Origin of the sequence: Pseudomonas sp. EA_65y_Pfl1_P113 (genome assembly GCF_963970525.1) — a bacterium.
GTDB classification, from domain to species: Bacteria; Pseudomonadota; Gammaproteobacteria; order Pseudomonadales; family Pseudomonadaceae; genus Aquipseudomonas; species Aquipseudomonas tritici.
On the sequence record NZ_CAXAQM010000020.1, the window covers coordinates 1 to 56444 of the forward strand.

At 60.6% G+C, this 56444-nt stretch carries 54 protein-coding genes and 1 riboswitch (1 of these 55 running past the window's edge); of the genes, 33 read left to right on the forward strand and 21 right to left on the reverse strand.

Features of this window, described 5'->3' with window-relative positions:
- The first annotated feature begins 171 nt into the window (after positions 1-171).
- Positions 172-1005, forward strand: coding sequence for a nucleoside triphosphate pyrophosphohydrolase (gene mazG / locus AACY52_RS18310; protein ID WP_339427397.1), 834 nt, complete (start codon positions 172-174; stop codon positions 1003-1005).
- Positions 1006-1030: 25 nt separating this feature from the next.
- Positions 1031-1576, forward strand: a complete 546-nt coding sequence (locus AACY52_RS18315; RefSeq protein ID WP_339416692.1) for a DUF2058 domain-containing protein — start codon at positions 1031-1033, stop codon at positions 1574-1576.
- A gap of 101 nt (positions 1577-1677) precedes the next feature.
- On the opposite strand, the gene AACY52_RS18320 is transcribed toward AACY52_RS18315, so the two are convergent.
- From AACY52_RS18320 to purM, 7 genes are all read right to left on the reverse strand, one after another.
- Positions 1678-3798: a TonB-dependent receptor gene (locus AACY52_RS18320; protein ID WP_339416691.1), complete on the reverse strand. Its 2121-nt coding sequence runs from the start codon at positions 3796-3798 to the stop codon at positions 1678-1680.
- An 11-nt stretch (positions 3799-3809) separates the two neighbouring features.
- Complete coding sequence (locus AACY52_RS18325) at positions 3810-5021, reverse strand: MFS transporter (RefSeq protein ID WP_339416690.1); 1212 nt, start codon at positions 5019-5021, stop codon at positions 3810-3812.
- On the reverse strand, positions 5011-6936 hold the full coding sequence (locus AACY52_RS18330; protein ID WP_339416689.1) for an IucA/IucC family protein: 1926 nt from the start codon (positions 6934-6936) through the stop codon (positions 5011-5013). The genes AACY52_RS18325 and AACY52_RS18330 overlap by 11 nt, the downstream gene beginning before the upstream one ends.
- A 382-nt stretch (positions 6937-7318) precedes the next feature.
- A complete protein-coding gene (locus AACY52_RS18335; RefSeq protein ID WP_078738442.1) occupies positions 7319-7507 on the reverse strand; it encodes a hypothetical protein in 189 nt (62 codons plus the stop codon).
- A gap of 330 nt (positions 7508-7837) precedes the next feature.
- Positions 7838-8551 (reverse strand): DUF3108 domain-containing protein, encoded by a 714-nt coding sequence (locus AACY52_RS18340; protein WP_339416688.1) that lies wholly within the window; start codon positions 8549-8551, stop codon positions 7838-7840.
- An 8-nt stretch (positions 8552-8559) separates the two neighbouring features.
- Positions 8560-9210, reverse strand: coding sequence for a phosphoribosylglycinamide formyltransferase (gene purN, locus AACY52_RS18345; RefSeq protein WP_339416686.1), 651 nt, complete (start codon positions 9208-9210; stop codon positions 8560-8562).
- The gene (gene purM, locus AACY52_RS18350; protein WP_314559612.1) at positions 9210-10268 is read right to left on the reverse strand and encodes a phosphoribosylformylglycinamidine cyclo-ligase; all 1059 of its coding nucleotides are present in this window, start codon (positions 10266-10268) and stop codon (positions 9210-9212) included. The genes purN and purM overlap by 1 nt, the downstream gene beginning before the upstream one ends.
- Positions 10269-10623: 355 nt before the next feature.
- Here purM and AACY52_RS18355 point away from each other — a divergent pair, with 355 nt between their 5' ends.
- The 5 genes from AACY52_RS18355 (at position 10624) to AACY52_RS18375 (ending at position 15203) form a co-directional block, all read left to right on the forward strand.
- The gene (locus tag AACY52_RS18355) at positions 10624-11664 is read left to right on the forward strand and encodes a DUF2066 domain-containing protein (protein ID WP_339436329.1); all 1041 of its coding nucleotides are present in this window, start codon (positions 10624-10626) and stop codon (positions 11662-11664) included.
- Between the two features lie 32 nt (positions 11665-11696).
- The gene (locus AACY52_RS18360) at positions 11697-12770 is read left to right on the forward strand and encodes an AI-2E family transporter (RefSeq protein ID WP_339416683.1); all 1074 of its coding nucleotides are present in this window, start codon (positions 11697-11699) and stop codon (positions 12768-12770) included.
- Positions 12771-12973: 203 nt separating this feature from the next.
- A complete protein-coding gene (gene hda, locus AACY52_RS18365; RefSeq protein WP_305433881.1) occupies positions 12974-13678 on the forward strand; it encodes a DnaA regulatory inactivator Hda in 705 nt (234 codons plus the stop codon).
- A gap of 210 nt (positions 13679-13888) precedes the next feature.
- The gene (locus tag AACY52_RS18370) at positions 13889-14518 is read left to right on the forward strand and encodes an NlpC/P60 family protein (protein ID WP_339416680.1); all 630 of its coding nucleotides are present in this window, start codon (positions 13889-13891) and stop codon (positions 14516-14518) included.
- Positions 14519-14663: 145 nt separating this feature from the next.
- On the forward strand, positions 14664-15203 hold the full coding sequence (locus AACY52_RS18375) for a C40 family peptidase (protein WP_339416679.1): 540 nt from the start codon (positions 14664-14666) through the stop codon (positions 15201-15203).
- Between the two features lie 82 nt (positions 15204-15285).
- Here AACY52_RS18375 and AACY52_RS18380 read toward each other — a convergent pair whose 3' ends face one another.
- Entirely contained in the window at positions 15286-16599 is a 1314-nt protein-coding gene (locus AACY52_RS18380; RefSeq protein WP_339416678.1) for a sorbosone dehydrogenase family protein, read from the reverse strand.
- A 98-nt stretch (positions 16600-16697) separates the two neighbouring features.
- Positions 16698-16958, forward strand: a riboswitch (cobalamin riboswitch).
- Between the two features lie 78 nt (positions 16959-17036).
- Between AACY52_RS18380 and cobO the strand changes: the two genes are divergently transcribed.
- The 13 genes from cobO to AACY52_RS18445 all read left to right on the forward strand — a co-directional run bounded on the left by cobO (position 17037) and on the right by AACY52_RS18445 (position 28416).
- Positions 17037-17648, forward strand: coding sequence for a cob(I)yrinic acid a,c-diamide adenosyltransferase (gene cobO / locus AACY52_RS18385; protein WP_339416677.1), 612 nt, complete (start codon positions 17037-17039; stop codon positions 17646-17648).
- Positions 17645-19045, forward strand: a complete 1401-nt coding sequence (locus AACY52_RS18390; protein ID WP_339416676.1) for a cobyrinate a,c-diamide synthase — start codon at positions 17645-17647, stop codon at positions 19043-19045. The genes cobO and AACY52_RS18390 overlap by 4 nt, the downstream gene beginning before the upstream one ends.
- A complete protein-coding gene (gene bluB / locus AACY52_RS18395; protein ID WP_339416674.1) occupies positions 19042-19692 on the forward strand; it encodes a 5,6-dimethylbenzimidazole synthase in 651 nt (216 codons plus the stop codon). The genes AACY52_RS18390 and bluB overlap by 4 nt, the downstream gene beginning before the upstream one ends.
- Positions 19689-20597: an adenosylcobinamide-phosphate synthase CbiB gene (gene cbiB, locus AACY52_RS18400; RefSeq protein ID WP_339560686.1), complete on the forward strand. Its 909-nt coding sequence runs from the start codon at positions 19689-19691 to the stop codon at positions 20595-20597. Before bluB ends, cbiB begins: the two co-directional genes overlap by 4 nt.
- Entirely contained in the window at positions 20590-21579 is a 990-nt protein-coding gene (cobD, locus tag AACY52_RS18405) for a threonine-phosphate decarboxylase CobD (protein ID WP_339416671.1), read from the forward strand. The genes cbiB and cobD overlap by 8 nt, the downstream gene beginning before the upstream one ends.
- Positions 21576-23027: a cobyric acid synthase gene (locus tag AACY52_RS18410; protein WP_339416669.1), complete on the forward strand. Its 1452-nt coding sequence runs from the start codon at positions 21576-21578 to the stop codon at positions 23025-23027. Before cobD ends, AACY52_RS18410 begins: the two co-directional genes overlap by 4 nt.
- Before the next feature lie 100 nt (positions 23028-23127).
- Positions 23128-23649, forward strand: a complete 522-nt coding sequence (cobU, locus tag AACY52_RS18415) for a bifunctional adenosylcobinamide kinase/adenosylcobinamide-phosphate guanylyltransferase (protein ID WP_339427399.1) — start codon at positions 23128-23130, stop codon at positions 23647-23649.
- Entirely contained in the window at positions 23646-24701 is a 1056-nt protein-coding gene (gene cobT, locus AACY52_RS18420; protein ID WP_339560687.1) for a nicotinate-nucleotide--dimethylbenzimidazole phosphoribosyltransferase, read from the forward strand. Before cobU ends, cobT begins: the two co-directional genes overlap by 4 nt.
- The gene (gene cobC / locus AACY52_RS18425) at positions 24698-25273 is read left to right on the forward strand and encodes an alpha-ribazole phosphatase family protein (RefSeq protein ID WP_339416665.1); all 576 of its coding nucleotides are present in this window, start codon (positions 24698-24700) and stop codon (positions 25271-25273) included. The genes cobT and cobC overlap by 4 nt, the downstream gene beginning before the upstream one ends.
- A 2-nt stretch (positions 25274-25275) precedes the next feature.
- On the forward strand, positions 25276-26004 hold the full coding sequence (locus tag AACY52_RS18430; RefSeq protein ID WP_339436322.1) for an adenosylcobinamide-GDP ribazoletransferase: 729 nt from the start codon (positions 25276-25278) through the stop codon (positions 26002-26004).
- A gap of 42 nt (positions 26005-26046) precedes the next feature.
- Positions 26047-26451: a MarR family winged helix-turn-helix transcriptional regulator gene (locus AACY52_RS18435; protein WP_049712119.1), complete on the forward strand. Its 405-nt coding sequence runs from the start codon at positions 26047-26049 to the stop codon at positions 26449-26451.
- Between the two features lie 63 nt (positions 26452-26514).
- Positions 26515-27714 (forward strand): MFS transporter, encoded by a 1200-nt coding sequence (locus AACY52_RS18440; protein ID WP_339416771.1) that lies wholly within the window; start codon positions 26515-26517, stop codon positions 27712-27714.
- 150 nt (positions 27715-27864) lie between these two features.
- Complete coding sequence (locus tag AACY52_RS18445; protein ID WP_339416663.1) at positions 27865-28416, forward strand: glutathione peroxidase; 552 nt, start codon at positions 27865-27867, stop codon at positions 28414-28416.
- A gap of 65 nt (positions 28417-28481) precedes the next feature.
- Here AACY52_RS18445 and AACY52_RS18450 read toward each other — a convergent pair whose 3' ends face one another.
- From AACY52_RS18450 to AACY52_RS18465, 4 genes are all read right to left on the reverse strand, one after another.
- Entirely contained in the window at positions 28482-29765 is a 1284-nt protein-coding gene (locus AACY52_RS18450; RefSeq protein ID WP_339560688.1) for an outer membrane protein transport protein, read from the reverse strand.
- A 145-nt stretch (positions 29766-29910) separates the two neighbouring features.
- Positions 29911-30393: a hypothetical protein gene (locus AACY52_RS18455; RefSeq protein WP_339427401.1), complete on the reverse strand. Its 483-nt coding sequence runs from the start codon at positions 30391-30393 to the stop codon at positions 29911-29913.
- 277 nt (positions 30394-30670) lie between these two features.
- Entirely contained in the window at positions 30671-30895 is a 225-nt protein-coding gene (locus AACY52_RS18460; protein ID WP_003175353.1) for a hypothetical protein, read from the reverse strand.
- A gap of 443 nt (positions 30896-31338) precedes the next feature.
- Complete coding sequence (locus tag AACY52_RS18465) at positions 31339-31644, reverse strand: hypothetical protein (protein WP_339416660.1); 306 nt, start codon at positions 31642-31644, stop codon at positions 31339-31341.
- A 457-nt stretch (positions 31645-32101) separates the two neighbouring features.
- On the opposite strand from AACY52_RS18465, the gene AACY52_RS18470 reads away from it, so the two are divergent.
- Both AACY52_RS18470 and rmuC read left to right on the forward strand, forming a co-directional pair.
- Positions 32102-32425 (forward strand): hypothetical protein, encoded by a 324-nt coding sequence (locus AACY52_RS18470; RefSeq protein ID WP_025855837.1) that lies wholly within the window; start codon positions 32102-32104, stop codon positions 32423-32425.
- A gap of 175 nt (positions 32426-32600) precedes the next feature.
- Positions 32601-33965, forward strand: a complete 1365-nt coding sequence (gene rmuC / locus AACY52_RS18475) for a DNA recombination protein RmuC (protein ID WP_339416769.1) — start codon at positions 32601-32603, stop codon at positions 33963-33965.
- A 36-nt stretch (positions 33966-34001) separates the two neighbouring features.
- On the opposite strand, the gene AACY52_RS18480 is transcribed toward rmuC, so the two are convergent.
- From AACY52_RS18480 to AACY52_RS18490, 3 genes are all read right to left on the reverse strand, one after another.
- Positions 34002-37472 (reverse strand): NahK/ErcS family hybrid sensor histidine kinase/response regulator, encoded by a 3471-nt coding sequence (locus tag AACY52_RS18480; protein ID WP_339416659.1) that lies wholly within the window; start codon positions 37470-37472, stop codon positions 34002-34004.
- Between the two features lie 180 nt (positions 37473-37652).
- Positions 37653-38036, reverse strand: a complete 384-nt coding sequence (locus AACY52_RS18485; protein WP_065873769.1) for a YbaN family protein — start codon at positions 38034-38036, stop codon at positions 37653-37655.
- Between the two features lie 20 nt (positions 38037-38056).
- On the reverse strand, positions 38057-38644 hold the full coding sequence (locus AACY52_RS18490; RefSeq protein WP_339416658.1) for a YecA family protein: 588 nt from the start codon (positions 38642-38644) through the stop codon (positions 38057-38059).
- Between the two features lie 275 nt (positions 38645-38919).
- Here AACY52_RS18490 and recQ point away from each other — a divergent pair, with 275 nt between their 5' ends.
- Positions 38920-41046 carry a DNA helicase RecQ gene (gene recQ, locus AACY52_RS18495; RefSeq protein ID WP_339416657.1) on the forward strand — a complete coding sequence of 709 codons (2127 nt, stop codon included), beginning with the start codon at positions 38920-38922 and terminating at the stop codon, positions 41044-41046.
- 121 nt (positions 41047-41167) lie between these two features.
- Entirely contained in the window at positions 41168-41602 is a 435-nt protein-coding gene (locus AACY52_RS18500) for a MarR family transcriptional regulator (protein ID WP_304630168.1), read from the forward strand.
- Between the two features lie 63 nt (positions 41603-41665).
- On the opposite strand, the gene AACY52_RS18505 is transcribed toward AACY52_RS18500, so the two are convergent.
- Complete coding sequence (locus tag AACY52_RS18505) at positions 41666-43855, reverse strand: patatin-like phospholipase family protein (RefSeq protein WP_339416767.1); 2190 nt, start codon at positions 43853-43855, stop codon at positions 41666-41668.
- A gap of 84 nt (positions 43856-43939) precedes the next feature.
- Between AACY52_RS18505 and AACY52_RS18510 the strand changes: the two genes are divergently transcribed.
- Positions 43940-44227: a SelT/SelW/SelH family protein gene (locus AACY52_RS18510; protein WP_065873766.1), complete on the forward strand. Its 288-nt coding sequence runs from the start codon at positions 43940-43942 to the stop codon at positions 44225-44227.
- A gap of 10 nt (positions 44228-44237) precedes the next feature.
- Here the strand turns inward: AACY52_RS18510 and AACY52_RS18515 are convergent, their stop codons facing one another.
- Positions 44238-45122, reverse strand: a complete 885-nt coding sequence (locus tag AACY52_RS18515; protein WP_339416652.1) for a DMT family transporter — start codon at positions 45120-45122, stop codon at positions 44238-44240.
- A gap of 99 nt (positions 45123-45221) precedes the next feature.
- The gene (locus AACY52_RS18520; protein ID WP_339416650.1) at positions 45222-45971 is read right to left on the reverse strand and encodes an AraC family transcriptional regulator; all 750 of its coding nucleotides are present in this window, start codon (positions 45969-45971) and stop codon (positions 45222-45224) included.
- Between the two features lie 137 nt (positions 45972-46108).
- Here AACY52_RS18520 and AACY52_RS18525 point away from each other — a divergent pair, with 137 nt between their 5' ends.
- Complete coding sequence (locus AACY52_RS18525; RefSeq protein ID WP_339416648.1) at positions 46109-46918, forward strand: UDP-2,3-diacylglucosamine diphosphatase; 810 nt, start codon at positions 46109-46111, stop codon at positions 46916-46918.
- Positions 46919-47039: 121 nt separating this feature from the next.
- Here the strand turns inward: AACY52_RS18525 and AACY52_RS18530 are convergent, their stop codons facing one another.
- From AACY52_RS18530 to phhA, 3 genes are all read right to left on the reverse strand, one after another.
- A complete protein-coding gene (locus AACY52_RS18530; protein WP_339560689.1) occupies positions 47040-48233 on the reverse strand; it encodes an amino acid aminotransferase in 1194 nt (397 codons plus the stop codon).
- Complete coding sequence (locus AACY52_RS18535; protein ID WP_076952964.1) at positions 48233-48589, reverse strand: 4a-hydroxytetrahydrobiopterin dehydratase; 357 nt, start codon at positions 48587-48589, stop codon at positions 48233-48235. The genes AACY52_RS18530 and AACY52_RS18535 overlap by 1 nt, the downstream gene beginning before the upstream one ends.
- An 83-nt stretch (positions 48590-48672) precedes the next feature.
- Positions 48673-49494: a phenylalanine 4-monooxygenase gene (phhA, locus tag AACY52_RS18540; protein ID WP_339560690.1), complete on the reverse strand. Its 822-nt coding sequence runs from the start codon at positions 49492-49494 to the stop codon at positions 48673-48675.
- 258 nt (positions 49495-49752) lie between these two features.
- Between phhA and AACY52_RS18545 the strand changes: the two genes are divergently transcribed.
- The 7 genes from AACY52_RS18545 to flgK all read left to right on the forward strand — a co-directional run.
- Complete coding sequence (locus tag AACY52_RS18545) at positions 49753-51315, forward strand: sigma-54-dependent transcriptional regulator (protein WP_339493456.1); 1563 nt, start codon at positions 49753-49755, stop codon at positions 51313-51315.
- 270 nt (positions 51316-51585) lie between these two features.
- The gene (locus AACY52_RS18550) at positions 51586-52326 is read left to right on the forward strand and encodes a flagellar basal body rod protein FlgF (RefSeq protein ID WP_065873760.1); all 741 of its coding nucleotides are present in this window, start codon (positions 51586-51588) and stop codon (positions 52324-52326) included.
- A gap of 58 nt (positions 52327-52384) precedes the next feature.
- Positions 52385-53170 carry a flagellar basal-body rod protein FlgG gene (gene flgG, locus AACY52_RS18555; RefSeq protein WP_185703632.1) on the forward strand — a complete coding sequence of 262 codons (786 nt, stop codon included), beginning with the start codon at positions 52385-52387 and terminating at the stop codon, positions 53168-53170.
- A gap of 53 nt (positions 53171-53223) precedes the next feature.
- Positions 53224-53919 carry a flagellar basal body L-ring protein FlgH gene (gene flgH, locus AACY52_RS18560; protein WP_339416637.1) on the forward strand — a complete coding sequence of 232 codons (696 nt, stop codon included), beginning with the start codon at positions 53224-53226 and terminating at the stop codon, positions 53917-53919.
- 27 nt (positions 53920-53946) lie between these two features.
- On the forward strand, positions 53947-55035 hold the full coding sequence (locus tag AACY52_RS18565; protein WP_339416765.1) for a flagellar basal body P-ring protein FlgI: 1089 nt from the start codon (positions 53947-53949) through the stop codon (positions 55033-55035).
- Between the two features lie 4 nt (positions 55036-55039).
- Positions 55040-56311, forward strand: a complete 1272-nt coding sequence (flgJ, locus tag AACY52_RS18570) for a flagellar assembly peptidoglycan hydrolase FlgJ (RefSeq protein ID WP_339438378.1) — start codon at positions 55040-55042, stop codon at positions 56309-56311.
- 10 nt (positions 56312-56321) lie between these two features.
- Positions 56322-56444 carry the start of a flagellar hook-associated protein FlgK gene (flgK, locus tag AACY52_RS18575; protein ID WP_339493454.1) on the forward strand. The gene runs 1926 nt beyond the window's last position, so the window shows 123 of its 2049 coding nt (coding positions 1-123); the start codon lies at positions 56322-56324; its stop codon lies off the right edge, out of view.

The window sequence follows — 56444 nt, forward strand, 5'->3', positions numbered from 1 at the left end:
CGTGATCGGCAGATGCGCGCCTTGGAACGCAAGGCACGCAAACTTGGATTGCAGCTGGTTAAAGCGGCTTAAATTTTAAGAGCAAAAACAATGAGTTATTTTTTGTTTGATAAGAGCGGGCTTGCTCTCACACTTGATCAGCGGCGTTCCTTTTTGATTAGGCACAAATTGATGTATTCACTGGATGACCTGCTGCACCTGATGAACCGTCTGCGCGACCCGCAATACGGCTGCCCGTGGGACATCAAGCAAACCTACGCCACTATTGTCCCGCACACGCTGGAAGAAGCCTACGAAGTCGCCGACGCCATCGAGCGCGGCGATTTTGATCACCTGCAAGGCGAGTTGGGCGACCTATTGTTCCAGGTGGTGTATTACAGCCAGTTGGCGCGGGAGGAAGGGCGCTTCGAATTTGCTGGGGTGGTCGACAGCATCACGCGCAAGCTGATCCGTCGCCATCCCCACGTATTCCCCACCGGCGATCTGTATGCATCGCTGGATATCCCGCAGCTGAGCGAAGACCAGATCAAGCAACGCTGGGAGCAGATCAAGGCCGAGGAGCGTGCGGAAAAATCCGACGCACCGGAGCAACTCTCCCTGCTGGACGATGTGCCCGCCGCTTTGCCAGCCCTGTCCCGTGCCGCCAAGTTGCAAAAACGCGCCAGCCAGGTGGGCTTCGATTGGCCTTCAGCATTGCCGGTGGTGGATAACGTGCGCGAAGAGCTCGATGAAGTGCTCGAAGCCATGGCCGATAACGACTCGGTGGCTATTGCCGATGAGGTCGGCGACCTGCTGTTTGCGGCGGTCAACCTGGCCCGTCACCTCAAGGTCGACCCGGAAACCGCACTGCGTGGCGCCAATGCCAAGTTCGAACGACGTTTCCGATTTATCGAACAGGCATTGCGCGATACCCATCGTCCCATAGAAGATTGCACCCTCGAAGAGTTGGACGCCCTGTGGGGCGAAGCCAAACGTCAGGAAAAGAACATGTCCAGCTGCGGTTGAGCGGCTGCCTAAGTGAGTAAGCACCATGAGCATTTCCCTCCGCGATCAGTTGCTCAAAGCAGGTCTGGTCAACCAAAAGCAGGCCAAGCAGGTCGGCAAAGACAAACAGAAGCAGCAGCGCCTGGTCCACAAAGGCCAGATCGAGGCTGACGACACCCAGGTCCGCCTGGCAGCCGAGGCAAAGGCCGAGAAGATCAAGCGCGACCAGGAGCTGAACCGCCAGCAGCAGGAAAAAGCCGAGGCCAAGGCCCGCACGGCCCAGGTCAAGCAACTGATCGAAACCTCGCGCCTGCCCAAGCTGACCACCGAGGACTACTACAACTTCGTGGATGACAAGAAGGTCAAGCGCCTGTCGGTCAACACCTTGATGCGCAACAAGCTGAGCAACGGCTCCCTGGCGATCGTGCATCACGGCGGCAGCTATGAGGTGATCCCGCGCGAAGCAGCGTTGAAGATCCAGGAGCGTGCGCCGGAGCGTATCGTGCAGCTCAATATCCTCACCGAAAGCCAAGTGCCGGATGAGGATGATCCTTACGCCGCCTACCAGATCCCGGATGACCTGATGTGGTAAGGCGGTAAAAACAGCCATGTGGTGAAGGGCTTGCCCCTGCCAAGAAACACAAACCCCGCTCAAAAGGCGGGGTTTGTGTTTTAACCAGTAGCGTCAGCCGATCACCAATCCACTGCGTAACTCAGGCTGAAGGTACGACCTTGGGCATTCGGGTACGGTGCACGCGCGTTGGCCTGGGCGAACATGTTTTGGTAGTTGCGGTTAGTGAGGTTGTACACCGCACCTTCGAGACGACCTACCGGCAACCTCACCGACCCCAATAGGTCAGCCAGCGTGTAGCCTTTGATGTCGCGGCCGTTGTTGTCTTTGAACGCGGCGTCATAGTCGGCCAGGCGCATACCTTGCAGGCGCAGGCTGTAGTCGCCACGGTCGTAGCCGACAAAGGCGGTGGTCTTGGCGGGAGAGATGCGTGTGGCAGGCAGGTCGATCCATTTGCCGTTCTGCTGGGTCTCGCCTTTGGCGTAGGCGTAAGTGCCGCCTACTGACCATTGATCGGTGAAGTTGTACGTCAGGCTGGTTTCAATACCGCGCACACGCTCTTTCTGATTGATCAGGCGCAGTACACGATCATTGGCGTCATAGAACTGGGTGACATCCGAGGTGTTTTCATACGCTGTGACGTTGGCCTGCCACTTGTCCCAATTGCCACGCCAGCCCAGCTCGTAGCTGTCGACCTTCAGCGCTTGGGCATTCAGGTTTTGAATGTCGTATTTGCTGTTCACGTCACGCAGGAAACGCTGGATATCCGGCAGGGAAAAGCCCTGGCTGAAGTTGATGAACACATCCTGGTTTTCGCTCAGGTGATACACCGCGCCGAGGTTATAGAGGGTGTCATCGTATTTGAGCGTGCCACCGGGCAGTATCGCGCGATTGCCGGTCTGGACGATTTCGCCATAAGCGATGCTGTCGGAAACCTCGCTTTCGATCCACTCGCGGCGTACGCCACCACGCAAGGTCCAGTCATCGATGTCGTAGGACAGCTGCCCAAAGATGGCTTTGGTGCTGGTCGCGATGTCGGGGCCGAGTTCGAACGTGGTGCCGGTCTTGGTGTAGGCCAGGCCGTTGACGCGGTATTGGTCGCCGCGCTGGCTTGAGGTTTCATGGTCGTAATCAGCGCCCCAGACGAGGTTGCCGGTGGCCGGGCCGATGTCCGGCATTTGCGTATCGATCGCCGCGCGCAGGCCGTAAACATCTTGCACGCTGTTGTTGTCGGATACCCCGGCGCGGCCACGCGACAGGTCCGGGAAGAACAACGCGTCGGCACGCCGCCAGTAACTTTCGACCTGCAAGCCCTGACCGTAGAAATCGTTGTCGGCGTAGTTGAGGTTGACCGCCTGGTTGTGGGTGAAGGGTTGGTCATCCAGGTCCAGGCCTTTGACCGCGACGGCGGTGTCGGTGATGCGTGGGTTCTTGGTGTAACGGGTGTCTTGCTCGTCCTTGTAGTCTTGCAGCGACAGGCTGATCTTCTTGTCGTCATCCAGCTCGTAGCCGAAGCGACCTTGCAGGTCATAGGTGTCGGTGTCCATGTTGCTGCCCTGGGACGTGTCCTGGGGAATGCGCTTTGCGTTGCCGTCGAACTGATCGTTGCGTTGTACGTAGTTACCCGAAACATACCAGTCCACCGGGCCCTGACGGCCCGTTGCGCTCTGGAATGTTTCGTAGGAGAAACCTTTGTGGCTGAGGTTGTTGCCGGCGGTCATGCCGATTTTGCTGCTGAAGGCCAGGTCTTCACCTTTGTTGCGCTTGGTGATGATATTGATGATGCCGCCTGACGCACCTGCACCGTAGACACTGCTGGCGCCGGATATCACTTCAATGCGCTCGATGCTTTCCGGTGCCACGCTGTTGAGCTGGCGGAAGTTGTCGCGCGTGGCGTTCTGGGACACACCATCGATCAGGATCAGCGTATTACGGCCGCGAAGCGTCTGGCCGAAGTTGCTCATGCCACCGCTGGAGGGAGCAATGCCCGGCACCAATTGCCCGAGCATATCCGCAACCCGGCGTCCCGCACCCGTTTGCTGGCGGATCTGGTCTTCGCTGATGACCTGCACAGAGCCAGGGATCGCCGCAATACTGGTTTCATTGCGTGTGGCCGAAACCACTGTTGCCTGTAATTGCAGGTTGGTGGGCGCTGGTGGGTTTTCTTCAACTTGATCGGCCCAGGCTGGGCCGCTCATAGATCCGAGCAGGGGCAGCAGGGCTGCCAGTTGCAATTTGTTCATGACCTTGCCTTTCAGTTATTAGAAGTATTGACAGAAAAACCGGATGAATCGGGTGTTCGGGTGAGCGAACGGATTGCGCGAATACCCAGGGCGGCCAAGGCATAAGTGAGCGCGACCAGCCAAAAGCTGTGCGCCAAGCCCACCATCGCCATGCCGATGCCGCCCATCAAGGCGCCGCACAGCGCGCCGGCTTTGGCGGCGCTATTGCCCATGCCCAGAGCAAAACCCTGTTGGCTGGGCGCAACGGTATTGGCGATCAACGTGTAGGCGACGGGCAGCAACGCGCCTTGCCATACGCCCCACAGCAACCGGCTGGCGAGGAAGCCCAGCCATTCGTTGGCCATCGCCGTGAAGGCAAGCGTCAAGGCGCAGGACCACGTGACCCATTCGATAATGCGCAGCGTGTGTGCCGGTTGATGTCGGTCAAACAGCCGCCCCCAAAGCGGGGCGGACAGGGCCAGCGTGAGGGCGCTGGCGGCATAGCTGGCGCCGATCAACCATGCGGGTGCGTCTAAAACGTCGGCGACGTAGAGGGCGTAAAACGGCTGAGGCATCATCTTGGCAGCCTGAATCAATACGATGATCCCCAGCATTGCGCCGAGCCAGCCTTTGGGCAGTGCGGCGGGGGCGGACGTGCGCGTTGGCCGCGAGCGCGGCGCATCGCTGGGCAGGAACACGCTGATCACTGCACAGACCAGGCAGACGGCGGTGGCGCTGTAGCACAGCAGTGCGAAGCCCGAGATATCCATCAGCCAGCCGCCCAGCACCGGCCCAGCCAGTGACCCCACTGCGGTTGCCGATTGCAGTCGCGCCAGAATGTGCCCGCGCCCGCCATCACCACAGTAGGCCAGTGCGTAGGCTTGGGCCGCTGCGATAAAGCCGGCCAACGCGCCTTGCGCCACCCTGATCGCCACCAGCAGCCACGGATCGAAGGTGATAGCGGCCAACGCCTGGCACACCGCCAGCGCCAGCAGCGCCCGAATGATCATCGGCTTGTGGCCGGTACGGTCACCCAGGCGCCCCCACATTGGCGTCAGGATCATCGCCGCCATCATCGGCCCGGCATACACCAGCGAAGACAGCAGGCCGGTGTACTGGGCATTGGCCACGCCGAGCAGCTTCTGGATCTGCAAGGGCCAGAAGGGGCCGCTCATTTCCATGGCCCCCATCGACACCAGTTGAATCACCACCAGCAGCCGCAGCGCGGTGTGGTTAGCTGCCATTGGCGGCGGCACTCAGCGGGTTGGGCAGCCGCCCGACGATGTCGGCATGGCTTTCCAGCAGGCGCATGCGCATGAACGACTTGGCCGGCCAGTCCTGCTCCATCAGGGCTTCGCGCTCGGTTGCCCAGCGCTGTGGTTCGACCTGGCTGCGCAAGTCGTCGAAACACTGGCTGACTTGGGCCGACAGTTCATTCCAAAGTAACGCCTGGGGGATATCGAAGTGGCGGGCACTGAGCAATACCAGTTCGCCCAGGTGGCACATGAATACCGTGTGCAGCAGCTTGTCACGTACAAAGCCCGCGTCGTCATACAGCGTCATCTTGGGGTCGTGCAGTTCGATATCCAAACCGTGGGCGTGCAAGGTCTTGCGGTCGATTCGAATATCACCGAAGTCACGCAACAACAGGCGGTTCAATTGGCCGTCTGCGGCCATGACCATGAAGGCGTTCTGCTGGTGGGCCTCGAAGGCAACGCCATAGCGCAGGTACATGCCCAACAGTGCCGGTACGGCGATCGCGGCATAGTCGCGAAAGAACGCAAGCATGGCATCGGCGTCCTCCAGGCCTTTGCTCAGGCGTACCCATTGCCTCAGCAGCGGCTGGCCGTGCTGGTCGATGGCAAACAGGCTGCCCACCGGCACAGCCATTTCGCCCGGTTGGAGCAGGCTCTGCGGGTTGTCGCGGTAGAGAACGGCGAGGTGACGGGAGTGCTCATCATTGGCCGGTTGGGGTTTGAAATGCACGCCGATCCGCTCGGGGACGATGCGCAGGATTCGCTGAATTGCGGGCTCGCGCTCAAGGATCGTCAGCAGCAACTGGCTGATTCGCGGGCCCATGCGCGCCGAGCGTGGCGAAACAGTTCGTTGCACACTGGTCAGCCGTAGTGAGACCGGGAGTTTGACCATCGGCGCGTCGCGGCTGCCTTCAGGCAGCACGGTCCTGAACGACATGGTCGGGTGGGCGGTAAACGCGACGATATCGGTCAGCACCAGCAGCTTGTCACCGATTTCGTTGGCGAACAGTTGCGGTAGCTCCTGGCGTGCCTGCCAAGGGTGAGCAGGCAGCGGTAGGTACTCAGCCGCCTCAAGCCCCTGCGCTGCAAGCGCTGCGGTCAACTGCAGGGCTGCCTGTGGAAAATGCTGTTGCCACCACTGCCAGTAATCTGCGGTATCGGCCAATACTTCGACATGGGCATATTGGCGGTGGAGCGCGCAAAGGAATACCGGGAAGCGCGCTTCGAACTCCGGTGAGAAATCAATCACCTGGTCGGTAGCCAAGCCCAACTTGGTCTTGTAGTTGGGGTGCCATGGGTGGCCCAGCGTGCCCCATTGTTCAAGCACGGACGTAGCGTTGGTCACACTCGCATCGTTCTTGAGGTGGCTGAGCAGATTGTGCTGATGGGCCGGGTCCATTGCTGCGTGCAGCTTGAGTGTCCACTGCGCGTGAAAGGCAAGGCATAGCGTGTCGTTGACAAAGCTGTCATCGATTTCGGTATTGAGACGGCTCAAGACGTTCAGGTCGGCCGATGATTCGAGGCTGTTGTTAAGCAGCGTCAGTAATTGCGACGGGAATTGAATGTTCTGCTCGGTCTGGTCATTACGTAGCAGCGTGACCTGGCCACGCAGGTCCCAACTGCCCATACGGCCGGGGCGCAGGTGATCGAAGCGCAGGCGGGTTTGGTCAGGCAGTGCCAGCCAGCAGTGGCCGCGTTCGTCATAGGTGCGAGTGTTGGGGTCCAGCAGGCCTTCACGAAACAGTGCCTGGATCAGACGTTGGAAACTGCGTTCGGCGGCGGGCGCCAGCGTGTTGATCAGTGCATCAAGGCTGATGTGATTGGCGAGGAATTGCGGCGTGGCCAGTGCTTCACCCCAGCGCTCAAGCAGTAATTTTTCCGGCGTGCTGTTGTGGCCATGCATGAAGTCGAATTCCTTATCCGCGGTCCTGGGTGAAAAGCGTGCGAATGGTATCGAGAATTATTAACAAATGTCTATTTTTTGTTACGCTTTTTTCGCAACCGTTTATTCAAGCGGTCGGAGGGCGTGACTTGCCGGCAAATATTGCGGTCAGGGATAGGCTGTGACATGGCCTGGAGGCGTCTGGAACAGGCCAGTTCAGGGGGGCTTGGAATGGCGTGCATTACCTGGACTGTGACTGTGTAAGTTATGTCTGCTTTTGTACGATTGCACAGTCGTGTAGGGACATAGCGGCTTCTAAAACGCAAAAAACCGCGCATCGGGCGGTTTTTTTGTGGAGGCGGCCCGGCTGCGTGGGGCCGGGCGTCTACGTGATATCAGCGTTTCAGGAGCTTTGTGCCTGGCGTTTCATCTCAAGAGTTTCGAGCTCGTTTTTATAATTGTGGGCTTCGTTCTCGTTGTGGAACATGCCGACCAGTTGGTCTTGTTGATGGACATCCCAGATGTGAATCCCATGGCCCAGTGCTTCATGAGACATGTGTGCATCGTCGCGTTCAGTTACTTTTACAGTCATCTGCTTGCTCCAATCTCTGGTTGATCTGCGGCAAGTCGTCGCAGGCCTCTTTTATATGTTTTGTTAGCTTGCTAAGTAAACCGGTTTTGCCCGCAACAATTCAGTGCACAAAACGCAACATTGCTACAGGCCCCATAAACCGTGACATTGCGTCGCAGGCGCCTGAGTTTTATGACAAAAGTTTCATGTTTGAGGGGGCGTTTATCTTGTGTTGATCCTCCGCCACCTTCGCGAGCAAGCCAGCGATAGCGGTAGAACGTCCAGCCCAAAACCTGCAGGCGAAAAAAAGCCTCGCATTCAGCGAGGCTACTTTTTCAGCTCATCAGCCTATCAGCTACCTTTGACAGCCTTACCGTCAACGGTGCCGTCCTGCAGCATGATGTTGTATTCCTTGCCGTCGGTCTCAACCTGGCGCAGGGCAACCAGGATGCCGCCCTCGTCCTTGGCAAACCACATCTGGGTGATGCGCTTGCTCTGCGACGGGTCGCGCACACGCTCGACCTTGATCGCGTCGATGGCGCCTACCTTGGTCTGGACCTTTTCAGGGCCGATGACGCGGAAGTCATAGGTATCGACGTCCGTGCCTTCGACCACACGGTAGCTCATGCTTTTCTTGCCGGCAGCCACGTCACGCTGGAGGGCGAGCTGGTAAGTCGACTTGTCGAGCATGCCACTTTCAAGGGTGACGTTGACCGGGTCTTTGTTTTCAAAACCGGTAACTTTCTTGGCGGATTGGTCGAAATCCAGATTGATCTTCTTCGCCTTACCCAGGCCGCCGCGTTCGAAGGTGTAGCTCTTCGGTTGCAGGGTGTCCTTGTCGAACACGATCACACTGGTTTCGGTCAGGCTGGCGATCATCATGGAGGCCTTGAAGTTCAAGGTCCAGGTGCCGTCGCTGTTCTTGGTCAGGCTGCGTTCTGCCGAACCACTCATGGGCAACTGTTTCCAGTCAGCGGTGTAGCTGGCGGAGAAGGGGTGAAGGTCTGCTGCTTGCACGGCAGGCAAGGCGAACAGCGCAAAAGCGAAGAGCAAGGCGCGACGCATAAAATCTCCTAGGTTCGAATCAAGTGGCCGCTGGCCGCGAGTAACTGACCGTCCAATAATGCACCCTGGTCGCCAAGAATCAACCGACCTTCGGCAAACCAGCGAACGGCCAGTGGGTAAATCCTGTGTTCCTGGGTGTGAACCCGTTGCGCAAGGCTCTGCGCCGAGTCGTCAGACTCTACCGGAACCACTGCCTGTACGACCAGAGGCCCGCCATCGAGTTCCTCGGTGACGAAGTGCACGCTGCAGCCATGCTCGCTGTCGCCGGCATCGAGCGCACGCTGGTGCGTGTGCATGCCTTTGTACTTGGGCAGCAGGGAAGGGTGGATATTCAGCAGCCGCCCTTCGTAATGCCTTACGAAATCAGCGCTGAGGATGCGCATGAAGCCGGCCAGTACCACGAGTTTGGGGTTGAAGGCGTCAATCAGTTCGATCAAGGCGCTATCAAAGGCCTCGCGACCTTCGAAAGCCGTGTGATCCAAGGCGCGGGTGTCGATACCCGCGTCCCTGGCGCGTTGCAGGCCATAGGCGTCGCTGCGGTTGGAGATCACCGCAGCGATGCGCACCGTGCTGTCGCCGGTGCGCGTGCTGTCGATCAGGGCCTGCAAGTTACTGCCGGTGCCGGAAAGCAGCACCACGACATCACAGGTCTGAGGCATCAGTGAGCCTTGAGGTTCTTCAGTTCAACCTGTGCCGCGCCTTCTGGGGCGGTGGCGATCTGGCCGATAACCCAAGGCTGCTCGCCGGCTTCACGCAGCACGTTCAGCGCGCTTTCAACGTGCTCTTGAGCCACGCAAATAACCATGCCCACGCCGCAGTTCAGCACGCGGTGCATTTCGGTTTCATCGACGTTGCCTTTCTCTTGCAGCCAGTCGAAGACCGCAGGACGCTGCCAGCTGGCCACGTCGACGATCGCCTGGGCGCCTTTTGGCAGGACGCGCGGGATGTTGTCCAGCAAACCGCCGCCAGTGATGTGGGCCATGGCTTTGACTGCGCCAGTGTCCTTGATCAGCTTGAGCAGTGGCTTGACGTAGATGCGCGTAGGGGCCATCAGCAGGTCGGTCAGCGGCTTGCCGTCGAGCTGGATGTTCTCGATGTCGGCGCCGGACACTTCGATGATCTTGCGGATCAGCGAGTAGCCGTTGGAGTGCGGGCCGGAGGATGGCAGGGCCAGCAGGGCATCACCGGCAGCCACTTTGGAGCCGTCGATGATTTCGGCTTTTTCTACAACGCCGACGCAGAAGCCGGCCAGGTCGTAGTCTTCGCCTTCGTACATGCCTGGCATCTCAGCGGTTTCGCCGCCAACCAGAGAGCAGCCCGACAGTTCGCAACCAGCGCCGATGCCGGTCACCACCTGGGTCGCGGTTTCGACATTGAGCTTGCCGGTCGCGTAGTAATCCAGGAAGAACAAGGGCTCAGCGCCGCACACCACCAGGTCGTTGACGCACATGGCAACCAGGTCGATGCCGATGCTGTCGTGCTTGTTCAGGTTCAGCGCCAGGCGCAGCTTGGTGCCCACGCCGTCGGTGCCGGAAACCAGTACAGGCTGCTTGTAGCCGGCCGGGATTTCGCAGAGGGCGCCAAAACCGCCCAGGCCGCCCATGACTTCGGGGCGCGCAGTGCGCTTGGCGACGCTCTTGATGCGTTCGACCAATGCTTCACCGGCGTCGATGTCTACACCGGCGTCCTTGTAGCTCAGGGAGGGTTGCTTGCTCATGATCCAGGCCTTTAGGGGGGATTCAGGGGTAACGACCGAGCGGGCAGGCGCTTTTGGTAAAAGGCCCAGCCGTTGACGGTCTGCGAAGGCGCGCGATTTTATCAGGCTTGAGGGGCAGCGGCCATCCTCGGGCCGACGGGCAGGGCCATATAGGTCAAAAAAGCAGGTTAAAAAAATGCTAATCGGCTCTGCTTCGGTACGTATTAAGGTATAGCCTTTAACCCGCTGTTGTTATGACAGTACAAAAACTGCCATGACCCTGTGAATGTTTTACCGGTGGCTGTGGTCACAGCCTTGCCAAACCGAGTTCACGCGGCCTGTTGCAGCCGCTAAATTTGTCGTTCGGGAATCTTCCATGCGTCTGTGTAACTTCTTCTTTGTAGGCTGCTTGTCGTTGGTCAGCCTGGCGAGTCATGCCGAAACACTCAATGGCCTTTATCAAGTACTTGAGCCCGTCAGCAGCCAGTCCCCGCAAGAGCGCGACCAGGCTACCCAGCGTGCCGTGCAAACCATGGTGATCCGCCTGACTGGTGACGCCAAGGCCGCCGAAGGCCCGGGCCTGGCGGCGATTCGCAAGGATCCGCAACAAATCATCACGCAATATGGGTACGACGCTGGCCCGCCGGAAAGCCTGCAAGTGGATTTTGATCCGGTCAGTACTGACCGCGCTTTGCGCGATGCGGGCCTGTCGATTTGGGGCAGCAATCGCCCCTCGATCCTCGGTTGGTGGTTGAACGATTCTACTGGAGGCAGCAGCCTGGTAGGCGATGGCCAGACCGTCGCACAGGCGCTGCGCCGCGCTGCGCAACACCGTGGCCTGCCGTTGCGTCTACCGCTGGGTGACCTGGATGAGCAGGTGGTCGCCACCGTGCCGAACTTGGAAAGTGCCGATGCCACACCGTTGCGCGCCGCCTCCGAACGTTACGGCGCCGACGCTCTGCTGGCCGTGCATGCGCGTCAGGAAGGCAGCCAATGGCAGGCCAAATGGCGCCTGTGGTTGGGCGACAAGAGCGAACAGGGCACGGCGCAAGGTGCCGACACGGCTGCCGTGGCCGATGCGGTGATGCTGGCGGTCAGCCAGAAATTGGCGCCGCGTTTTGCGGTCAAGCCTGGCGTGAGCACCGAGCAATTGCTGGAAGTGCAAGGCATGACCCTTGAGCGTTACGCCGCGCTGGGTCATCTGCTTGAGCCCTTTGGTGGCCAGCCCCAACGGGTGGATGGCGATCGCATCGTGTACCGCGTCAACGGCAGTGCCGATCAGTTACGTACCCAGTTGAGCCTGGCTAAATTGCAGGAGATTCCTGCCAGTGAAGCACCGGTCCAGCAGCCTGTGGCAGATAGCACTCAACCTGTTGCTGCACCTGAGCCTCAAGCGCAGCTGCGTTTTCGTTGGTAGTAGTTTTCTTCTTTATATAGATGGAGTGGTTTATGGCGGATACGCGTCGTTGGGTGTGGCTTGGCGGGATTGTCCTGCTGTGTGTATTTGTGTTTCTGCTGCATTCGATCCTGACGCCGTTCCTGGTTGCGTTGCTGCTCGCGTACCTGTTCGATCCCATGGTGGATCGCCTGGAAAAGGCTGGCTTGTCGCGTACCTTGGGGGTAGTGGCAGTGTTTGCGCTGTTTACCTTGATCATCACGGCATTGGTGTTGGTGTTGTTGCCAATGCTGGCCAAGCAGTTGTATCGCTTGTATGAACTGGCGCCGCAGATGCTCGATTGGCTGCAGCACACGGCGGTGCCGTGGGCCCAGGCCAAGCTCGGGCTGTCGGACGGCTTCTGGAAGTTCGACAAGATCAAGGCGGCCATCAGCGAACACATGGGCCAGACCACCGATATCGTCGGTGTCATCCTCAGCCAGGCAACTGCATCCAGCCTGGCGCTGATTGGTTGGTTGACCAACCTAGTGCTGATCCCGGTGGTGGCGTTCTACCTGCTGCGCGACTGGGACATTATGATGGCCAAGATCCGCAGCCTGCTGCCGCGCGATCGTGAGGAGCGCATTGTTTCCCTGGCAGGCGAGTGCCATGAGGTGTTGGGCGCGTTTGTGCGTGGCCAACTGCTGGTGATGCTGGCGCTGGGCATCATCTATGCTGGCGGCTTGATGGCGATCGGTCTGGAGCTGGGCCTATTGATCGGCCTGATCGCCGGCCTGGCCGCTATCGTGCCGTACATGGGCTTTGTGATCGGTATCGGCGCGGCGCTGGTGGCCGGGCTGTTCCAGTTTGGCGGCGACCTGTACCCGATGCTGGGGATTGTCGCGGTGTTCATGGTCGGCCAGGCGCTGGAAGGCATGGTGCTCACGCCGTTGCTGGTGGGCGACCGGATTGGTCTGCACCCGGTGGCGGTGATCTTTGCGATCCTGGCGGGCGGTGAGCTGTTCGGGTTTACCGGCATCCTGATGGCACTGCCGGTGGCGGCAGTGATCATGGTGCTGGTGCGCCATATGCACGATCTGTACAAGGATTCGGATGTGTACACCGGCGTTGTAGACCCCGAGCTGTAACCGCTTCGTAACAAACCCGGTCCTGGCCGGGTTTGTTGTTTCTGGAGCAGCAGCGCCAAACAATCTGCGCAAATCCAACAAGTTAACGCAAACCTTTGATTTTGCTTGTGGTCTGCTGCATTGTGCGCCCGGCGTCACGGGTATAAACTTTGCAAACTTTTCACAGAGGCCACTAACGGTTCGTTTGGAGCCGTTCAGTCAGCATGAAACCGATTCAGCTGCCCTTGGGTGTGCGTCTGCGTGATGACGCCACCTTTATCAACTACTACCCAGGCGCCAATGCCGCTGCACTCGGCTATGTCGAGCGGCTCTGCGAAGCCGACGCCGGGTGGACCGAAAGCCTGATCTATCTGTGGGGCAAGCACGGCGTAGGGCGTACTCACCTGTTGCAGGCCGCGTGCCTGCGTTTCGAGCAGATGGGCGAGCCGGCGGTTTACCTGCCCCTGGCTGAGTTGATGGACCGTGGTATCGGCATCTTCGACCACCTCGAGCAATACGAGCTGGTGTGCCTGGACGATCTGCAAGCGATCGCCGGCAAGGCGGACTGGGAAGAGGCGCTGTTTCACCTGTTCAACCGCCTGCGTGACAGTGGTCGGCGTTTATTGATTGCCGCCTCGACTTCCCCACGTGAACTTCCGATCAAGCTGGCTGACCTCAAGTCGCGTCTGACCCTGGCGCTGATCTTCCAGATGCGCCCGCTGTCCGACGAGGACAAGCTGCGCGCCTTGCAATTGCGCGCATCGCGTCGCGGCCTGCATCTCACCGACGAGGTGGGGCATTTCATCCTCACCCGTGGCACGCGTAGCATGAGCGCTTTATTCGAGTTGCTCGAGCAGCTCGATCAGGCTTCCTTGCAGGCTCAACGAAAATTGACGATCCCTTTCCTGAAAGAAACGTTGGGCTGGTAACCCATTGAATTGAAGGGGGGGCGGCAATTTTCAGGCGCCAAAAAACCTGCGTTTGAGCCGAATTGGCCACGCATTTGAACCGATAAATGGAATGACGGCTTAGATGGCATAGTCCAATCGGGAAGTCACATAGACCACGATTGAATTTGCAAATCGATGTGATAGAAGGCATAGTCTCGGCTTCTTTACATACCAGCCACGGTCGTGCCCATGCTAAATCGCTTCGCACCCCTCGTGCCTCTCGCACTCGTTACCCTGTTGTTTGGTTGCGCATCCCACCCTCAACAGGTGGCAGAACAGCAAAAACCACAGGTTCAAAACCAGGCCAAATTTGTTGCTGCACAGTCTGCCTCTGTTTACGAAGAAGAGCTGGCAACTGAAAAAGAACTGGCCGATTTCTCCGGCAGCAAGCCTTACCAGCTTCCAGTTCTCGCCGACAGCATCCTCGAACGCGGCATGTCCCTGATCGGTACCCGTTACCGTTTCGGCGGTACCTCCGAAGCCGGTTTTGACTGCAGCGGTTTCATCGGCTACCTGTTTCGTGAAGAGGCGGGCATGAACCTGCCACGCTCCACTCGCGAAATGATCAACCTGAATGCACCGTTGGTCTCGCGCAACAACCTCAAGCCCGGTGATCTGCTTTTCTTTAGTACGGCTGGTCGTGGTCGCGTCAGCCATGCTGGTATCTACTTGGGCGATAACCAGTTTATCCACTCCAGTAGCCGTCGCAGTGGCGGTGTTCGAGTCGATAACCTGGGCTCCAGCTACTGGAGCAAAACCTTCATCGAAGCCAAGCGCGCACTCGCCATGGCCCCGACGACGGTTACCGCTAGCAAGTAAACTTAAAGTGATACTTGAAGTTTGACGTGTAAGCGCTAGAATCCCTGGACATTGTTGTAATCCGTTCGCGCGAGCTTTGCTTGCGCGTTCTGGTTTTCAGCGTTCGGCAGCGAAAAGCCGCATCCAGACCAGGATTGTTCTGCACATGTCGACCTCGGCCCGCCTGATTCTTATTGTTTGCGCCGCGCTGCTCAGCGCCTGTGCAAGCCGCCCACCGCCGCCCGCGCCTGTCGCGGTGAAGCCTAAGCCGGTGTTCAACTATTCCACCCAGAATTTCTCGCCTGTGGCTGAAGATGTGCTCTTCCGCGCGCTGGGCCTGGTCGGCACGCCTTATCGTTGGGGCGGCAACACGCCGGACTCCGGGTTTGATTGCAGCGGTTTGATTGGTTTTGTGTTTCGCGACGCTGCCGGCATCTCGCTACCGCGTACTACCCGTGAACTGATCGTGATGCGCGCCCAGGATGTCAGCGAGCAGAACCTGCAGACCGGCGACCTGCTTTTCTTCGCCACCGGTGGTGGTTCACAGGTCAGCCACGCCGGGATCTACGTGGGGGAAGGGCGCTTTGTACATGCGCCGCAGACCGGTGGTACGGTGAAGTTGGATACTTTGTCCAAGGCGTATTGGCAGAATGCTTACTTGAGTGCAAAGCGTGTGTTGCCGGCGAATCTGGCGCGGAATCCCTGAAAGCAGCGATAAGCTTCAAGTTGCAAGCTGCAAGACGGTGCAGCGCCACCTTGCAGCTTCAAGCTTAAGGCTTGCTGCTCCGCTATCTAGCGGCCGACACCCGCCACACCTTATTCCCTACATCGTCCGCCACCAGCAAATCCCCCTGCTGATCAATCACCACGCCCACTGGGCGGCCCATGGCGTTCTCGTCCTTATCGAGGAACCCGGTCAGCACGTCCACCGGCTGCCCTTTAGGCTGCCCGCCTTCGAACGGCACGAAGATCACCTTGTAGCCACTGTGCGGCTTGCGGTTCCACGAACCATGCTGGCCGATAAACGCGCCGTTGCTGAATTGCGCCGGGAGTTTGCTGCCCTCGGCGAATGTCAGTCCCAAGGATGCGGTGTGTGGGCCTACCGCGTAGTCCGGCGCAATCGCCTTGGCCACCAGGTCCAGATTCTGCGGTGTGACCCGCACATCGACGTGCTGCCCGTAATAACTGAACGGCCAGCCATAGAAGCCGCCATCCTTGACCGAGGTGATGTAGTCCGGCACCAGGTCGCTGCCGATTTCGTCACGCTCGTTGACCGCCGTCCACAGCTTGCCGCTCTGCGGCTCCCACGCCATACCGTTCGGGTTGCGCAGGCCAGAGGCGAAGATGCGGTGCTCGCCGCTGGCGCGGTCGACTTCCCAGATTGCCGCCCGGCCTTCTTCCGCTTGCAGGCCGTTTTCACCGACGTTGCTGTTGGAGCCCACGCTCACATACAGCTGGGTGCCGTCCTTGCTGGCCACCACGTTTTTCGTCCAGTGGTGATTCAAAGGCCCGCCCGGCAGGTCGACGACTTTGGTACCGGCTTGCTTGATCGCGGTGTCACCCGGTTGATAGGGGAAGCGCAGCAGCTTGTCCGAGTCAGCAACGTACAGGTCGTTGCCGACCAGTGTCATGCCAAATGGCGAATTGAGATTCTCCAAGAACACCGTGCGCGTCTCCGCGACACCATCGTGGTCGGCGTCACGCAGTAGCGTGATGCGATTCGGGCTCGGCACCCCGGCGCCAGCGCGGCCCATGACTTTCTCCATGACCCAGCCACGAATGCCCTTGGAATCATCCGGCTTGGGCGGCGCGTTGGTTTCCGCCACCAGTACATCGCCATTAGGTAACACATACAACCAGCGCGGATGGTCCAGGCCTTCGGCAAACGCCGCAACCTGGGTACCGGCGGCGGCCGTTGGCTTCACGCCCTCGGGCCAGCCGATGGCGGGGGCGATATTGACGGTGGGGATCAGGGTTTTGTTCGGTTCCGGCAACTTGGGCGAAGGCCCGGTACCGTCAGAGACCTGGAGGGTGGAGCTTTCACCGCAGGCGGCGAGGCTGCCGGCGACCAGGATGAGTAGGGCAAGTCTTGTTTTATGCATGGTGTTCTCCTTATACCTGTAAGGGTAGAGGCGAACGGCGGTGCGATGGTTCAAGTGCAAGGTCAGCTTTCATTGACGCTCCACCCCCAACCCACTAACCTTCGCGGCTTGTTCCAGGTGCTCTGTGACCTATGGGTCGACCGAGTGAAACAGGGAAGCCGGTGAGTGAGCGCACTTGTACACAGTGCTGCCGCGATTCCGGCGCTGCCCCCGCAACGGTAGATGAGTCAAGACGCTGCCTTTTGCCACTGTATCGCCTCGCGATATGGGAAGGCGCAACGTCGGCTTGCTCGCTCTTTCAATCAAGAGAGGAGCGCCACTCATGAGCCCGGAGACCGGCCTGGTACATCCAACAGCATCACGGTGGGCGATGCTTGGCTGTCTGTTTTTCTTTTTTCCTGCCCGCCGTTTTTGTCCAGCCCCAACGGAGAGCTGCCATGACCGATTCCCCCGACCGCGACGAACGCCACCTGGCGCGCATGCTGCGCAAAAAAGCCGTGATCGACGAGCGCATCGCCAACTCCCCCAACGAGTGCGGGCTGCTGCTGGTATTGACCGGCAACGGCAAAGGCAAGAGCAGCTCCGCATTCGGCATGCTGGCCCGGGCCATGGGCCATGGTATGCAGTGCGGTGTGGTGCAGTTCATCAAGGGGCGCTACAGCACCGGTGAAGAGTTGTTCTTCCGCCGATTCCCCGAGCAAGTACGTTTCCACATCATGGGCGAAGGCTTCACCTGGGAAACCCAGGATCGCCAACGTGACATCGCCGCGGCCGAAGCCGCCTGGGCGGTGTCCCGCGAACTGCTGCAAGACCCGAGCATCGGTATGGTCGTGCTGGATGAGCTGAACATCGCCCTCAAGCACGGCTACCTCGAACTGGACCAGGTGCTCAGTGACTTGCAGGCCCGCCCGCCGATGCAGCACGTGGTGGTCACCGGCCGTGGCGCCAAGCCCGAGTTGATCGAAATGGGTGACACCGTCACCGAAATGGGCATGCTCAAGCACGCGTTCCAGGCCGGTATCAAGGCACAGAAGGGCGTCGAACTTTGAATCAGCCCCGTCATTGCCCGGCCGTATTGATCGCCGCACCGGCGTCCGGCCAGGGCAAAACCACCGTCACCGCCGCGCTGGCCCGATTGCACCGCAACCTGGGTCGCAAGGTGCGCGTTTTCAAATGCGGCCCGGATTTCCTCGACCCGATGATCCACGAGCGCGCCAGCGGTGCGCCGGTGTATCAATTGGACATGTGGATGGTGGGCGAGCAGGAAAGTCGCCGCCTGCTGTGGGAAGCGGCGGGCGAGGCGGACCTGATCCTGATCGAAGGCGTGATGGGCTTGTTTGACGGCACACCGTCCAGTGCCGACCTGGCACGACACTTCGGCGTGCCGGTACTGGGCGTGATCGACGGCACGGCCATGGCCCAGACCTTTGGCGCCCTGGCATTGGGCCTGGCGCGTTATCAGCCGGACTTGCCGTTCGCTGGGGTGCTGGCCAACCGCGTTGGTACGCTGCGCCATGCGCAATTGCTGGAAGGCAGCCTCACCGAAGGCCTGCGCTGGTACGGCGCGTTGTCCCGTGAGACCGGTATAGAGCTGCCTAGCCGTCACCTGGGACTGGTGCAAGCCAGCGAACTGAATGACCTTGATGTGCGCCTGGACACCGCTGCCCAAGCCTTGGGCAGCAGTTGCGAAGTGGCTTTGCCGCCGCCGGTCGCCTTTGCGGCACCGGAAGTGATCGAGGCCGAGCCACTGCTAAATGGCGTGCGTATTGCGGTGGCCCGCGACGAAGCCTTCGCCTTTACCTACGGCGCAAGCCTTGACCTGTTGCGGGCCATGGGCGCGGAGCTGAAGTTTTTCTCGCCCATTCACGATCGCGTATTGCCTGATGCCGACAGCCTCTACTTGCCCGGCGGTTACCCGGAGCTGCATCACCAGGCGCTGTCGGAAAACACCCCGATGCTCGACGCGATCCGCGCTCACCATGCGGCCGGCAAACCCTTGCTCGCCGAATGCGGTGGCATGCTCTACCTGCTGGACTCGCTCACCGATGTCGACGGCACCCGCGCCGAACTGGTGGGCCTGTTGCAGGGCGATGCGGTGATGCAAAAGAAACTGGCGGCCCTGGCGCTGCAAAGTGTCGAGTTGCCGGAAGGCACGCTGCGCGGTCACACCTATCACCATTCCCTGACCAGCACCGACTGGCAGCCGATTGCCAGGGGTTTGAGCCCCAATGGTGGGCGCGGTGCCGAGGCGGTTTACCGTCAGGGACGGATGACGGCTTCTTACGTGCATTTTTATTTTCCGTCGAATCCAGCCGCTGTAGCCGCACTGTTTGCGCCAGGCCGGGATGTCGCTATCGCAGGCAAGCCACACACATCGACAGTGTTAACAGATCAAAATGTGGGAGGGGCGGTGCGACGATTCGACTTGCCCGCGATGAGGCCATGACTGACAACGCCTTTCCCGAAGCTGACCGCCAAGCCGTCTACCGCGCCATCGCCGAACGCCGTGACATGCGCCACTTCAGTGGCGGCACTGTCGCCCCCCAATTGCTGCACCGTCTGCTCCAGGCCGCGCACCAGGCCCCCAGCGTCGGTCTGATGCAACCTTGGCGTTTCATCCGCATCAGCGATCGCCAACTGCGTGGGCAGATTCAGCAGTTAGTAGAAGAAGAGCGCATACGCACCGCCGAAGCCCTGGGCGAGCGCTCCGACGCGTTCATGAAGCTCAAGGTCGAAGGCATCCACGACTGCGCCGAAGTGCTGGTGGCGGCGCTGATGGATGATCGCGAGCGACACATCTTCGGCCGTCGTACCTTGCCGGAAATGGACATGGCCTCGCTGTCCTGTGCCATTCAGAATCTGTGGCTGGCCGCGCGTGTCGAGGGCCTGGGCATGGGCTGGGTCTCGTTGTTCGAACCCCAGGCCCTGGCCGATCTGCTCGGTTTGCCGCCCGGCGCGAAACCCCTGGCCGTGTTGTGCCTGGGGCCGGTAACGGAGTTCTACCCGGCACCGATGTTGCAACTCGAAGGCTGGACCGAGCCTCGGCCGCTGAGTGATATGTTGTATGAGAATGTGTGGGGAGTGAGTCAATGAGTGTGGCCTTGCTGTGCGTCGCTGCAGTGGCGCTGGATGCGCTGCTGGGCGAACCCAGGCGCTGGCATCCGCTGGTGGCATTCGGCAATTTCGTCGGGCGCATCGAGCAACGTTTCAACACCGGTGGCCGTGGCTGGCGCAGCCATGGCGTGACCGCGTGGTTTATCGCCGTAGTGCCGCTGACCCTGCTGGCCACGGCGTTGTCGTGGGCGCCGTATATCGGCTGGGTAGTGGAGATTCTGGCGCTGTATTGCGCCCTCGGCATGCGCAGCCTCGGCGAGCATGTGATCCCGGTGGCCCAGGCCCTGCGCAGCGATGACCTGGAGGCAGCGCGCAAGCGCGTGAGCTACCTGGTCAGCCGCCAGACCAGCGAACTGGACCATACTGAAGTTGCCCGAGCCGCCACCGAATCGGTGCTGGAAAACGGCAGTGACGCAGTCTTCGCCGCGTTGTTCTGGTTCGTGGTGGCGGGCGTGCCGGGCGTGGTGCTTTATCGCCTGAGCAATACCCTCGACGCCATGTGGGGTTATCGCAACGAACGCTTTGAGCGCTTTGGTTGGGCTGCGGCAAAAATCGACGATGTGCTGAACTACATTCCGGCACGCCTGGTCGCCTTGACCTATGCCGTGCTCGGCAAGACCCGTCTGGCGCTCAAATGCTGGCGCACCCAAGGCCCGACCTGGGACAGCCCCAACGCCGGCCCGGTCATGGCTGCCGGTGCCGGCGCGCTCGGCGTTGAGCTGGGCGGTGCGGCGATCTATCACGGTGAAGTGCATCAACGTCCGCCACTGGGCGAAGGCCCGGCGGCGGATGCGGACGCCATCGACCGTGGCTGGCAACTGGTGCAGCGCGGCGTATGGTTGTGGCTGTTGATCCTATGCGTCGGGGGGCAGTTTTATGCTTGAGCACGGTGGCCGGCTGCGCAAGGCAGCGATTCAGTACGGAATTGCCGAAGCTGACTGGCTCGACCTGTCCAGCGGCCTGGCGCCCTGGCCCTGGCCGATCCCCGAGATCCCGCTGCGCGCCTGGGCGCGTCTGCCGGAAGCCGATGACGGCCTGGAGCAGGCCGCCAGCGAGTATTACGGCGCGGCGCATCTGTTGCCAGTAGCTGGCTCCCAGGCGGCGATTCAGTTGCTGCCACGTCTGCGTCGCGCCGGCAAAGTCGGGGTATTGTCGCCATGCTATGCCGAACACGCCGAAGCCTGGCGCCGCGCCGGTTACGTAGTGCGCGAAGTGCTGGAGCAGGAAGTCGACTTCTTTCTTGATGGCCTTGACGTATTGGTGGTGGTCAATCCCAACAACCCCACCGGCCTGAGCCTGAACCCGCAACGCTTGCTGGACTGGCACTCGCGGCTGGCCCAGCGCGGCGGCTGGTTGGTGGTGGACGAGGCGTTCATGGACGTGACCCCGGAATTGAGCCTGGCGGGCCAGGCGCATCAGGTCGGCCTGATTGTGCTGCGCTCGTTCGGTAAATTCTTCGGCCTGGCCGGTGTGCGACTGGGCTTCGTACTGGCCGAGCGCAAGCTGCTCAAGTTGCTGGCCGAGCAGGTTGGCCCTTGGGCGGTCAGCGGGCCGACGCGGGTGCTGGGCCAAATCTGCCTGCGCGACAGTGCCGGGCATGCGCGGCAACGCGCGCGCTGCATCGAGGCGAGCCAGCGCTTGTTTACCACGCTGGAGCGCCACGGCTTTCAACCTCAGGGCGGTTGCGCCTTGTTCCAGTGGCTGATCACGCCGCACGCCGAACGCATGCATGAATTCATGGCCCAGCGCGGCATCCTGCTGCGCCTGTTTGTCCATAACAGCAGCTTGCGTTTTGGCCTGCCGGATACCGATGCCGACTGGCAACGCCTGGACGAAGCTCTGGCCGCCTATAAGGACGCGACATGAGTACGTTGATGGTGCAAGGCACGACGTCCGACGCCGGCAAAAGCACCTTGGTGACGGCGCTGTGTCGCTGGTTGGTGCGCCAGGGTGTGCCAGTGGTGCCGTTCAAGCCACAGAACATGGCGCTCAACAGCGCCGTGACGGCCGAGGGCGGCGAGATCGGTCGTGCGCAAGCGGTGCAGGCCCAGGCGGCCAACTTGGCGCCGCACACCGATATGAACCCGGTGCTGCTCAAGCCCAACAGCGACACCGGTTCCCAAGTGATCATCCACGGCCGCGCTGTTACCAGCATGAACGCGGTGGCCTATCACGACTACAAAGCCATCGCGATGCAGGCGGTGCTGGCCTCCCACGCACGGTTGAGCCAAGCCTACCCCGTCGTGATGGTGGAAGGCGCGGGCTCCCCGGCGGAGATCAACCTGCGCGCCAATGACATCGCCAACATGGGCTTTGCCGAAGCAGTGGATTGCCCGGTGCTGCTGATCGCCGATATCAATCGCGGCGGGGTGTTTGCCCATCTGGTCGGCACCCTTGAACTGCTTTCGCCCAGCGAGCAGGCACGGGTCAAAGGCTTCATCATCAACCGATTTCGCGGCGACATTGCGCTGTTGCAACCGGGCCTGGACTGGCTGGAAGCGCGCACCGGAAAACCGGTGGTGGGCGTATTGCCCTACGTGATGGACCTGCATCTGGAAGCTGAAGACGGCATCGATCAGCGCCAGATCGATAAGGCTGCGCAGGTACTCAAGGTGGTGGTACCGGTGTTGCCGCGCATCAGCAACCACACGGATTTCGACCCGCTGCGTTTGCATCCCCAAGTGGACTTGCAATTCATCGGGCCAGGCCAGCCGATCCCTGCTGGCGACCTGATTATCCTCCCTGGCTCGAAAAGCGTGCGCAGCGACCTGGCCTATCTGCGTGCCAACGGTTGGGACAGCGCCGTGGCGCGGCACTTGCGCTACGGCGGCAAAGTGCTTGGCATCTGCGGCGGCTTGCAGATGCTCGGCGAGCAGGTGCATGACCCGCTGGGCCTGGAAGGGCTTGCCGGCTCCAGCGAGGGCCTTGGGTTATTGGCGTTCAGCACCACCTTGGAAGAAGAGAAACAGCTGCGCAACGTACGCGGGCGTCTATTGCTGGAAGATGCCGACGTCAGCGGTTATGAGATCCATGCGGGCGTGACTTCCGGCGAGGCTTTATCGAATGCCGCTGTGCTTCTCGATGACGGCCGCAGCGATGGCGCGCAAAGTGCGGACGGGCAGATCATCGGCACTTACCTGCATGGCGTGTTCGAAACCCCGGCCGCGTGCAGTGCGCTGCTGCGTTGGGCGGGGTTGCAGGATGTGCAGGAGGTCGACTACCACGCCTTGCGCGAGCGCGATATCGAGCGCCTGGCCGACTTGGTGGAGAACCACCTGGACACCGAGCTGTTACGCAAACTGTGCGGGATTTAATGGTGTGTGAATGCGCTGACTATTCAACTGATGCACTGCGATCCAAATGTGGAACCGTGTCAGTCTCGAAAATTCGACCTGCAGAACAAGGTGTAGCCTCATGCTCCAACTGATCCTCGGCGGCGCCCGTTCCGGCAAAAGCCGTCTTGCCGAAAAACTCGCCAGCGACAGCGCTTTGCCGGTCACTTACATCGCCACCAGCCAACCTTTGGATGGCGAGATGAATGAGCGTGTCGCCTTGCATCGTCAACGTCGCCCCGACCATTGGGGCCTGGTCGAAGAGCCCATCGAACTGGCGCGTGTGCTGCGCGAAAACGCGGCTGCCGAGGGCTGCCTGCTGGTGGATTGCCTGACCCTGTGGCTGACCAATCTGCTGATGCTCGAAGACCCGAAGCGCCTGGCTCTGGAGCGCGATCAACTGCTGCAAACCCTGGCCTCGCTGCCGGGTGAAATCATTTTTGTCAGCAACGAGACCGGTCTGGGTGTCGTGCCGCTGGGCGAATTGACTCGCCGCTATGTGGATGAAGCCGGTTGGCTGCATCAAGCCTTGGCCGAGCAGTGTCAGCGTGTGGTCCTGACCGTTGCCGGCCTGCCCCTGACTTTGAAAGGTACTGCGTTATGACTGACACCTGGTGGCTCAACCCGTGTAAGGCGAGTGATGCTCAAGTGTATGAACAAGCCCTGGCGCGCCAGCAGCAATTGACCAAGCCGGCCGGTTCCCTCGGCCGGTTGGAAGCGCTGGCGGTGCAATTGGCCGGCTTGCAGGGTCAGGTCAAACCGTCGGTGGATCAGCTGTGGGTCGTCATCTTCGCCGGTGACCATGGCGTGGTCGCGGAAGGCGTGTCGGCATTCCCCCAGGAAGTCACTGGGCAGATGCTGCATAACTTTGTCACGGGTGGCGCGGCTATCAGCGTGTTGGCGCGGCAGCTGGGTGCGCAGTTGGAAGTGGTCGACCTTGGCACGGTGAATCCGTCCCTGGACCTGCCCGGTGTACGTCACCTGAATATTGGCGCGGGCACCGCAAACTTCGTCAACGGTCCGGCGATGACCGAGGTCCAGGGGCAATTGGCCCTGCAAGCCGGACGCGACAGCGTGCATCGTGCATTGGCAAGCGGTGCGCAGTTGTTTATCGGCGGCGAGATGGGCATCGGCAACACCACCGCTGCCAGTGCGCTAGCGTGTGCCTTGCTCGACTGCCAGGTCAGTGATCTCACGGGGCCGGGCACCGGATTGAATGCCCAGGGCGTTAGCCACAAGGTGGCCGTGATCGAACGTGCACTGGCGTTACACGCCGGACGGCGCGGTGATGCATTGCCTACCCTGTTCAATCTCGGCGGCTTTGAGATTGCCGCCCTGGTGGGCGCGTATCTGGCTTGTGCTCAAGAAGGCATCGTGGTGCTGGTGGATGGGTTTATCTGCACTGTCGCCGCGCTGGTCGCGACGCGCTTGAACCCGGCGTGCCGGGAGTGGCTGATGTTCGGCCATTGTGGTGCCGAGCCAGGTCATCGTCATGTGCTGCAAAGCCTCGACGCGCAACCGCTGCTGGACCTGGGCCTGCGCCTGGGCGAAGGCAGTGGCGCAGCGCTGGCCGTGCCGTTGTTGCGCCTGGCCTGTGCGCTGCACGGGCAGATGGCGACCTTCGCCGAAGCCGCCGTGGCAGGCCGCCCGGCATGACCTTGCGCCTGGACCTGCTGCGACACGGTGAAACCGAGCTGGGCGGCGGCTTGCGTGGCAGCCTGGACGACGCACTCACCGCCAAGGGTTGGGCGCAGATGCGCGCGGCGGTAGTGGAGCAGGGGCCGTGGGACCGCGTGGTCAGTTCGCCGCTGCAACGGTGCGCGCGGTTTGCCGATGAATTGGGCGCTCAGCTCAATGTGCCGGTAACGCTGGAAAAGGCACTGCAAGAGCTGCACTTCGGCGCCTGGGAAGGGCAGAGCGCGGCGGCCTTGATGGAGACCGACGCCGAAGGGCTGGGCCTGTTCTGGGCCGACCCCTACAGTTTCACGCCGCCGGAAGGGGAGCCTGTCAGTGACTTTTCCGAGCGCGTGTTGGGTGCTGTCGCACGCCTGCACCAGACTTATGCGGGTGAGCGCGTGCTGTTGGTCACTCATGGCGGCGTGATGCGCCTGTTATTGGCACAGGCACGCGGTTTGCCCCGGGAGCAACTCTTGAATGTCGAAGTCGGTCACGGTGGGTTATTCAGCCTGCAAGTTTGTGCTGACGGCGTGCTAAAGGCGCTGGCGTGATCATGCTGCCATTCTGGATCGCCCTGCAATTTCTCAGCAGCCTGCCGATTCGTCTGCCGGGCATGCCGCAGCCTCAGGAACTGGGACGCTCACTGCTGTTTTATCCGGTGGTCGGCGTATTGTTTGGTTTGCTGTTGTGGGCTTTGAACACCGCGTTGATGGGCGCACCGTTGTTATTGCATGCGGCGCTGGTGCTGACGGCCTGGGTGTTGCTCAGCGGCGGCCTGCACCTGGACGGTCTTGCGGACAGCGCCGATGCCTGGCTGGGGGGCTTCGGCGACCGCGAGCGTACGCTCACGATCATGAAGGACCCGCGCAGCGGGCCGATTGCCGTGGTCACCCTGGGGTTGGTGCTGCTGCTCAAGTTCACCGCCTTGGTGGCCTTGATCGAGCAACATGACGGCGTAGCGCTGATCCTGGCGCCGCTGATCGGACGCGCATCGATGCTGGCGCTGTTTCTGACCACGCGCTATGTGCGTGCCGGAGGATTGGGCCAGGCGTTGTCGGATCATTTACCGAGGATCGTCGGCCAACAGGTACTGATCCTCAGCGGCCTGGCCTGCATCCTGATCGGCGGCTTCAGGGGTGGGCTTGCGGTATTGCTCGCTGCAATCTGCTTCATGGGCCTGCGCCGACTGATGGTCAATCGCCTGGGCGGCACCACGGGTGACACCGCTGGCGCCTTGCTGGAACTGCTGGAAGTCGCGGTTCTGGTCGCTCTGGCGCTGTAACACTTTCTTGCATTTCCTTAATCGCGGGTATATACACGTTCCATGCTGGCCTCCCAATGTTTATGTACCAACCTGCGACGTGCCGCCCGTGGCGTCAGCAGGCATTACGACGGCGCCCTTGATGGCTTCGGGATTAACGTCGCCCAGTATTCGTTGCTGTGTAACTTGCAGCGGCTCGATCAGCCGAGCATCTCCAGCCTGGCGGAAGCCATGGGACTTGACCGCAGCACCTTGGGGCGCAACCTTCGGGTGTTGGAAGGCGAAGGCCTGGTGCAACTGGTGGAAGGCGATGACCTGCGCAATCGCCTGGTGATGCTGACAGCGGACGGTGAGGCACGACTCGCTGCAGCTTTACCCGCCTGGGAGGCGGCGCAGCAAAAATTGATCGATCAACTCGGCGCGCAAAAACGCGAAACCTTGTTGGCCTTGCTGGACGAACTCGCCTGAACGCGGGGTTGTTCGACTATAAGCGGGTATATACCCGCGAGCGGAGAATAAGAAATGACTTCCATGTGGCGCACCAGTGGCTGGATTCTTGTGGGGAGTGCGCTGATCCTGGCACTGTCGTTGGGTGTGCGGCACGGTTTCGGCCTGTTCCTGGCGCCGATGAGCAGCGAGTTCGGCTGGGGCCGTGAGACCTTCGCCTTTGCGATCGCTTTGCAGAACCTGATCTGGGGTTTGGCGCAGCCGTTTACCGGCGCCCTGGCCGATCGGTTTGGTGCCACTAAAGCAGTGTTTGTTGGTGGCATCCTGTACGCCGTTGGCCTGGTGTTGATGGGCATGTCTGATTCGGCCTGGTCGTTGTCGCTCAGCGCTGGCTTGTTGATTGGTATCGGGCTGTCCGGCACGTCGTTTTCCGTGATCCTTGGCGTGGTCGGCCGGGCCGTGGCGCCGGAAAAACGCAGCATGGCGATGGGCATCGCGAGTGCTGCCGGTTCGTTCGGTCAGTTCGCCATGGTGCCGGGCACACTGGGTTTGATCAGTTGGCTGGGCTGGTCCGCCGCATTGCTTGCGCTGGGCTTGATGGTGGCACTGATTCTGCCACTGGTCGCCATGCTCAAGGACCGGCCACTGCCGGTGATGGCCGGTCAGCAAACCTTGCGTGAAGCCTTGAAGGAAGCGTGCTCTCACTCCGGGTTCTGGCTGTTGGCCTTTGGCTTTTTTGTTTGCGGTTTCCAGGTGGTGTTTATTGGCGTGCACCTGCCGGCGTACCTGGTGGATCAGCACTTGCCAGCCACCACAGGCACCACGGTGCTGGCACTGATCGGGCTGTTCAATATCTTCGGTACCTACACCGCTGGCTGGCTCGGCGGGCGCATGTCCAAGCCGCGTTTGTTGACAGGGTTGTACCTGCTGCGTGCGGTGGTGATCGTGGTGTTTCTGTGGGCGCCGGTTACCGAAGTTACGGCCTATGCGTTTGGTATGGCGATGGGCTTCCTGTGGCTGTCCACCGTGCCGCTGACCAACGGCACCGTCGCGACGTTGTTTGGTGTGCGAAACCTCTCCATGCTTGGTGGGATAGTGTTCCTGTTCCACCAACTCGGTTCGTTCCTGGGGGGCTGGTTGGGTGGGGTGGTCTATGATCGAACGGGTAACTACGATTTGATCTGGCAGGTGGCAGTTCTGTTAAGCCTGCTCGCCGCGGCGTTGAACTGGCCGGTGCGTGAGCGGCCAGTGGCGCGATTGCAGGCGCAGATGGAGGCGGCATGAGCATAGCGATACGTGGTTTAGTCGTCATCGCGGGGGGCACTTTGGTACTGCTGGCCTGGTGGGGCTGGCAGAAAGGTGGTCTCGCGTTGATGCAGTTGGGTATGACGATCTGTTAAGTTCATGGCCTGATTATTTTCAAGGACACACGACATGCAGATGCGTTGGCTCGCTGTACCCATCCTGATGGCAATTGGCAGTGCCGCTTCTGCTGCCAGTTGCCCGCCGCTGCTGGAAGGCCAGTTGCCCAAGCTGCGCGCCAAGGAATCCATCGACCTGTGCGAGCGGTTTGCCGGCAAACCGTTGGTCATCGTCAACACGGCGAGCTTTTGTGGGTTCGCCCCCCAGTTCAAAGGCCTCGAAGCCTTGTACCAGCGCTACAAGGGCGAAGGGCTGGAAGTGATCGGCGTGCCCTCCGATGACTTCAAGCAGGAAGCCAAGACCGGCGAAGAGACGGCCAAGGTCTGCTACGTGAATTATGGCGTGACCTTCACCATGACCGAGCCACAGAAGGTCAAGGGGCCGGATGCGGTACACCTTTTCAAGGTGTTAGCGCAGCAGACCGACGCGCCGCCGAAATGGAATTTTTACAAGTACGTGGTGGATCGACAGGGCAAGGTGATCGCCAATTTCTCCAGCCTGACCAAGCCGGACAGCCCGGACCTGATCAAGGCGGTGGAAGAGGCGATCGCTTCCAAGCCCTGATTGTCAGCCATTAAAAAGCCCCGTCTCCTTTGCAGGAGAGCGGGGCTTTTTTACACCTGTCTGGATTAGAAGGTGTAGGTCATGCCCAGGCCGAAACCGTTGGCACTGTTTTCGTACTTGGCGCGGTAGCTCGCCGTCGACGGTGCATCAGCGGTCTGGTTGACCTTGATGTCTTCTTCTTTCAGGTAGGAGTAAGCCAGGTCGACGGTCATGTTATCCATGACTTTGTAGCCCAGGCCAACGCTGAAAATCGTACGGTCCCCAGTCGGGATGCGCGGCGAGCGATCAGTGTTGTTGGTGGGCGACTGGTCGAAGGTCAGGCCGGTACGCAGCACGACTTGCTTGGTCAACTGGTAGGAGGTACCCACTGCGTAGGCCCAGGTGTCGTGCCAGTTTTGTTCTTCGGTGATGGAACTGAGCTGGCTGGGTGCCAAAGCGCCGCCAGCGGCAGTAACGCCTTCGTTGTTGACGGTGATTTCCTTCAGACGGCTCCAGCGCGTCCAAGTGGCACCGCCATACAGTTTCCAGGCATCGGTCAGGTCTTGAGTGACCGACAGGTCGTAGGACTCAGGCGTGTCGATTTTCAGCGAAGCGTCGTAACGATTGTTTCGCAGGAACGGTTGAGTCGCCGACGGGCCGCTGACGGTGGTGTGGCCTTCAAGCTTGTACTTGACCTTCGAGTGGTAGGTCAGGCCGACACGGGTGGTATCGGTGGCCTGGACCAGTACGCCTACGTTGAAGCCCAGCGCGGTGTCGTCGCCCTTGATTTTGACGTTGGTATCACTGGCGGCAGCGCTCAGCGTCCTGTCCGATTCCAGTACACCGGAAATCCGGTTGATGGTCGGACCAAAGCCGATGGACACGCGGTCGTTGAATGCATAGCTGACAGTTGGCTGGAAGGTCATGACCTTCACTTCGCTCTTGCTGCCGAAGCCACGCCCCTGAAAGCCATTTTCATAGTCGGTCACCAGGCCAAACGGTGCGTATACACCGAAGCCGATGGCCCACTGATCATTGAGTTTGTTGGTGTAGAAACCGAATGGCACCGCAGTGAACGGAACCATGTCGCCTTTATTGGAGCCGCGTGAGTTGCCGCCGGTGTCGCTGATGTCAGTCGAGGCATCAATTGCTGCAACGCCACCTGTGATTTGCTGGCCATTCAGGCGAGCCATACCGGCAGGGTTACCGTAAACAGTGCTTGCATCATCGGCAGAAGAAGAGCGACCCGCGAAACCGGTACCCATCCCGCTCACGCTCTGTTCGTTCAGCGCGAAACCGCTTGCAAACAGTTGGGAGGATGCCATAGCAACGGCGAGGCTAAGTGTGGTCTTGAGCATTACTTTTTTCATTATTAGAACTCCGAGTGATCACCGCTGCGGAAAGTATCAATAAATTTAACATCGCGCTATAGGCTGAAACGTAGGAGATAGAGCGGTTTTGTAGGACAATCCGACCAGGATTCAGGTTTTTTGACGAATCTTGCAAATTGCCCGGTCAGCAAACCACGTGATTCATGGGTGAAACGCAGGTTTGCCAGGCTTGAGTGAAATCACGCAGGCGTCCCTGAGGGTGAAAAATTTCTTTCCAGATACGCGCCATACCCAGCAGATCACCCGGCGGAGGCAGTGCGGGAGTGTGTTGTTCGACTAAAAGCCAGGCAATGGCCGTGGCGTAGCGCAGGTTGACCGTCAGTTCGAGTTGCGGCGCGCTGAGGAATGCATGCTGGCTTGCCAGGCCGCGTACCAGGCTCGCGCGATCGGGGTCCAGCGCGAGGTAATCGTCCCACAAGGCGCGATGGCGAGGTTCGGTGATGCTGTACAGGCCGTGTCCACGCCGGTCATGCAGGGCGGAACCGAGTTCCGACTGGCTGGCGGCAATGCCCAGCAACAGGGACTCAGCTGCTGGGTTATGGCGGCCGAGGTACAGCAAGGTCGGCCGAATCACATAACGACACAATTCGCTGGCAGCGATACCCATACAAGCCTCAATCCGTGAAAGTGGTCGGCGAGTCCTGAGAAGGGGGCTTGGCAGCGGTGGATCGGCTCTCAGGCTCGCCGGAAGCGGATCAAGCCGCTTGAGTTGAAGTGTAGTGTCATATTCGTGATGTAAAGGACTGTTTTTAAAACATCTTCGCCATCCAGTTATAACGGTTATATCTATTTGAACTTAGGGCAAAAGTTCGATACTCAAATCGCAGGCAATAAAAAACCCTGCTTTTGAGCAGGGTCTTTTGTGTTTCAGCGACTCGGGTCGATCAGGCAACCAGTGCCTGACGGGTACGCTCGATCACGGCCTGCAGCGGTTCTGCGCTGGAGTATTGATCGGGGTACAGGCGTTCGCTGTGACGCGCGATGCCGTGTTCGTTAACCAGGGTGAAGCTGAAGCAGCCTTTGCGAGCGGCCATAATCAGGCAGTTCATTGGGGCAAAAGCGTTGGTGAGGGTGCGAATGGCATCCTGAGTATGGATTTGAGCGTTCATGTTATGGGTGTTCCTACAAATGACACGGATAAGAACCGTGCCGTATTAAAACGTTCCAGTGACGTTGATCACTATTGATCAAACGAAGAACCCGACTGGAACAAAGCAGCCAGTTTGAAGCGCTGATAATTTAGGCGCGCTTGGGCTGGCAGGTAGGTACTTAGGAGGGCAGGCAACACAACAGGGGCAAAGGTTCTGGGCCCGGGGTGAAGATCCTGATCAATTTGCAGGTTGGTTCGGTCAGAGTATTGAAACTTCGCGACACCCTTTGTTTGTTCAAAGGCTGTGTCGTCGCAAGTGATACCTGGAAACCATCGAGGTGATCGATCCCGTGTTGTTCAGGGGACTTGTTCGACCAGAATTGACTTTCAGCTTGGTACTAACGCCGCGGATAGTAACGGATTGAATCAGGTTAGGGAAGTGCGCAAGTCAAAAAACTTCAATCAGCCGCCCAGCATGCCTCGATAGACCAGCACAGTGATCGCCGCTGCCAGTGAGCAGCCCAATCCGTAGGCGGCAAGGGTCAAGCGCAGTGACTGGCCGGTCTCGACCGCCTTCATCACATCGGCCATGTCATTGATGCGGCCTTCGCCCAACTCAATGCACAGGCTCACCGCAGTGAAAGCCGCCGACAGCAGGATAGCGATGGCAAACAGCGCACCATCCGGTGAGGGCAGTGCCGCATTGATTCCCAGGGAGGCGGAACAGATGGCCAGTAGCAACACGGCAAACAACAGCATTCCTTTCATCGACTCACCCACCGTTGCGTTGTAGGGCGGGGAGTGTGGCGAGCCAGCAAAGATTTGAAAAGTCCCCGTTTTGCCCTGGCGGTAACATTTTTGCGGCGAATTGCGTCAAGAAAAGCCGGCGATATAACCGGCGGATGGGTACTTGTGCACATTAGTTGCGCGGTGTGTAACCCCGCTGTCAACGGCGCTTGAGCGCCGCCTTTAGCCTGTATTGGAAATTTAAGTCAATGAAAAATCTCGCTTTTTTTTATTGGTGAAAAAATCGTCAGTTTGACTGCGGCCCCCATACCATGGGGCTTTGCGCGAGTTAAAGCAGGGTTGTCCACTGAGTTATCCACAGCTTCTGTGGATTGTCCCGAGCGCTTGCTCTAGAACGGGCGTACAGAGTTTTTTCAGCTTTACCTGTACGAAAAAAAGAGTAGAGTGGCGCGCCTTCCGTTCTGTCCCGCAGTGCTTTATGAAGTTTCGCTCAGTATCACCTTCTGTTACCGACACTCCTCAAACTGTTACCGCTCCCAAACGCTTCTCCTTGAAAGTTGCCTTGTGGTTGCTCGACAGCCCCCGCCTGGGTCACAACACCAACGTCAAACACTTCGCCGGGCGTTTGCTCAAGCAGCCTGCCCGTGAAGGCGTGGTTGCCGCACAAAGCCGCCTGGGCCAGCTGATGTGCCGTGAGTGCGGAAATGCCCGCGACCGCCGCATCGGCCACGACCTGCTGCGCCTGGCGGCCCGCGCCGGTGACCGCCGCGCCCAGCGTGAACTGGGCCAGGTCGAAGACTGAGCTGTCCTCAGGCCCTGTGCTCCGCTAACCTTGCTTTTTTTCGGTGATGGCAGACATGTCTATGGTTTTTGACTGGACCAGTATCGCCCTGGGACTTGCTGGCGCAGCTGTGCCTTTATTGGCCGTGTGCTGGCAGCTTCAGCGTCGGCTGACCGCGCGCATGACCGGCTGGGAACTGCTCGAAGAGCGCCTGGCGACCGCGCAACTGGCTCAGGAAGGCCTCGCCGCACAGCTGGATGCCAGCCGCGATGAGATCAGCGATCTGAGCCAGGCCAACGCAGCCAAGCAGGCTGACTTGGCCGCCGTGCGCCGCGAAGTCGAACTGCTGCAGATCGACCGCGACAACGCTCGCGACGCCGCCCACGCCTGGAACCTCGACCGCAGCGCCAGGGAGACTGAGCTGCGCCGCCTCGATGCGTTGTCGGCCGCTTTGCGCGCTGAACTGCGTGAACAACAGGACAGCCATCAACAACGCCTCGCCGACCTGCAAGGCTCGCGGGATGAACTGCGTGCACAGTTCGCCGAGCTGGCCGGCAAGATCTTCGACGAGCGCGAACAGCGCTTCGCCGAAACCAGCCAGGAGCGCCTGGGCCAACTGCTCGACCCATTGAAAGAGCGTATTCAGTCCTTCGAAAAGCGCGTGGAAGAAAGCTATCAGAGCGAGGCGCGCGAGCGCTTTTCCCTGGCCAAGGAGCTTGAGCGCCTACAGCAACTGAACCTGCGTCTGTCAGACGAAGCCACCAACCTGACCCGTGCCCTCAAAGGCCAGAAAACCCAGGGCAACTGGGGCGAGCTGATTCTTGAACGGGTGCTGGAGCATGCTGGCCTGGAGAAAGGCCGCGAGTACCAGACCCAAGTCAGCCTGAAAGGCCCGGACGGCGAGCGTTTCCAGCCAGACGTGCTGATCATGTTGCCCGGCGACAAGCAGGTGGTGGTGGACTCCAAGGTCAGCCTCACCGCGTATCAACAGTACGTGGCAGCGGATGATGATGTGATCGGCCAGGCGGCGTTGAAGCAGCACGTGCTGTCGTTGCGCAACCACGTCAAAGGTTTGGCCGGTAAGGATTACAAGCGCCTGGAAGGCCTGCACAGCCTGGATTTCGTGTTGCTTTTCGTGCCGATCGAAGCAGCGTTTTCCGCTGCCTTGCAGGCCGAACCGAATCTGTTCCAGGAAGCGTTCGACCGCCATATCGTGATCGTCAGCCCCACCACGTTGCTCGCTACCCTGCGGGTGATCGATAGCCTGTGGAAGCAGGAGCGCCAGAGCCAGAACGCGCGGGAAATCGCCGAGCGTGCGGGGTGGCTGTATGACAAGTTCGTGCTGTTTATCCAAGACCTGGATGAAGTCGGTAACCGCTTACAACAGCTGGATAAGGCTTACAGCTCGGCGCGAAACAAGTTGACAGATGGACGCGGAAATCTGGTCAGCCGGACCGAGCAATTGCGGTTGCTCGGTGCTCGGGCCAGCAAGAACTTGCCGGCGGATTTGTTGGAGCGCGCGATGACTGATTCAGATGGTGTGGCCCATCTACCTGAATAAACACAGCCCAAAAATGTGCGAGCGGGTACAAACAATTTACAGCGGCAAATGCCGACTCAGCAACGCCCGCAACGCCGCCGGCTTGACCGGTTTAGCCAAATAATCCAGCCCCGCCGCATGCACCTCGGCCACCATCTCCGGGCGGCCGTCGGCACTGATCACCACGCCGGGAATCGGCTCCGCCAATTGCGCGCGCAGCCAACCCATCAACTCAGTACCGGTTTCGCCATGGTCCAGGTGGTAGTCCACCAGTGCCAGTTGCGGGCGCACGCCATCCGCCAGCAACGCCGCGCATTGCGCCTTGTCCGTCGCGGTCCACACGTCACAGCCCCAGCGCGTCAACAGGCTGCGCATGCCGATCAGAATGCTCTCTTCGTTATCCACGCACAGCACCTGAGCACCGGTCAGCGGCAGGCCGGTTTCCTGTGGTGTCTTGACCTGCGGGCTGGCCTGGTTGCGCGCCAATGGCACGCGCACACTGAATACGCTGCCTTTTCCAGGCCATGAGCGCACGCTCAGGCGGTGCCCCAGCACACGGCACAGGCCGTCCGCGATGGCCAGGCCAAGCCCCAGGCCTTTCTCCGCGCGGGTCTGGTGGCTGTCCAAACGTTTGAATTCTTCGAAGATCACCTGCTGTTTATCCAGCGGTATCCCGGGGCCACGGTCCCACACCTCCAGGCACAGTTCGCCCTTGCGTCGACGTACGCCCAGCAGCACCGGGCCGTCGGCATAACGGAAGGCGTTGGTGAGGAAATTCTGCAGGATTCGCCGCAGTAACTTGATGTCGCTGTCGACACGCACTCGACTGCCGCGCAGGCGGAAGCGCAGACCCTGCTCCTGGGCCAGCGCCTTGAACTCTGCGCCCAAGGTGTCGAACAGTTCGTTGAGAACAAAAGGCTGGCGCTGCGGATTGATTTTGCCGTTTTCCAGGCGTGAGATGTCCAGCAGGTCGCTGATCAGGTCTTCGGCGGAGCGCAGCGAGCTGTCCAGGTGTTGCACCAATTGCCGGGCTTCGCCGGACAGACCTTCGTTCTGATGGGAGAGGGCGGCGGAGAACAGGCGTGCAGCGTTCAAGGGCTGCATCAAGTCATGGCTGACCGCCGCCAGGAAGCGCGTCTTCGACTGGCTGGCGGACTCGGCCACGCCCTTGGCATCGGTGAGCGCCACGTTGAGCTGCGACAGCTCATGGGTGCGCTCGGTCACCCGTTGTTCCAGGCCTTCGTTGGCCTCCGTGAGTGCCTGCTCGGCTTCGCGGAAGGCGGTAATGTCAGTGAAGCTCATGACGAAACCGCCGCCGGGCATCGGGTTGCCGATCAGCTCAATCACCCGCCCATTGGGGAATAAACGTTCAGAGGTATGTGCGCGGCCCTGACGCATCCAGTGCAGGCGCCGCGCCACGTGAACCTCGGCCTCGCCCGGCCCGCACAGGCCGCGTTCGGCGTTGTAGCGGATGATGTCGGCAATCGGCCGACCGACGCTTATCAGACCGTCCGGGTAATTGAACAGCTCCAGATAACGCCGGTTCCAGGCCACCAGTTTGAGGGACTGATCGACCACGCTGATGCCCTGGGTGATGTTCTCAATAGCGCCTTGAAGCAATGCGCGGTTGAACTGCAGCACTTCCGACGCTTCATCGGCGATGCGTACTACGTCCTCCAGCTGCATTTCGCGCCCTTCGATGGCGGCTTTCACCACCGCCCGGGTCGACGATGCACCGAGCACACCCGCCAGCAACCGCTCGGTGTGGGCGATCCACTCGTTGTCGGCATTCTGATTGGGGTTGAAGCCTTTACCTTGGCGATAGGCAAAGCGGATAAAGCTTTGCTGTGCCCGTTCCTCACCCACAAAGCGTGCGGCCAGGCTGAGCAAGTCGCTGATCTGCACCGACAGCATCGAGCGCGCGGTGGCGCGCTGGCTGATTTCCTGGCCGATAAACCGCCCGGCTTGCCAATGTTCGGAAACCCGCGTGCGGGACAGCATCGACACCCACACAAACAGCGTGAAGTTACCTGCCAGGGAAAACACGGTGCCCAAGGTCAATGAGGTGACGGACAGACCCAGTGGGTGCGAGTGCATCCACGTCAGTCCTGGAAAAAGGCTAAGGGACCAACCCAGGCTTTTCGCCGTAACCGGTAGGACCAAAGTGTAGAACCACAGGAAAGTGCCCGCAGCGAGCCCCGCGAATACACCGCGTCGGTTGGCTTGCTTCCAATAAAGGGCGCCGAGCATGGCCGGCGCCAGTTGGGTGACGGCTGCAAAGGCGATCTGGCCGATGGTCGCCAGGCTCGCGGTTGAGCCCAACAGGCGATAGCTCACGTAGGCCAACAGCAGGATGATCACGATGCTGACCCGGCGTACCGACAGCATCCAGTGGCGGAACACTTCGAACGGTCGCTCGGCGCCGGAACGGCGCAGCAGCCATGGCAGCAACATGTCGTTGGAAACCATGGTCGACAAGGCAATGCTCGCCACGATCACCATGCCGGTGGCCGCTGAAGCGCCGCCGATAAACGCCAGTACGGCGAGTGCGGGATGGGCTTCGGCCATCGGCAGGCTGATCACGTAGGAGTCCGGCATTACCGAACTGGGCAGCAGCATCTTGCCGCCCAAGGCGATCGGTACTACAAACAGCGCGGCAAGAATCAGATACGCGGGAAACACCCATTTGGCCAGGCGCAAATCCTGAGGGTCGATGTTCTCCACCACCGTGACATGGAACTGCCGAGGCAGGCAGATGATCGCCATCATGGCCACGCCGGTCTGCACCACCATGGACGGCCAGTTAACGGTCTCTTTCCAGTATTCATCCAGGCGGGGGGCGAGCATCGCTTGGCTGAACAGGTCGCCGAATCCGTCGTACAAACCGTAGGTCACAAACGCGCCGACCGCGAGAAACGCGAACAGCTTGACGAGGGATTCAAACGCAATCGCCAGCACCATACCGCGGTGGTGCTCCGTGGCGTCGAGGTTGCGTGTGCCGAAGACAATCGTGAACAGCGCCAACACCAGCGACACGATCAGCGCGGTGTCTTGAGCACGAGTGCCGGTGGTGTCGGCGCCAGCGCCGATCAGCAGATTGACTCCCAGCACGATGCCTTTGAGTTGCAGCGCGATGTAGGGCAGTACCCCCACCAGGCATATCAACGCGACCACCACCGCCAACGATTGGGATTTACCGTAGCGCGCGGCGATAAAGTCGGCGATGGACGTGATGTTTTCCTGCTTGCTGATCAAGATCATCTTTTGCAGGACCCAAGGTGCCAACACCAGCAACAGCACCGGGCCCAGGTAGATCGGTAAAAATGCCCACAACTGTTCGGCGGCCTGACCTACAGCACCGAAGAAGGTCCAGCTGGTGCAATACACGGCCAGTGACAGGCTATACACCCAGGCACGCATGCGCGGCGGCAGTGGCGCACGGCGACGGTCACCATAGAAGGCGATGGCAAACATAATGGCCATATAGGCCAGGGCAACGGCGGCGATCAGCCCGCTGGACAGCGTCATGGTAACTCCGAGCATGGGAACACCCGAGCATTCCAGGCCCGGTTGGACAGTCTCGCATGATGCTCGGGGTTAGTCAGTGTCGACCAAGGTCGGGTGAGTGGTGCGTGTGAGAGCCGGCGGTTCGATGCCTCGACAGCGGCCACGTAGATGGCTCGCTCGCAGGCAAGTCGGACGCCGCCGTTACCGGGGCGGCAGGGTCTTTTGGCGCAGGATGTAGATCGTCACCAGCACGGCACTGGTCAACATGAAGCCACGTGCCCACGGCAATGGCACTAGGTAGCAGGACACACTGATGCTCAACCACATCAAGCCGATGGCGTAGACCTTGCCTTTAAGAGGGATACCGTTGCCGTCCAGGTAGTCACGGATCCACGGACCCAGGCGCGGGTGTTGCACCAGCCAGTGGTAGAAGCGTGGGGAGCTTCGGGCGAAGCAAGCGGCGGCGAGAAGCAGGAAGGGCGTAGTCGGCAAGACCGGTAGGAAAATGCCGATCACTCCCAGCGCTACGCTCAACCAGCCGATGGCCAGCAGCACGTAGCGCAAGAGCAGCGAACGATTGCCCATGGGTGTCACGGGCAAGCGACTCAGTGGTGACGTGGCTTGAGGATCGCCGGTTTTTCGTCAGGGGCGTTGCACAGCAGGTACAGCGCGGTGAGGGCTTCCGGGATCTGTACGATCATGTCGTCCATCAGGTTGGCGTCGGCGGCGATATCGGCGAACTCCGGCTGGTCGTCGAACAGGCCCGACCCCACCATGATCGGCAGCAACATTTCGCTGACTTCTTCCTCGGCAGTTTCGAACCAGGCGGCTTCGCGCAGGAACACGCCTTCCATGAAGCCGATGCACCAGCCGCGCAGGTCGGAGTCGTCCGGCTCTTCGCCAAGGTCCAGCTCGCATGGCAGCTCGAATTCTTCGTCCGACGCCAGTTGGCGACCGATGTGGGCCTTGAGGGCCAACAGGGTGGATTCGATTTCTTCGCGTTGGGCGTCGTCGGCGTAGTGCGGCTCTTCGGCGAACAGTGCGTCGATCCATTCACGGTCGGGTACGATCTCGGCGCAGATCGACAGGGCGGTCAGGTAGCCGTGGGCGGCCACGTAGTCCAGCGCCTCGTCATGCAGCTCATCGGCGTCGAGGAAGGCTTGCAGGCGGGTTAGTTGCTCAGCGAAGGACATTGAAGGACTACCTTGGAAATAAACGATGCTGAATTCTAGGCTTTCTTGAGCGCCCAGGCCAGCCGCCATGCAGATTTGCCCGCTTTAAGAGACGGGCTGCAATTCGTCAGTGGCGCCCTTTGCCGGGTATCGCTCGGGTATACTGCCGCGTTTTGTGATGCCCTCGCAGGTCAAGCCCAGCGCGCGAAAACTTCGCTTACGGATTATTTCCCGTGAGATCGTGTTTTTTCGACCAGCCTGTACAGAGGGATTTGCGCACTTTTTTGGAGTTTTACATGCTCGAGCAGGCTCAACGCGTCCTCAAGGACATCTTCGGCTACGACAGTTTTCGTGGCCGCCAGGGTGCGATCATTGAGCGCGTGGCCAGTGGTGGTGACGCACTGGTCTTGATGCCTACCGGGGGCGGCAAGTCGTTGTGCTTCCAGGTGCCGGCGCTGTTGCGCAATGGCCTGGCGGTGGTGGTGTCGCCGCTGATCGCATTGATGGACGACCAAGTGGCAACCCTGGAAGAACTCGGCGTCGCTGCGGCGGCCTTGAACTCTACCCTCAGTGCCGAGCAACAGCGCGACCTGGCGGCCCGCATCAAGCGCGGTGAAGTGAAAATGCTTTACCTGGCCCCTGAGCGCCTGGTGCAGCCGCGCATGCTGGCCTTTCTGCAGAGCCTGGAAATCGCCCTGTTCGCCATCGACGAAGCCCACTGCGTATCGCAATGGGGCCACGATTTCCGTCGCGAATACCTGCAACTGGGGCAATTGGCTGAGTTGTTCCCTGACGTTCCGCGTATCGCCCTGACGGCCACCGCCGACAAGCGCACCCGCGAAGAAATCGTTGAGCGGCTGCACTTGCAGAACGCCGAGCGCTTCCTGTCGAGCTTCGATCGGCCGAATATTTTCTACCGCATCGTACCCAAGGAGCAGCCGCGCAAGCAGTTGCTCGCGTTCCTGTCCGAGCGGCGCAGCGACGCGGGCATCGTCTATTGCCTGTCGCGCAAAAAAGTTGATGAAGTCGCCGCGTTCCTCTGCGAGCAAGGCTACCCGGCGCTGCCTTATCACGCCGGGCTGCCCAACGAAACGCGCTCTGCGCACCAGAAGCGCTTCCTCAATGAGGAAGGCCTGATCATGGTAGCCACCATCGCGTTCGGCATGGGCATCGACAAATCCAACGTGCGCTTTGTCGCGCATATGGACCTGCCCAAATCCCTCGAGGCGTACTACCAGGAAACCGGTCGCGCCGGCCGTGATGGTCTGCCGGCGGATGCCTGGATGGTCTACGGCCTGCAAGACGTGGTGATGCTCAAGCAGATGCTGCAGAACTCCGAAGGCGACGAGCGTCACAAACGCCTGGAGCAGCACAAGCTCGACGCGATGCTCTCGCTGTGTGAAGAGACTCGTTGCCGTCGCCAGACCTTGCTGGCGTATTTTGACGAAGACATGCCTGAGCCTTGCGGCCATTGCGACAACTGCATTGATGGCGTGCAGACCTGGGACGCCACTGAGCCGGCGCGTCAGGCTCTGTCCGCTATTTATCGCACGGGCCAGCGTTATGGCGTCGGTCATTTGGTGGACGTGTTGCTGGGCAAGGACAACGAGAAAGTGCGCAGCTTCGGCCACGAGAAACTGTCGGTGTACGGCGTCGGCAAGGCCCGCGCCGACGGAGAGTGGCGTTCGTTGTTCCGGCAGATGGTTGCACGCGGGCTGGTGGACATCGACATCGAAGGTTATGGCGGCCTGCGCCTCAACGACAGTTGCCGGCCGTTGCTCAAGGGCGAAGTGAGCCTGGAGTTGCGCCGCGACCTCAAACCGCAGACCACCGCCAAGAGCAGCACCAGCCAGGCCAGCCAACTGGTGCGTGGTGAAGAGCGCGAGCAGTGGGAAGCCTTGCGCACCCTGCGCCGCAAACTGGCGCAGGAACACAGCGTGCCGCCGTACGTTATTTTCCCCGACTCCACCCTGCTGGAGATGTTGCGCGAGCAACCCACCAGCATGGCCGAGATGGCGCGGGTCAGCGGCGTAGGTGCGCGTAAGCTGGAGCGTTACGGCCAGGCTTTCCTCGAAGTCCTCGGCGGCCAGGCCGAAGCGCCAAAGGAAGTTGCCGATATCCGCCACGAACTGATCAGCCTGGCACGCGCCGGCATGACCCCGATCCAGATCGCCGGCCAACTGCAATGCTCGGAGAAGAACGTCTACACCTTGCTGGCGGAATCCATCGGCAAGCAGCAGTTGTCGTTGGAGCAGGCGCTTGATTTGCCAGAGGATCTGCTCGGCGAAATCCAGGATGCGTTCCTCGACGGGGAGGGCGAATTGCCACCTGTGGCGGAGATCGCGCCGCTGTTCACCGGGCGTGTTCCTGAGGGTGTTTTGTACTGCGTGCGGGCGGCTTTGCAGTCTGAATTCGAGATTTAGTGCGCCAATTACGACAATGTAACAGATCAGTACATAGCAACTCTTGCCTACTGGCAACGCTCATGCTTAGCTGACTAATAATTAGCCACACTTTATTTTCAGTCTAAAACAAGAGCTTTTTATGCCGTTAACCGATCAACACCGATTTGGCATGCAACTGGCGCAGATGTCTCGTGGTTGGCGCGCCGAGCTGGACCGCCGTTTGGCGGGGCTTGGCTTGTCCCAGGCTCGGTGGCTGGTGCTGCTGCACCTGGCCCGTTTCGAAGAAGCGCCCACCCAGCGTGAGTTGGCGCAAAGCGTTGGCGTCGAAGGGCCGACACTCGCCCGCCTGCTGGACAGCCTTGAAGGCCAGGGCCTGGTGCAACGCCAGGCGGTGGTGGAAGACCGTCGTGCCAAGCGCATCCTGCTGTGTGATACCGCCCGGCCACTGATCGAGCAGATCGAGACGATCGCCACGGCGTTGCGTCACGAGTTGTTTGTGGGGGTGGATGAAGCCGATTTGAGTGTGTGCATGCGCGTGCACGGGCGCATCCTGGCGAATCTGGAAAAGTCCTGAACGGTATGAGCGGGCGGTGCGACGATTCGACAAGCCCGCTCACTACAAAGCCTCGCGCATCATTTAGAACGTCTGCCCCAGGTTCAAATACACCGCCTTCTGGTTGTCATCATTGAACCCATAGCTGAAGTTCAGCGGCCCCAACGGTGTATCAAAGCCCAGGAAAATACTCGCCGCGTTGATATAGCCGCTGTCGAACTCATTGTCGTTGTTCCACGCCCGGCCGCGTTCCAGTGACGCCCCCAGGTACAACGGGAAATCCAGTGGCAGGTACGAGCGTGGCGTGAGCCGGCGGTAGTACACCGCCCGCATCAAGCTGATGTTCTGGCCCGAGATCGCATCCTGGCGGAAGCCCGACAACTGCCGCGCGCCCCCCAGCAGGAAGCTGGAAATCACCACATCCGAATCATCCAGCGTGCGCCCATAGCGCCCCCCCAGCACAAGTGTGTCCGGGCCGTGGCTCATGGCCTTGTCCAACTTGAACTCCCATTGGCGGTAGCGCTGGTCCGAGCCCAGCCCCGGTTCGAATTCGCGGTAGGCCAGGCCGATTTCTTCGCCGGTGTGGGGGAAGTACACATTGTCCAGGGTGTCGAAGGAGTACTTCAGCTCATAGAAGCCCTCGCTGAAACTCACGCTGGGCAGGTCGCGGTCGCCGATGCGCACGTCTGCCTTGCCCCAGGCTTCACCGACGCCGAAGCGGATTTCGCCACTGTTGCCAATCTGGCGCCCTACGTTCAAGCCGAAACCGTAGCGTTCCAGGCGGTATTCGGAGATGGGGTCGTTGTCCAGGATCAGTTCGACGTTCTGCGCCTGGGCGCTGATATAAGGGGCGACAAAGTAACGCGAGCCAGTGTCCATCGGCTGGTAGAACTCGCTGTACAGCTCTTGTCGATCACCGATCTGCACCCGTGTCAGCCATTCTGCGCCAAGGCGGTTGATACCGTTCACGCGGTAGCTCGCGCCAAGGTTGAAGGCGCTATCGCCGCGCATGTCATCCGACAGGTTCAGGCCCAGGCGCAGGTAATCGGTGCCGCTGCGCTTGCCGCGCGCGCTGATCACCAACGTGTTTTCCTTGCCTTTCTTGATTACGCGGTATTGCACTTGTTCGAAGTAATCCAGACCATACAGGGTGCCCATGTCGGTTTGCAGGCGGCCCAGTTCCAGCGGCTCGCCCAGGTTCTGGCGGATGTAGTAGCGGATCACGTCGTCGCTGACTTTCGAGTCGTTTTCCACGCTGATGGCGGTGATTATCGGCGTGCGTTCCCCTGGGGTACGGGCGGCCACCAGTTGCGGGTCGATTGGCTCTGCGGGGCGCAGATGGGCGAGGCGGGCATCGAGGGCGCGGGTAGCGCGGTAGCCGGCGTCGATCATGTCCTTGGCGCGGCCGAAGTCGGTCACGCCATAGGCAGCGAGCGGCGGCTGGATCAGCACGTCCTTGGGGTGCAGGTCCTTGAGTTGCTCTTCAGAGTTGCGCCGGGTCATCAGGGTGATGGATTGGTTAAGCACGTCCACCACCGTGGCCAGTTGCTTGCGCGAGCGCAGCGGGGTGCCGATGTCCACGACAATGGCGATATCCACGCCCATTTCCCGTGCCACATCCAGTGGGATGTTATCGGTCATGCCGCCGTCCACCAGCAATCTTCCGTCCAGTTCCACCGGAGCGAACACGGCCGGGATCGACATGCTGGCGCGGATCACCTGGGGCAGGTGGCCCTTGCGGAACACTACCTTTTCGCCGGTGGTGATATCGGTCGCTACTGCGCGGAAGGGGATTGGCAGCTTGTCGAAGTTACGCGTGTTGCTGCTGTGGGCGAACATGCTTTCCAGCAGCAGTGCCAGGTTCTGGCCTTGGATCACGCCCAGTGGCAAGCCGAGGCTGCCGTCGTCGCGGAAGCTGAGTTTTTGCTTGACCAGGAAGTCCCGGTCATCCTGCTTGCGCCGAAACGGTACGTCTTCCCGCGGCGGCGCATCGGACAGGGCCTGCTGCCAGTCGATGCTCAGCGCCAGCTTTTCCAGCTCATCGATTTTATAGCCCGACGCGTACAGCCCACCGATCACCGCGCCCATGCTGGTGCCGGCAATCGCATCGATCTGGATGCCTTGCTCCTCAAGCGCCTTGAGTACGCCGATATGCGCAAGGCCACGGGCGGCGCCACCGGACAGCACCAAGCCGATTTTCGGGCGTGGCGGCTCAATGGCGTCGGCAACAAGGGGAAGCAAGCACAGAAACAGGCAGGACAGCAGGCGGCGCATCATGAATCTCAAGGCTGGGCGATAAAGGCCGGTATTATAGCCACTCGATCCGCCAAGCCCGTTACGCCTGGAGCTTCTCAAATTATGTCGTCGATCAAACCCGAGATCGTCATCACCTATTGCACTCAGTGCCAGTGGCTACTTCGCGCCGCCTGGCTGGCGCAGGAATTGTTGAGCACGTTTGCCGATGACCTGGGCAAAGTGTCACTGGCGCCCGCCACCGGCGGCGCGTTTCGCATCACCTGTGATGGCGTGCAGATCTGGGAGCGCAAGGCCGACGGCGGTTTCCCTGAGGCCAAGGTGCTCAAGCAGCGCGTGCGCGACCAGATCGACCCGCAACGGGATCTAGGGCACAACGACCGCACGCAGTGAGCGTCAGAGATCAGGCCGTTGCCGCAGGCTGTTTGGCCTGGCTGGCGCCGCCCATCAACCCCGACAGCACGATCGCGACGATGATCAGCACGCCGCCGAGCAGCATGCGCAGCGTCGGGGTTTCGGCAAACAGTAGCCAGGCCGCAGTGATACCGTAGACCGGCTCCATGGCAAACACCACCGAAGCCGTGCGTGCCTTGATCACCGCGAGGCTGGCGACAAACAGGCTGTGGGCCAGGCCCGTGCAGAACACGCCGAGCAAACCGATCCACAGCCAGTCAATCGCTTGCACATCCGCCACCCCAGGCGCCGCGACCGGCAAAAGGCACGCTGCAACCACCACGTTCTGGCACAGCGCTGCCTGCACCGCAGGGATGCGCCCGGAACTGGCGCGATTGTTCAGTGACAGCAGGGAAAACAGCAGCCCCGAGGCGATCCCCCAGAGCAACCCGCCGGTGGCTTCGCTGGCAAGATTGAAGTCCGGCGTGACCAGCACCAGGCCGATGCTGACCAGCACCACCAACAGCACTTCATTGGCGCGAATGCGCTCGCGGAAAATCAGTCCTTCGAGGATCACGGTAAAGGCCGGGAACGCGGTAAACCCCAGGGTCGCGACGGCCACGCCGGCCACCTTGACGGCAATAAAGAACGTTACCCAATGCGCGGCCAGCAATACGCCGCTGACCAGCAGCCGGCGCCAGTCGCGCAGTTCCAGCTTTTTCCAGGCAGTGTTGCTCGCGAACCGTGCAAATAGCGCCAGGGCAATCACGGCAAACACGGCACGCCCAAAGACGATGATGGCGGGCGAGGCGGCCGCCAGTTTGCCGAATACACCGGTAAGGCCAAACATCAATGCGCCGATGTGCAGGGCGCCGAGGGCTGAGCGGGGAGTCATTGCGATCCTTGAATCAAGCGGGTGACAGAAACGCAGTCTAGTGGGGCTGCCGCGTAGGCGTCTGTCGTCCGGCTCGCGATTTTTATCGCGAGACTCGTCCTACGCGTTGCGCCGCAATGCGCCCGGCGAGGCGCCAAACTCACGCAGCATCGCGGCCGCAAATGCGCTTTGCGAGGTATAGCCGACGCGATCGGCGATTTCACCAATGGGTAATGGCGTTTTGCGCAGCAGGTCCAAGGCCATGTGCAGGCGACGGCGGCGGATATAGTCCATCGGCGTCTGCCCGCATTCCGCCATGAACCGTGCGTGCAAGCGCGCCACCGACAGGTCTGCGATGCGCGCCAGGTCGGCTACCTGCAGCGGGTGTGCAACGTGGCGCTCGATATGCGCATTGAATGCCTCGTACGGCAGGCGCCGGCCCGGCAGCGGTTGAGCCAGCGGGTGATTGAGGCTGGCCAACAACAGCACCGCGCCTTGCTGGACGATCAGCGGATCATCCACCGGGCTCTGCGCCAGCCACTGCACCAGTTGGCTTTGCCGCGAATCCAGGGCGAGTCGCGTGGGTTGATCGAGCAGCCGGCGACTGGCATCGGCATGTTCGCCCAACGATTGCAGCACCCAGTGCTCGGTGGGCACGTCCAGCACCAGGCAGCGGCTGCCATCGCGACTGCCACAGGCATGATGGGCTGAGAAGGGCAGCACCATCACGCTGCTTTCGCGCACCTGGCTGCCACGGCCTTCCACTTCGAAATCCAGGTGTCCGGACAGGCCGAACACCAACTGCGCATGATCATGGCTGTGGGCGATGGGCGCTTCGAGGTAGTGGCGTAGCGTGAGAGTGGGGCTCATCGCGGTCTCCTGGGCTGCAAGCCGGCAGTCTACAACGCTTCTCGGTCGGCCGGCGCTGTCATCAGACTGACGCACAGCTGTCATGGGCTATTAACCGCCGAGGCGCAAGCTCGCGAAAACAGCGTCGAGGGATGCCCATGACCAGTGCCGAGTTCGTCAAACCCAGCCGTAAGCAACGGGTTCGTACCCTGTGGATTTCCGACGTGCACCTGGGCACCCGGGATTGCCAGGCCGAACATTTGTCGCAGTTCCTCAAGGGCTACCACGCCGACAAGGTCTACCTGGTAGGCGACATCATTGACGGTTGGAAAATGCGCGGCGGCATGTATTGGCCCCAGGCCCACACCAACGTGATCCGCCGCTTGCTGACCATGGCCAAGCGCGGCACCGAGGTCATCTACGTCACCGGGAACCACGATGAATTCCTGCGCCGCTACTCCAAGCTGATCCTGGGCAATATTCAACTGGTGGATGAAGCGGTGCATGTGACTGCTGATGGCCGTCATCTGTTGGTGATCCATGGCGATCAGTTCGACGTGATCACCCGCTATCACCGTTGGTTGGCGTTCCTCGGTGACTCGGCCTATGAGTTCACGCTTACGCTGAACCGCTGGCTGAACCATTGGCGTGCGCGGTATGGCTATGGTTATTGGTCGCTGTCGGCGTACCTCAAGCACAAGGTCAAGACGGCGGTGAGTTTCATCAGCGATTTCGAAGAAGCGATCGCCCACGAAGTGACCAAGCGCGAGTTGCATGGCGTGGTGTGCGGGCATATCCACCATGCGGAGATTCGCAAGGTGGGCGAGGTGGATTACCTCAACTGCGGGGATTGGGTGGAGTCCTGCACGGCGTTGATCGAGCACTGGGACGGGAGTATCGAGTTGTATCGGTTGGCGGATGCGCAGGCGAAAGAGGCACTGCTAAAGGCTGAACTGGTAACAGGCTGACGGCCTTGATCGGTCTAAATGTGCGGGCTTGCGCGCGAATGCAAAGTGTCAGTCACCCTATACATCGACTGATACACCGCATTCGCGAGCAAGCCCGCTCCCACATTTGGTTCCGGTTTCGTCAGTTGGATACGTCGGCGATGGCTTCCGCCAAAAGTGCCAGCCGCGTCGCATCAATACCCGCCACGTTAGCCCGCCCCGAACTCACCATGTACACGCTGTGCTTCTCCCGCAGTTGCTTGACCTGCTCGGCACTCAAGCCGGTATAGGAAAACATCCCGCGCTGCGCTCCAATATGGGCAAACCGCTCCGATAAACCGTGGGGCGCCAACGCCTCCACCAGCCCGGATCGCAAGTGCGCGATCCGCGAGCGCATGGCTTCGACTTCATTGCTCCATCGCTTTTTCAGCTCGGCATCGCCCAGAATCGTAGCCACCACGGCTGCGCCGTGATCCGGCGGCGTCGACCACAGGTTGCGTGCCGTATTAGCAAGCTGGCTGCGCACATCCGTCAGCTTCTCGGCATCCGCCGCACACACGATCAACGCGCCAACACGGTCGCTATACAGGCCAAAATTCTTCGAGCAGGAACTGGTCACCAGCACTTCCGGCAGCTCGGCCGCAAATAGGCGCACGGCCCAGGCGTCCTGCTCCAGGCCATCGCCAAAGCCCTGATAGGCGAAGTCGATCAGCGGCAGCAGTTGGCGCTCGCGCACGATCTGCAGCACCTGGCGCCAATCATCCGGGGTCAAGTCGAAACCGGTCGGGTTGTGGCAGCAGGCATGCAGCAGTACCACGTCGCCCTCTGGCACGCTGGACAGGGTAGCCAGCATCGCCGCCACGTCCAGGCGATTGTCAGCGCCCACGTAGGGGTAATGGCTGACCTTAATCCCGGCCTTGGCGAAGATAGTTTCGTGGATCGGCCAGGTCGGGTTGCTCAGCCATACGCCACGGCCGGGCAGATTGTGGGCGATGAAGTCGGCGCTCAGGCGCAGGGCGCCGGTGCCGCCTGGCGTCTGGGTGGCGCCGGCGCGGCGTTCGCGGATCAGCGCCGAATCGGCACCGAGCACCAGTTCGCTGATCAGCGAGCCGAACACAGCATTACCGTGGCCGCCGATGTAGGTCTTGGTGGTCTGCGTGTCTACCAGGCGCTGCTCGGCCAGTTTCACTGCGTGCGGAATGGGCGTGAGCCCCTGGTCATCCTTGTAGACGCCCACGCCCAGGTCGAACTTGTTCGGGTTGGTGTCCTGGGCATACAGGTCCATCAGCCCGAGGATCGGGTCGCCGGGCACGCGGCCTATGGCATCGAAGTGCATTACTTGCGGCCCTCGGCGTCCTTGGCCACTTCGTCGGTGCGTGCGGCCATGATGAAGTCGTTGCGGTGCAGCCCCTTGATGGAGTGGCTCCACCAAGTCACGGTGACTTTGCCCCACTCAGTGAGCAGGCCTGGGTGATGGCCTTCGGCTTCGGAGATTTCACCCACGGCGTTGGTGAACGCCAGGGCAAATTTGAAGTTCTTGAACAGGAAAACCTTTTCCAGCTGCATCACGCCGTCGCGGACTTCGATGTTCCAGTCTGGGATCTGCTTGAGCAGCACCGGCAGTTCTTCATCGCTGACTTGCGGGGCATCGGCGCGGCAGGCTTCGCAGTGGGCTTGGTTCAAGGTGGTCATGGAGGTGTCCTGAATTCGAATGTTTGAAGGTCAGTAGCGTCACCCTAAAGCAACGCGGCGCCAGGGAACAGACTCACCTGGCCTCAAGAAGTAAGGTTCAAGCAACCTTGGGCTTCGGGGGGGGCTGCCTTTGGGGCGAAGAGCGGGGCGCGCAGCCCCAGCTGCATCCCGCGCTCAACCATGCCCATGATGTCTTCCTGCGCGACTTCGAACAGGCGCTTGAGGTTTGGCAGCACGAAGTACAGCGGTTGCAGGATATCGATGCGATACGGCGTGCGCATGGCTTCCAGCGGATCGAAGGCTTGGTGCTCAGGCTCGGAAGACAGGCTGTACACCGTTTCCTTGGGCGACGACAGAATACCGCCACCGTAGATGCGCCGACCTTCGGGCGTATCCACCAGGCCAAACTCGATGGTCATCCAGTACAAGCGCGCCAGGTACACCCGTTGCTCCTTGGTGGCCGCCAGGCCGAGCTTGCCGTAGGTATGGGTAAATTCGGCAAACCAGGGGTTGGTCAGCAGCGGGCAATGGCCAAAGATCTCGTGGAAAATGTCCGGCTCTTGCAGGTAGTCGAGTTCTTCGCGGGTGCGAATAAAAGTCGCCACCGGAAACTGCTTGTTGGCGAGCAATTCGAAGAACGTCTGGAAGGGAATCAGCGCCGGCACGCGGGCGACTTGCCAGCCGGTGGTTTCGGCCAGCACCTTGTTGATCTCGCCCAATTGCGGGATTCGGTCCAGGGGCAGGCCGAGCTTGTCGATGCCGTCCAGGTATTCCTGGCAGGCGCGCCCTTCAATCACTTTCAATTGACGAGTGATCAGGGTGTTCCACACCGCGTGTTCTTCTGGCGGGTAATGGATAACACCTTGCGCATCGGGCTCGCGGGCCACGTACTGCGTCTGTTTCATACGGCTCTCCTGCTAGGCATTCGTTCTTGTTATGTCCTGCGTTGAGCCTATTGATAACCCGTGCGCGCCGGGATTCCATCTGTTTAAAACGCCTCTGAGTAGGAAAACTTACCGGTTTTCGTAAAGTATTCGTTACGGATACCGGATTTGCTGCTGGGTCGGGCTGGGAAAACCCCCAAAGCTGTCACATAATCTTGACGACTATCTGCGCCCAGCGACAAAAAAGCCGCGGCGCTTACCCAACTTTCGGGCCTTTTCATGCGTATCAAAGTGCACTGCCAGAACCGTATCGGCATCCTGCGGGACATCCTCAACCTGTTGGTGGAGTACGGCGTCAACGTCGCCAAGGGCGAGGTCGGCGGTGAGCATGGCAATGCCATTTACCTGTACTGCCCGAACCTGGTGAACATGCAGTTCCAGGCGCTGCGCCCGCAGTTCGAGGCGATTGCCGGAGTGTTTGGGGTGAAAAGGGTAGGGCTGATGCCCAGCGAGCGCCGGCACATGGAACTCAATGCGCTGCTCGGCGCCCTGGAGTTTCCGGTGCTGTCGATCGACATGGGCGGTTCCATCGTCGCCGCCAACCGCGCGGCGGCCCAGTTGCTCGGGGTGCGGGTGGATGAAGTGCCGGGGATTCCGTTGTCACGGTATGCCGAGGACTTCGACTTGCCGGAGCTGGTGCGTGCGAGCAAATCGCGGATCAACGGCCTGCGGGTCAAGGTCAAGGGTGACGTGTTCCTGGCGGACATCGCGCCACTGCAATCGTCCGAACATGATGACAGCGAGGCCATGGCCGGCGCCGTGCTGACGTTGCACCGCGCCGACCGCGTCGGTGAACGCATCTACAACGTGCGCAAGCAGGAGCTGCGCGGCTTTGACAGCATTTTCCAGAGTTCCAAGGTCATGGCCGCCGTGGTTCGCGAAGCGCGACGCATGGCGCCGCTGGATGCGCCTCTATTAATAGAAGGCGAAACCGGCACCGGCAAAGAGCTGCTCGCGCGTGCCTGTCATCTGGCCAGCCCGCGTGGTCAATCGCCGTTGATGGCGCTTAACTGCGCCGGTTTGCCGGAGTCGATGGCCGAGACCGAGCTGTTCGGCTACGGCCCCGGCGCGTTCGAAGGTGCGCGCGCCGAAGGCAAGCTGGGGCTGCTGGAGTTGACGGCGGGCGGCACGCTGTTTCTCGACGGCGTGGGGGAAATGAGCGCGCGCTTGCAGGTGAAGTTGCTGCGCTTTTTGCAGGACGGTTGCTTCCGCCGCGTAGGCAGCGATGAAGAGGTGTACCTGGATGTGCGGGTCATCTGCGCCACCCAGGTGGACTTGTCTGAACTGTGCGCCCGTGGCGAATTCCGCCAGGACCTTTACCACCGTCTAAATGTGCTGTCCCTGCATATCCCGCCGCTGCGCGAATGCCTCGACGGCCTGGCGCCGCTGGTGGATCACTTCCTTGATCAGGCGAGCCGGCAGATCGGCTGCCCGCTGCCGAAGCTCGCGACGGCTGCGATGGATCGTCTGAGCCACTACCACTGGCCAGGCAACGTACGGCAGTTGGAAAACGTGCTATTCCAGGCGGTGTCGTTGTGCGATGGCGGGATGGTCAAGGCCGAGCATATTCGGCTGCCGGACTATGGCGTGCGTCAGCCCCTTGGCGATTTTTCCTTGGAGGGCGGCTTGGAGGACATTGTCGGGCGCTTCGAGAAGGCGGTGCTGGAAAGTTTGTACGCCGAGCACCCGAGCAGTCGGCAGTTGGGCAAGCGGTTAGGGGTATCGCACACCACCATCGCCAATAAATTGCGCGATTACGAAGTCGTCAAGGCCGACAAATAACCCACTGGCTAAACAGGGGCAAGCTGTGGGGGCGGGCTTGCTCGCTCCCACATCATTTGAATTTTTGTCGCCTGTAATACCGGTGTTTGCCGCACGCGGCAGTAGTCCGCCGTTTTTTCGACTCTCAGCCGGCAGCCTAATCCACCCATCTCCCGCCAAACCCCCGTCCCGCCTGCACTTCTCCTTCTTTTCCAAAGTTGGTTCGCAAATTGCTTAAGCCTTATCAGTACAGCGGTGGGCGGCAAGCGTCCGTCAGAAAGAGGAAAGAGCGTGGACAAGTACCTTTATGTGGCAATGACCGGCGCCAGCCAGAATGCTCTGGCGCAGAAGGCCCATGCCAACAACCTGGCGAACATTTCCACCAATGGTTTCCAGCGTGACCTGGAGCAGGCGCGTTCGATGCCAGTGTTCGGTGACAGCTTTCCGGCGCGGGCGTTTGCCTTGACCGAGCGCCCAGGCACTGACTTCTCCCCTGGCGCGATGATTGAGACCGGCCGTGACCTGGACGTTGCCGTCAGCGGCGATGGCTGGATGGCCGTGCAAACCCCGGATGGCGGCGAGGCCTACGTGCGCAGCGCCAGCATGAACGTCGATGCATTGGGCGTGCTGCGGGCCGGCAACGGCATGCCGATCATGGGCAACGGTGGCCCGATTGCCGTGCCGCCCCAGCAGAAAATCGAAGTGGGTGCCGACGGCACCATCAGCATCCGCGCCATGGGTGAAGGCCCGCGTGTGATGGCTGAAGTGGACCGCATCAAGCTGGTCCAGCCGGACCTGAAGAACATGAGCAAAGGCCTGGACGGCACCATCCACACCAAGGATGGCCAGCCGGCTCAAGCCGACGCTAGGGTCACGCTGACCTCGGGCTTTCTGCAGGCGAGCAACGTCAATGCCGTAGAAGAAATGACAGCGGTGCTGGCGCTTTCTAAGCAGTTCGAGCTGCACATCAAGATGATGAACAGCGCTAAAGAAGACGATCAGGCCATGACTCGCGTCATGCAGATGAGCTGATAGCCCCTAACTAATTTGCAACGCGGCGCCAACAAACAGGCGCACGAAGGAGAACAGCATGCTTCCGGCTCTATGGGTTGCCAAAACAGGTCTGTCCGCCCAGGACACCAACCTGACCACCATTTCCAACAACTTGGCCAACGTGTCGACCACGGGTTTCAAACGTGACCGTGCCGAGTTCCAGGACTTGCTCTATCAGATCAAGAAACAGCCAGGCGCCCAATCGACCCAGGACAGCGAACTGCCGTCGGGCCTGCAACTGGGTACCGGTGTGCAGATCGTCGGCACCCAGAAGAACTTCAGCGCCGGCAACCTGCAGCAGACCGGCCAGCCGCTGGACATGGCCATCAACGGCCGTGGTTTCTTCCAGATCCTGCAACCGGACGGCACCACTTCCTACACCCGTGACGGTACTTTCCACTTGGATTCCAACGGCCAGATCGTGACGGCCAACGGTTTCTCCCTGGAGCCAGCCGTTGTCGTACCGGCTGATGCCAAGACGTTCACTGTCGGCAACGACGGCACCGTGTCTATCACCGTCGCCGGTAACCCGGCTTCGCAAGTGATCGGTAACCTGCAAACCGCCGACTTCATCAACCCGGCCGGCCTGCAGGCCATGGGTAACAACCTGTTCCTGGAAACCGCCTCCAGCGGCGCACCGCAAATCGGCACCCCTGGCCTGAACGGTTTTGGCACCACGCTGCAAAGCACCCTGGAAACGTCCAACGTGAGCACCGTTGAGGAGATGGTCAACATGATCACCACCCAGCGCGCCTACGAGATGAACTCCAAGGTGATCTCCACCGCCGACCAGATGCTTTCGTTCGTAACGCAGAATCTGTAATCAAGTCTATGGGGCGCCCCTGAGGTCGCCTGCAACACCGTGAGGTAAGGGTCATGAATCGCTATGTTTCTGTTCTGGCATTGAGTGGGATTGCCGTGCTCGCGGGCTGTGTCGCCCCGACGCCAAAACCCAATGACCCGTACTACGCGCCGGTGTTGCCACGCACGCCGTTGCCGGCGGCTGCCAACAATGGCTCGATCTATCAGGCGGGCTTCGAACAGAACCTGTACAGCGACCGCAAGGCGTTCCGGGTCGGTGACATCATCACCATCACCCTGAACGAGCGCACCCAGGCCAGCAAGAACGCCAACTCTCAAGTCGGCAAGACCAGTAAGGCTGGCATCGGCCTGACGTCGTTGTTCGGCGCCGTGCCCAACGTCAACAACCCATTGGGTGATGGCGACCTGAGCCTCAGCGCCGGCTACAGCGGCGACCGTGCCACCAGCGGCAAAAGCGCGGCGGGGCAGGGCAACAGCCTGACCGGTTCGATCACCGTGACCGTAGCCGATGTATTGCCCAACGGCATCCTCGCCGTACGCGGTGAAAAGTGGATGACGCTCAATACCGGTGACGAACTGGTGCGCATTGCGGGCATGGTTCGCGCCGATGACATCACCACCGACAACACCGTGCCGTCCACGCGTATTGCCGATGCACGCATCACTTATTCCGGCACGGGCGCCTTTGCCGATGCGAGCCAGCCGGGCTGGTTCGACCGTTTCTTCCTTAGCCCGCTGTTCCCTTTCTAGGTGGCCACTTTGAACTTCAAACAGCTGATGGCGGCCGCGCTCCTGCTTTGCTTAAGCGCTGTCGCCCAGGCCGAACGCCTGAAGGACATCGCGAGCATTTCCGGTGTGCGTTCCAACCAGTTGATCGGCTACGGCCTGGTGGTGGGGCTCAATGGTACGGGTGACCAGACCACCCAGACCCCGTTCACCCTGCAGACCTTCAACAACATGCTCTCGCAGTTCGGCATCAAGGTGCCGGCCGGTTCGGGCAACGTGCAACTGAAAAACGTCGCGGCGGTGTCGATCAGTGCTGACTTGCCGGCGTTCTCCAAGCCCGGCCAACTGGTGGACATCACTGTCGCGTCGATCGGTAACTCGAAAAGCCTGCGTGGCGGCACCTTGCTGATGACGCCGCTCAAGGGGATCGACGGCAACGTCTACGCCATCGCCCAGGGCAACCTGGTGGTGGGCGGGTTTGATGCTGAAGGTCGCGACGGCTCGAAGATCACTGTCAACGTGCCGTCGGCGGGTCGTATCCCAGGCGGTGCCAGTGTTGAACGCACTGTGCCGAGCGGCTTCAACCAGGGCAACAGCCTGACCCTGAACCTCAACCGCTCCGACTTCACCACCGCCAAGCGCGTGGTCGATAAGATCAACGACATGCTCGGCCCTGGCGTGGCCCAGGCGATCGACGGCGGCTCGATCCGTGTGACCGCCCCGCTGGACCCCAGCCAGCGCGTCGACTACCTGTCGATCCTGGAAAACCTGGAAGTCGACCCGGGCCAGGCTGTCGCCAAAGTCATCATCAACTCGCGTACCGGTACCATTGTGATCGGCCAGAACGTCAAGGTATCGCCGGCAGCGGTGACCCACGGCAGCCTGACCGTGACCATCACCGAAGACCCGATCGTCAGCCAACCTGGGCCTTTGTCCAACGGCCAGACGGCGGTGGTGCCACGCTCACGCGTCAACGCCCAGCAAGAAGCCAAGCCGATGTTCAAGTTCGGCCCCGGCACCACCCTGGATGAGATTGTCCGTGCGGTGAACCAGGTGGGCGCGGCGCCCGGCGACTTGATGGCGATTCTCGAAGCACTGAAACAGGCCGGCGCCTTGCAAGCCGACCTGATAGTGATCTGAGGCCATGGTCATGGACATGCGCAAGAGCGGTATCAGCAGCACGGCGGACTCGGGGTCTTACTCCGACTTGAACCGGCTTAACCAGCTCAAGGTCGGCGACGACAAGAACAGCGAAGGCAACATGCGCAAGGTCGCGCAGGAGTTCGAGTCGCTGTTTTTGAGCGAGATGCTCAAGTCCATGCGTTCGGCCACCGAGGCGTTGGGTAAGGACAACCCGCTGAACACGCCGGCCGCCAAGCAATATCAGGAAATGTACGACCAGCAACTCGCGGTCTCGATGTCCCGCGAAGGCGGGGGTATCGGCCTGGCCGATGTGCTGATGCGTCAGATGCAGAAGAACAAGCCGGTGGAGGCCCAGGCCGCCACCCTGCAGGGCCCTGCGGCGGCAGGGGCTGCCAAGAAAGTCGACGTGCCGACGGAAATTGCCGCCGGCACCCAGGCCGAAGGTCCGTTGGGCCGTTCCAATGGCCAGCGTCCGCTGTGGGCTTACCGCGTGGCAGAGCCACAGGCTGGGGCTGCTGCATCGCACAGCAATGACATGGAATTGATGAACCAGCGTCGGATTGCCTTGCCGAGCAGGCTGACTGATCGCCTGCTGTCCGGCATCGTGCCGAGTACCGATGCAACCACCGTCGCCAAGTCTGCGCCACTGCGTAACAGCGCGGCCGATGACAACGTGGTCAACAGCACGGCGCGCACTTTCGCGGTGCCCGGCGACCGCATGCAGGTCTACGGCCGTGCCGTGGCCCAGCCACCGTTGGCGCCGGCGAAGAAGGCCTTCAGTTCGCAGGATGAATTTGTCGCGACCATGTTGCCAATGGCCAAGGCGGCCGCCGCGCGCATTGGTGTCGACCCGAAGTACCTGGTGGCCCAGGCCGCCCTGGAAACTGGTTGGGGTAAATCGGTGATGCGCGCCCAGGATGGCACCAGCAGCCACAACCTGTTTGGCATCAAGGCCGGCCAGAGTTGGCAGGGCGAGAAAGCGCGTGCGATCACCAGCGAGTTCCGTGACGGCGCAATGGTCAAGGAAACGGCGCAGTTCCGTTCCTACAACTCTTACCAGGACAGCTTCCATGACCTGGTGACATTGCTGCAAAGCAATGATCGCTATAAAGAAGTTGTGAAGTCGGCCGACAACCCGGAACAGTTTGTACGCGAGTTGCAAAAAGCCGGTTACGCAACCGACCCGGCCTACGCCAGCAAGATTTCGCAGATCGCCAAAACGATGGACAGTTACCAGAACTACGCTGCCGCTGGCGCAACCACACATTTATAAGGTCTGAACCATGAGTTTGCTCAATATCGGGATGTCGGGGCTTAACGCTGCTCAAGGATCGTTGTCGGTCTTGAGTAACAACATTGCCAACGCCAACACGGCGGGCTATTCGCGTCAGCAGACTACCCAGAGC

Bases quoted from the DNA above. Each gene is read 5' to 3' on its own strand.
- AACY52_RS18370 (WP_339416680.1), top strand. From the start codon at position 13,889: ATGCTAAATCGCTTCGCACCCCTCGTGCCTCTCGCACTCGTTACCCTG.
- AACY52_RS18410 (WP_339416669.1), top strand. From the start codon at position 21,576: ATGAGTACGTTGATGGTGCAAGGCACGACGTCCGACGCCGGCAAAAGC.
- AACY52_RS18525 (WP_339416648.1), top strand. From the start codon at position 46,109: ATGACCAGTGCCGAGTTCGTCAAACCCAGCCGTAAGCAACGGGTTCGT.
- AACY52_RS18470 (WP_025855837.1), top strand. From the start codon at position 32,102: ATGAAGTTTCGCTCAGTATCACCTTCTGTTACCGACACTCCTCAAACT.
- recQ (WP_339416657.1), top strand. From the start codon at position 38,920: ATGCTCGAGCAGGCTCAACGCGTCCTCAAGGACATCTTCGGCTACGAC.
- flgJ (WP_339438378.1), top strand. From the start codon at position 55,040: ATGGTCATGGACATGCGCAAGAGCGGTATCAGCAGCACGGCGGACTCG.
- cbiB (WP_339560686.1), top strand. From the start codon at position 19,689: ATGAGTGTGGCCTTGCTGTGCGTCGCTGCAGTGGCGCTGGATGCGCTG.
- AACY52_RS18380 (WP_339416678.1), bottom strand. From the start codon at position 16,599: ATGCATAAAACAAGACTTGCCCTACTCATCCTGGTCGCCGGCAGCCTC.
- AACY52_RS18445 (WP_339416663.1), top strand. From the start codon at position 27,865: ATGCAGATGCGTTGGCTCGCTGTACCCATCCTGATGGCAATTGGCAGT.
- AACY52_RS18520 (WP_339416650.1), bottom strand. From the start codon at position 45,971: ATGAGCCCCACTCTCACGCTACGCCACTACCTCGAAGCGCCCATCGCC.
- AACY52_RS18505 (WP_339416767.1), bottom strand. From the start codon at position 43,855: ATGCGCCGCCTGCTGTCCTGCCTGTTTCTGTGCTTGCTTCCCCTTGTT.
- AACY52_RS18315 (WP_339416692.1), top strand. From the start codon at position 1,031: ATGAGCATTTCCCTCCGCGATCAGTTGCTCAAAGCAGGTCTGGTCAAC.
- phhA (WP_339560690.1), bottom strand. From the start codon at position 49,494: ATGAAACAGACGCAGTACGTGGCCCGCGAGCCCGATGCGCAAGGTGTT.
- AACY52_RS18545 (WP_339493456.1), top strand. From the start codon at position 49,753: ATGCGTATCAAAGTGCACTGCCAGAACCGTATCGGCATCCTGCGGGAC.
- AACY52_RS18330 (WP_339416689.1), bottom strand. From the start codon at position 6,936: ATGCATGGCCACAACAGCACGCCGGAAAAATTACTGCTTGAGCGCTGG.
- AACY52_RS18460 (WP_003175353.1), bottom strand. From the start codon at position 30,895: ATGAACGCTCAAATCCATACTCAGGATGCCATTCGCACCCTCACCAAC.
- AACY52_RS18535 (WP_076952964.1), bottom strand. From the start codon at position 48,589: ATGACCACCTTGAACCAAGCCCACTGCGAAGCCTGCCGCGCCGATGCC.
- AACY52_RS18430 (WP_339436322.1), top strand. From the start codon at position 25,276: ATGCTGCCATTCTGGATCGCCCTGCAATTTCTCAGCAGCCTGCCGATT.
- AACY52_RS18325 (WP_339416690.1), bottom strand. From the start codon at position 5,021: ATGGCAGCTAACCACACCGCGCTGCGGCTGCTGGTGGTGATTCAACTG.
- AACY52_RS18335 (WP_078738442.1), bottom strand. From the start codon at position 7,507: ATGACTGTAAAAGTAACTGAACGCGACGATGCACACATGTCTCATGAA.
- cobU (WP_339427399.1), top strand. From the start codon at position 23,128: ATGCTCCAACTGATCCTCGGCGGCGCCCGTTCCGGCAAAAGCCGTCTT.
- purM (WP_314559612.1), bottom strand. From the start codon at position 10,268: ATGAGCAAGCAACCCTCCCTGAGCTACAAGGACGCCGGTGTAGACATC.
- AACY52_RS18320 (WP_339416691.1), bottom strand. From the start codon at position 3,798: ATGAACAAATTGCAACTGGCAGCCCTGCTGCCCCTGCTCGGATCTATG.
- AACY52_RS18510 (WP_065873766.1), top strand. From the start codon at position 43,940: ATGTCGTCGATCAAACCCGAGATCGTCATCACCTATTGCACTCAGTGC.
- AACY52_RS18455 (WP_339427401.1), bottom strand. From the start codon at position 30,393: ATGGGTATCGCTGCCAGCGAATTGTGTCGTTATGTGATTCGGCCGACC.
- AACY52_RS18450 (WP_339560688.1), bottom strand. From the start codon at position 29,765: ATGAAAAAAGTAATGCTCAAGACCACACTTAGCCTCGCCGTTGCTATG.
- purN (WP_339416686.1), bottom strand. From the start codon at position 9,210: ATGCCTCAGACCTGTGATGTCGTGGTGCTGCTTTCCGGCACCGGCAGT.
- AACY52_RS18435 (WP_049712119.1), top strand. From the start codon at position 26,047: ATGCTGGCCTCCCAATGTTTATGTACCAACCTGCGACGTGCCGCCCGT.
- AACY52_RS18530 (WP_339560689.1), bottom strand. From the start codon at position 48,233: ATGCACTTCGATGCCATAGGCCGCGTGCCCGGCGACCCGATCCTCGGG.
- AACY52_RS18500 (WP_304630168.1), top strand. From the start codon at position 41,168: ATGCCGTTAACCGATCAACACCGATTTGGCATGCAACTGGCGCAGATG.
- flgH (WP_339416637.1), top strand. From the start codon at position 53,224: ATGAATCGCTATGTTTCTGTTCTGGCATTGAGTGGGATTGCCGTGCTC.
- AACY52_RS18375 (WP_339416679.1), top strand. From the start codon at position 14,664: ATGTCGACCTCGGCCCGCCTGATTCTTATTGTTTGCGCCGCGCTGCTC.
- mazG (WP_339427397.1), top strand. From the start codon at position 172: ATGTATTCACTGGATGACCTGCTGCACCTGATGAACCGTCTGCGCGAC.
- AACY52_RS18440 (WP_339416771.1), top strand. From the start codon at position 26,515: ATGTGGCGCACCAGTGGCTGGATTCTTGTGGGGAGTGCGCTGATCCTG.
- AACY52_RS18485 (WP_065873769.1), bottom strand. From the start codon at position 38,036: ATGGGCAATCGTTCGCTGCTCTTGCGCTACGTGCTGCTGGCCATCGGC.
- AACY52_RS18565 (WP_339416765.1), top strand. From the start codon at position 53,947: ATGGCGGCCGCGCTCCTGCTTTGCTTAAGCGCTGTCGCCCAGGCCGAA.
- AACY52_RS18340 (WP_339416688.1), bottom strand. From the start codon at position 8,551: ATGCGTCGCGCCTTGCTCTTCGCTTTTGCGCTGTTCGCCTTGCCTGCC.
- cobD (WP_339416671.1), top strand. From the start codon at position 20,590: ATGCTTGAGCACGGTGGCCGGCTGCGCAAGGCAGCGATTCAGTACGGA.
- AACY52_RS18490 (WP_339416658.1), bottom strand. From the start codon at position 38,644: ATGTCCTTCGCTGAGCAACTAACCCGCCTGCAAGCCTTCCTCGACGCC.
- AACY52_RS18515 (WP_339416652.1), bottom strand. From the start codon at position 45,122: ATGACTCCCCGCTCAGCCCTCGGCGCCCTGCACATCGGCGCATTGATG.
- bluB (WP_339416674.1), top strand. From the start codon at position 19,042: ATGACTGACAACGCCTTTCCCGAAGCTGACCGCCAAGCCGTCTACCGC.
- flgG (WP_185703632.1), top strand. From the start codon at position 52,385: ATGCTTCCGGCTCTATGGGTTGCCAAAACAGGTCTGTCCGCCCAGGAC.
- cobT (WP_339560687.1), top strand. From the start codon at position 23,646: ATGACTGACACCTGGTGGCTCAACCCGTGTAAGGCGAGTGATGCTCAA.
- hda (WP_305433881.1), top strand. From the start codon at position 12,974: ATGAAACCGATTCAGCTGCCCTTGGGTGTGCGTCTGCGTGATGACGCC.
- AACY52_RS18355 (WP_339436329.1), top strand. From the start codon at position 10,624: ATGCGTCTGTGTAACTTCTTCTTTGTAGGCTGCTTGTCGTTGGTCAGC.
- cobC (WP_339416665.1), top strand. From the start codon at position 24,698: ATGACCTTGCGCCTGGACCTGCTGCGACACGGTGAAACCGAGCTGGGC.
- AACY52_RS18480 (WP_339416659.1), bottom strand. From the start codon at position 37,472: ATGACGCTGTCCAGCGGGCTGATCGCCGCCGTTGCCCTGGCCTATATG.
- AACY52_RS18360 (WP_339416683.1), top strand. From the start codon at position 11,697: ATGGCGGATACGCGTCGTTGGGTGTGGCTTGGCGGGATTGTCCTGCTG.
- AACY52_RS18465 (WP_339416660.1), bottom strand. From the start codon at position 31,644: ATGAAAGGAATGCTGTTGTTTGCCGTGTTGCTACTGGCCATCTGTTCC.
- cobO (WP_339416677.1), top strand. From the start codon at position 17,037: ATGACCGATTCCCCCGACCGCGACGAACGCCACCTGGCGCGCATGCTG.